Below are 57671 nucleotides of genomic sequence, written 5' to 3' on the forward strand. Positions count from 1 at the left end.
CGGACGGGCGCTGAATCAGTGGTGGCCTTGGCCCGTGTCCTGCGTTTGCGGGCAGGAGCCTCTTCGTCGTCTTCGTCTGACTTCGCGGTTGACTTCGCGGTCCGCGATCTGCTCGCGGTGGGCCGGGTGCTGCCGGAGTTCGAGGCCCGGCGGCGCGGCGTGGGCCGCTTACGGGGGGCCGGTTCCTCGTCGGCCTCGTCTTCGTCCGGCTCCTCGGCCCCTGCCTCGTCCTCGGCCCCTGCCTCGTCCTTGGCCGCTGCCTCGTCTTCGCCGCGCTCCTCGTAGTCGTCGGCCTCGTCTTCCTCGTCGGCGAGTTCGTCCTCCGGCTGTTCGTCGGTACCGGGCTGCTCGTCGTCCCGCGAGCGAGTGCGCTTCTTGCGACCGAATCTGCTCACCTTGGTGACATCGGTGACGTTGTCCGTGGCATCACCGACGGTGCCCGTGATCTCCTGGCCGCCCGATTGCAGCCGGTTGCTCAGCGAGTCGATGCGCTGGCTGGCAGCGGTGACCGCTGCCGCCTTCGCCGCGCTGACTAGTTCACTCCGGACCGTGTCGCCGAGTTTGGCGACCTCCGGGGAATTCGAGAGCATCTTGGTGCCGAGGGTGAGCAGCTCCCGCGGCCCGCCGGGGAAGCGCCCGGCCGTCCGGCCCCGGCGAGCATCAGTGCCAGCTTCATCCGGCGGGTGCGCCCCAGCAGATAGCCCGCACCGATCGCGGCCGCCATCTGAGTCTTGTTGTTCATCGTGGAACCCCTTTTTTGCCGAGTGGTCACTTAGCACCTCTCGCCAACCTCGGAGATGTGCCGCAGGACCGTTTCGGAGATGTGCCGCAAGACCGTGCGCGGTAGGGGTGCGCGTTTTTTGACTACCCCAACCCGGGAATACTCAATCACCATGCCGGTCGGCGACGAAGACACCCTGTTTCCCTGTCATGCGCGTAGCGATCGGCCGAACCTGAGACTGACTCGCACGGCACTGCCTCTCGGATATGTTGCCGTGCAGGCATTGAGCACTGTGCGGTCGTCGTGTGCCGCCTGCTCACGAAATCGGTACTGCCCGCCCGTCGATCAGGTCAGCCTGCGGCGGCCCGTACCGCCGCGACGATCGCCATGACAAGCAGGGCCAGCAGCAGGACCACGAGCAGTACCGGCCCGAGGAGGAGTCCGAGGGCCAGGAGGAGGAGCAGGGCGATCTTGGCCTTGGTGCTCAATCCGGAGGCCAGTCCTTTGATCGCCGCCCACACCGGATTCTTACCCGTCAGGGCGGCCCGAACGCCCTCGAGTCCGGCTTGCATGCCCACCCCGCCGTGCGCGACCTCGTCGACGAGGGTTTTGATCCACTCCTGGATCTTTCGTTGGATTTTGTCCGTCAGCACGGCGCCGCGGTCTCGCGCCGCCTCCAGCAGCCGGTGAAAGTGGGTTTTGAGCCATTCGATGGCGGCCTCGACCGACCGCGACACCATGCCCGGGGTGGTGTCGGCGGACCCCCCGCGGTCGGTGTCCTTCGCTGACGAGTCCGGTCGGCTTGGGCGAGTCGGTGCGGTGGACCGCGGGTGCGCGGACGTGCGCGGCCCCTCACCTCGGGGATGCGTGCGGGCCGCCGGCTTCGCGGTGGTGGCCCGCGCCGGCGCACGCCCGGAGGACTCCTCGCCGTCGGCGCGCCGCCGACGGGGTGTGCCCGAGGCCGACGCGGCGGCGGTGTCCGTTCGCTTCGGTCGTGGCGTCGGCTCCGCCGTCCGTGGGCTGCTGCGCCGCGAGGTGGCTCTGGTCGAGGTCGCGGCGGCCGGACGCCTGCGCGGCAGCCGCCCCGCCTCGGTTGTGGCGGTCGCCGCGAACCTTTTCGCCGCCGTGGATGCTCGGGCCTTCGGCTTGGTTTCGGCGGCCGTAGCCAGGCTGCCGGCGCCCGTGTTCTTGCCCGTGCCGACCGCGCCGCGACGGCGCGATGTGACCGGCGTCCGGCCGTCCGTTCTCGCTCGTGCACCCATACATCGCAAGTACCCCCGGGTCGATCCGCGGAAACCGGATTCAGCGCCGAACACTGCACCGACGCGACACCACCGTCGCTATTCGACCACTGGATCTGGAACTGCTCTCGGCTGAGACGGGCTCCGAGTCCCGGACCGTTGGGATGACCGAGTGACCGGTGTGGAACGTCAACCGAAATCCTTTGCGGGAGCACCATCCCACAGCAATTCGGTGACGTCGTGGAAGCAGACGAGCGTGACGGGGTCGTCGTGACGCTCGAGCACCGACTCGCTGACGAATGCGCGAACGGTCGAGCCGTCTCGATGCGTCAACGCGACGAGTTTCCCGGCGCTCTCCCGTAACTCGGCCACGGCCGACGGGCCCGGGGACGCCGTCTGCATCAGATCACCGATCAAGTGGTTACCGACCTCGTTCGGTGGATAATCGAGCATCCGCTCGAACGCCCGGTTCGAGTACACGACGACACCGTCGTGTTGCACCGCGAGGACGGGCACCGGCAACCGCTCGAGCAACACGAGAGCGGGTAACCGCTCGAGGTAACCCAGCGCGGTGTCCGGGTCCGGGCGTCGTCTCTCGTCCATATGTCGATCATCAACCTTCGTCGTCTTCCTTACAACGACCGGCGGCACCACCGCACAATAACGTACCTGACATTCGAAGCCGAGCAGTGCGCAATCGTGGCCGGTTCTCAACTACGTTCGGTAATCCGCTGCGCGATAACACTCAACCGGGTATTAGTCTCCTGGGAGAGTCTGCTGAGCAGCTCGAACGCACGGATCGCGTCGATGTCGAATCGCTCCATCAGCATTCCCTTCGCCTGCCCGATGACGTCACGTGAGGCTACCGCTGATCGCAGCTGCTCTTCGGTCCGCGCGGCGGTCAGCGCCAACGCGGCATGGGCTGCGAGCACCTCGCCCGCTACTTCCTCGTCAGGACCGAACGCGCTCGGAGTGAACGCAAACAGGTTGAGAGCTCCCATCTTTCCTTCCGAGGTATACAGCTGAAAGGACATCGAACTGAGAATCCCCACATCGACGGCGGCCGCAGCGAACTGCGGCCACCGCGGTTCCGAGCGAAAGTCCTCGCTTCGCACCACGAGGTTGTTGAGCGCCGCCGCCACGCACGGTCCTTGCCCGAGTTGCTGCTGAGCGTGGTCGAGCTTTCGGAGCAGCTCGGATGTCGGCGCAACGGTCTCGAATTTCTTGCCACCGGAGATGAGCAGAATGCCCGCGCACGTTTCGTGCGGCATCAGCTCGACCACTGCGGCGGTGACAGCGCGCAGGCGTTCGTCAAGGGTGCGCGGTGCGGAGAGACTGCGAGCCAGATCGGCCATGGTGCGACTGAGGTCCCCGGCGCTGGAATCGCTCATAACCGCTCCTCGGTTCGATCGAAAAGGATGACTGCAGGTAGCCACCCACACCACCATAAGCACCCCGTCTCCTGGGCCGAACCGGAAATGCAGGTTCTTTCCATTGGCGGGGAGTGCGGCGCTGTTTCGCTGAAGGGAACGGCACGTCTTTTCGCGGTGATCGGGGTGAAGCAGCATCGGTGCGCGTAACGCCGTGGCACCCGTTCCGCTGTCGCCGTGTCAGCGGTGCGCGTGGTGGTATGCGGTGGTGGCACAGCCCGGGCACAAGGTGAGTTCAGTGAAAGCCCAGCCGTTGATCTGTGCCGCTCCGGCCGCCGCAGTCCGATCTCCGGTACCGGTGCGGAATCCGTGATCGCACCGATCGCAGCGCGCTTCCCACACCCCGTCATCCGCGCAAATCATCACCGATTGCCCCTCCCTCGTCGAGCGAGCTCGATGCGGGAAGACCCTCAGTCCGCGCTCGCTGCACATGGAAGCCGAATACCCTTCACCGAGAAGGATAATCACCGAATCGACGCCCCCCGTCGGTCCACCCAGGACGGCCGTCTGGTCACCCGGAGGACGGTCCGTTGCTCACAGCCTCCCGGCTCGTGGCGCGGTCGTGGCGGTGTTACGGGAGAGCACGAACCCGAGCGCAACCATGGCGACACCGAGTACGAAATGCAGCCAGTTGTCGGCGCTGTTGACGGGCACGAAGTTCACAGCACTGTTCTGGTCGATGAGCAGGCCATAGATCCACAGGACGAGGTAGATGACTCCGCCGCCGACGAGGAACAGCTTCGCCGTGTCCGCTCGACGGGACAGCGCGATACCGGCAACACCGAACAACAGGTGCACGATGTTGTGCAGGATCGACACCTCGAACACGCCGAGCAGCTTGGCTTCGGAGTGGTGGCCGGCGAAGGTGAGCATGTCGTAGTCGGTGGTGACACCCGGAATGAAGCCGAGGACTCCTACCAGGAGAAAGACCGCACCGACGATCAGGGCGGCAAGTTGGAGTGGTGAACGCGTCGTTGATGACGCGGCCGGTCGAGTCATGGGAGTGCCTTTCTCGGAGGGTAGGGACTCGAATATCTGTTCCCGAGTGGTACCCCTGCACCCCACCGTGAAACAGTGACGGGAACAGCGGGCCGTGTTAGCGAACGGCGCGGTTGGGTACAGCGTAAGTACGACGTCACCGTGCCCGCGATCAGTTGCGATGGACGACGTGCACGTCCCGGCCAACTGTGAGGTACTCATGTCCACTGATGCGATCGTGCTCCTGAAGAACGACCACAAGGAGATCCGGAAACTGTTCCGTGACTTCCGCGGTGCCGGGCCGAACGCCCGCGTGGAGAAAGGTCGCATCGTCGACGACATCATCGAAGCCCTCACGGTGCACACCTACATCGAGAACGAGGGCATGTACCCGGAGGTGCGCGATCTCGCCCCCGACCTCGAGGACGACATCCTCGAATCCTACGAAGAGCATCACGTCGCGGACGTGCTGGTCGTCGAGCTGGCCGCCATGAAGCCCGACGACGAGCGGTTCGACGCGAAGACTACCGTCCTGATCGAGAACGTCGAACACCACATCGAAGAAGAAGGGCAGAAATGGTTCCCCAAGGTGCGAGAAGCGCTGGGACGTAAACAACTTCGGGAGATGGGTGCGCGGATGCTGGAGCTCAGAGACAAGGCACCGAGGTCTCCCGCCCGGCCGTCGGCCCTGAAGAAGACGGTCGACGCGGTGATCAAATAGCGGCGAGCGTGTCAGGGGCGGCACGGTGAATCCGACCGGACGCGCTGTGGGTGCAGCGAGGACCGTGTTCGTCCGGGGGCCGTTTCAGGTGGCCGCCGCGTTGCGGGGCGGCGTCCGGGTCTTCCATCCGCGTGGCCTGGTAGGTACCGGGCACGTCGAACTCGACTCCCCCTGGTGGACGCTGAAGACCGGAACACCGATCGACGTGGTGGCGAGACTGTCCGGGGGAGTGGGAACTCCGACAGGAGTACCGGACGTGCTCGGGCTCGCGTTGAAGATCCCGCTCGACCCGCCTGATACCGAGTGGGATCTTCTGCTGGCCAGCTCGGGCACCTCGGTGGTGACTCGGATTCTCCCGCTCCCTGCACGGGCGTGGAGCAGTGCCCGGTACAGCAGTCTGATGCCCTATTCGTCGAACGGAACGGACACCCGATGGGTCCTGGCCGTCCCGGTGGGACCGCATCCGGCGACGACCTCACTGGACGCGTTGAGGCAGGCCCTCACCGACGCGCCGCTGAGGTTCCGTCTGGACCTCGTCTCGGCGACCGGGCCGGCCGTTGCCGGCGGGCATGTCGAACTGACACGGGTGCAGGAACTGCCGGACGACGACCAACCCACCTTCGACCCGGTACTCCACTGTCCACCGGGGTTGGCGCTGCGCCCCGCCTGGCTCGCCGGGGTGCGGGTCGGCGCGTATCGGGGAAGTCGCCACGGACGCGGCGACCCGTCCCCGTAGAACCCGCCGGTCTGCGATCTCTCCACCTCGTGCGTTGTGCCGTGACTCGTTGTCTCCCACACTCGTTGGCAGCCCCGTCGGCTGTGGACTCAACCGGGGAGCCTAGCCGTCGTCGCGTCCGGACACGACGATGACCTGACTATCGAAGTACCCTAGGGCGAGCGAGAGTAACCCGCATCACCGCAATTGCTTTCGTCTCGAACGAGAGTCGGGCGACGAGGGCCTCGACACCATCGGCGGCGTCGAGACCCTCGTCCAGACAATTCACTTCACACGGTCACGTCATACCTGGCGCTCCCAGACGCGGTGGGACTTCATCAGCGCAGTGAGGCCGTCGAACAGTGCGGACGCGTCGTCGGCGATCACGATGCCCGGGGCCTCGGCCGAAATTCCGGCCGCTTCGAGGAGGCCGCGACCGGCGGCCCATCCCCCGATCGCCTTGCAGTGCCGGAACGCTTCGGTCAGCAACACCTGCACCCGCGGGTCCGACGCCGGCGCCGCAACGAGGATGGCGTCGAACTCCACCGATCGCATCGTGAGGAACGTCCGGGACACCGGGACGGCGCCCTTGCCCGACCCCAATTTGCCACCGTGCGGTCCGATGACGAGCGGCACCATACCGTTCTTGCCGATCATCTCGACCGCGTCGGCCACCTCGGACAGATCCGACTCGTCGTCGGCGACGATGCCGATGATCCGGCCGTCCAGCGGCCACTCGGCACCGACCTGTGACAGCGCGGGACTGGGCGTCGGAGCCGCGTCGTAGGCGACGGTCGGCGCGGGCGCCGGGAGTCCGAGACCCGCGGCCACCTGCTCACACAGTTCGGGATCGATGTTCGCGACGACCTCGAGGGCGCGCTCCTTGATCACCTGCTCATAGCACTTGCCCAGCTCGAACGTATAGGCCTCCGCGACGTGCGCCTGCTCGACCGGGCTGAGGCTGGCGTAGAACAGTCTTGCCTGCGAGAAGTGGTCGTCGAAACTCGCGGGGGCGGCGCGCAGTTTCGTCGACTCCGGCATCGGCACCGGCACCTCGACGAACGCCGTGTCCGCTCCGGCCAGGAACGGGCAACCTGCGTCGAGCGAATTCGGCCGATACGGCGCGACACCCGGATGGACTCCCGTCTGGTGCATACCGTCGCGCAGCATGTCGTTGACGTCGGCCTGGGGCCGATTGATCGGTATCTGCCCGAAGTTGGGCCCGCCGAGCCGGCTGATCTGGGTGTCGAGGTAGGAGAACAACCGCGCCTGCAGTAGCGGGTCGTCGGTGACGTCGATCCCTGGTACGAGGTGCCCGGGGTGGAACGCCACCTGCTCGGTCTCGGCGAAGAAGTTCGTCGGATTCGCGTCGAGCGTCATCAGCCCGATCGGCTGCACGGGGGCCAGTTCCTCGGGCACCATCTTGGTCGGGTCGAGCAGGTCGATGCCCTCGAACGTCTGGTCCGGGGTGTCCGGGAACGCCTGGATGCCCAGCTCCCATTCCGGGTACGCGCCGGACTCGATCGCGTCGGCGAGATCGCGGCGGTGGTAGTCGGGGTCCATGCCGTTGACGATCTGAGCTTCTTCCCACACCAGCGAGTGCACACCGAGTTTCGGCTTCCAGTGGAACTTCACGAGCGAACTCTCGCCCGCCGCGTTCACCATCCGAAAGGTGTTGACGCCGAAGCCTTCCATCATCCGATACGACCGCGGGATACCGCGATCGGACATGTTCCACAACGTGTGCGCGGTAGCTTCCGTGTGCAGGGACACGAAGTCCCAGAAGGTGTCGTGCGCGCTCTGCGCCTGCGGAATCTCGCGATCCGGATGCGGCTTGGCAGCATGGACGACGTCGGGAAACTTGATGCCGTCCTGAATGAAGAAGACCGGAATGTTGTTTCCCACCATGTCGAAAGTGCCTTCGCCGGTGTAGAACTTGGTCGCGAACCCTCGGGTGTCGCGGACGGCGTCGGCCGATCCTCGGGAGCCGAGGACGGTGGAGAACCGGACGAAGACCGGCGTCTCGACGTCCTTGCCGAGGAACGCCGCCTTGCTGATCGGGTCGGCGGAACCGTATCCGCGGAAGACGCCGTGGGCAGCCGCGCCGCGCGCGTGTACCACCCGCTCCGGGATCCGCTCGTGATCGAAGTGCGTGATCTTCTCACGAAGATGGTGGTCCTGGAGCAGGGTCGGTCCCCGGGTTCCCGCCTTGAGCGAGTGGTCGGTGTCGTACAGCCGCGCGCCCTGCGACGTGGTGAGGTGCTCACCTTGCTGGCCACGGGCAGTGTCCGGGCCTTCGACGGGTTGCCCGGTCGCGCTGCCCAGCGCGGGAGCCCGCTGATCCGGCTTCGGGGGCAACGGCTCAGTGGGTTCCGTGGGCTCGGCGAGCGTCGGGGTACCGGAACCGGGAGTTCCGGGGATGGGCGGGTTCTTTTTGGGCACGGCGTAGCTCCTCGCTGAAAATCCGTGGGATCGGCGCCGCATCGTGGCTGTACGGGCCGTTCTTCTCGGAGTGCCCAAACGTTCGCAAAACGAATCAGCGTTGGCGCAGCGCCACAACTTGTCCCCAATCGGAAGATGCGGTTTCGCGTTCGCATCCCAGGGCATAGCTACAACAGATGTCAACCACGAAGAAAGTGAGAATCCGGCGTTCCGCTGCGCCGGCAAGGAGTGAACATGAGTACCGAATCAGGCAAGCAGTTGCATGAGGAACCGCAGTCGGAGCGTGGCCCCAAGGGCTCGCGAGACGCGGGCCCGGACCAGGCCGGCGCGGGCCAGACGGACCGTAAGGCGGGTTCTCTGGACCAGGAGGAGGTCACCTCCTCCGGGGAGCCGGGCACGAACCCTGCGCCCGCCGGCGGCTCGCTGCCTCCCGGCGATGCGGAGCCGGCCACACCGCCGTACGACGGCCGGACGACCAGCACTAAGGAAGGGCGCCCGGAGCACGACGACCATGTGGACTCCAGCGGAATGCAGTCACCGAAACCCGGGGAGACCCCACGCGGCGCCGTGGCCTCACCAGCCGAGGAGACACCCGCCGCACAGGCCGCCGAGACCGAGGGCAGCGACTCCGGAGTCGGACCCGCGCATCAGGGAGGCGTCGGCAAAGCCGAAGACAAGAAGTGAGCTACTGCGGGTGCCGACGGCATTTCTGTCGTTTCGACGGCGGTGCGGCCGCACCGGCTCTCGATTCTGAACCGGTGCGGCCTGAGCCCTCTGATGATCCGGAACATCACAGCACCTGATGGCCGAATACCCAACGTCACAAGGCTGAACCCGACATCGGAGGCGCCCCCGTCACCCTGACAATCGAAGACGATGGTGCGCCAGGCTGCAGGCCCGACCCCGTCAGTTCGGGCCCTGGGCGTGCTTGCCGTCCGTCGGCGAAGTAACGGTCGCCGGCGGCGTCGGGGTGCGGCCCGCAGCTTCCTCCAGTGACACTCCGTTGGTAGGGGCGCTCGTTGCGCTCGTGTCGGTGCCGCGGTGGGTAGCCTTCTTCGCCAGTTCGCCGACCTTGTGCTGCACCTGTGGCGCCTTGTCCTTCACAGTCTCGGTCGCCTCGCTCACCTTCTCCTGCACGGTGGGGTTGTGCCAAAGTTCGAGGGACTGATGCCTCATCTTCTCGTAGGTCTGTCGGCCGGACCGAGTGCCCAGGACGAAACCCGCGGCCGCCCCCGCTGCGAAGATCAACACTTTCTGCATGACATCTCCTGATCGTTGTGTGGCACGAGCGGTCAGCCGAATCATCGTCCGAACGCCCACCTGGACAGCTTGCCCTCAACTGCCGAGCCCAAACCGCGCCGGCGAGGAGGTCCGAACTAACTCACATCTCATCTGCACGTAACCTACGCTTCCGTAACTTGCCGTAGCGTGACGTTATGGCGATTTCGGATGTCAAGATGTACACCCACCTGACCGAGGCCGATGTAGAAGCGCTCGGGATCGAGTTCGACGCGATCCGGCGAGACATCGAAGCTTCACGCGGGGAGAGTGATGCCCGGTACATCAAGAACGCGATCCGTTTGCAGCGGTCGCTCGAAATCGGTGGACGCGCAATATTGTTCGCGAGTCTGTTTCCGCCGGCGTGGCTTGCGGGGACCGCGATGCTCGGCACCGCCAAGATCATCGAGAACATGGAACTCGGTCACAACGTGCTACACGGGCAGTGGGATTGGATGAACGATCCGGAGATCCACTCGTCGTTCTGGGAGTGGGACATCGCCGGCCTGTCGGAGCATTGGAAGCAGACCCACAACTACGTTCACCACAAGTACACGAATGTGCTGGGGATGGATGACGACGTGGGCTACGGCATGCTGCGTGTCACTCGCGACCAGCAGTGGACGCCGTTGAGCGTCGGCAACCCGGTCTACAACCTGTTGCTGCAGTTGTTCTTCGAGTACGGCGTTGCCCTCCAGCACCTCGAACTCGGCAAGGTGGCAATGGGCGGTGTCGATCGTGAGGAGTTCGAGCGTAGGTGCCGCGAGGTGCTCGAGAAGGTCGGCCGCCAGGTGCGTAAGGACTACGTCGTCTACCCGGCGCTCACCGGTCCGGCCTTCCTGACGACATTCACAGCCAATCTGACGGCGAACGTGATCCGCAACGTATGGACGAACGCCGTGATCTTCTGCGGTCATTTCCCGGACGGCGCCGAGAAATTCACAACGAAGGACCTCGAGAACGAGACACGAGGCCAGTGGTACCTGCGGCAGATGCTGGGTAGCGCGAACTTCGAGGCCGGCCCGGTCATGGAGTTCATGAGCGGCAACCTGTGCTACCAGATCGAGCATCACCTGTTCCCGGACCTGCCGAGCAACCGCCTGCGGGAGATCTCCGTACGGGTGCAGGCGCTGGCCCAGAAATACGATCTGCCCTACACCACGGGTTCGCTGCCGGAGCAGTACTTCGAATCGTGGCGGACCATCGCCAAGCTGGCGCTGCCGAACAAATTCCTCACCGCCACCGCCGACGACGCCCCTGAGACGGCGTCGGAACGCAAGTTCACCGACCCGCGCCCGCAGGTCGATCCGGTTACGGGTAAGCGCCGCGGGTTGTTGACCGCGCTTCGCGCTCGTGCGGGAATCTGACATCGTTGGGGTGTAACTCGAACGCCGGCTGTGGTTCTCGCCGGCGCCCAGTGTGCGCCTAGGTGTTGTCCGCCGTCTTCGGAGTGGCGTTGCGCGTTTCCTCGAATGTTCTTGCCGTCACGGACCACGGCGGCGTCGACGTCGGTCGTCCCGCCGGGCCGGCGGGTGAGGGTGTAGGTGTAGGTGTGGCCGGAGTTTCCGCCCCACAGGTTGGAGTCGGTGGTCGTCATGACGACGCGGATACTCGGGATTTGTCGAACAGGTGGGTGGGTGTGCGGAACCTCCTCGAGGGCGGTCTACCCGTCGACTGCTGCGAGGGACAGCGTCCAGAGTCGTTGCGCCGATTCAGGGTTGAGGGCGTAGTCGGCGACTCCGACTCGCTCGGGTCCGCCCACGTAACGGACGGCTTGATTGCTGTCTTCGAAGTAGCGTCCCCCGATGCCGCGGAGGAGGGGTGACGTGGCGACGAACACGGATGTCGCCGCTCCCTGCTGTGGTGACTTGTACTCGGCGGTGGGGTCCGCGCGCAGGCTGTTGTACACGTTCTCGGGCAGATGTCGGGTCAAGTTGGTCCAGATCCCGCCGGGATGCAGCGCGTTTGCCGTGATTCCGTCGTGTGCCCGGCGGCGGGTCGCCTCGACTGCGAACAACACATTCGCGGTTTTGGATTGCCCGTATGCAAGCCACGGGTCGTACTCGCGGTTGTCGAAGTTGATGTCGTCGAAGACGATGTCGGAGCTCAGGTGTCCGCGGGAACTCAGGGACACGATTCGCGCACCGTTGGCGTGTGCGAGCGCGTCGTGAAGGGCGTTCGCCAGCGCGAAGTGACCGAGGTGGTTGGTCGCGAACTGCGATTCCCATCCGGACCTCGTTCGGCCGAGCGGGGTGGCCATGATTCCGGCGTTGTTGATCAGCACGTCGAGTGCAGTGCTGCCCCATTGTTCGGCGAAGCGGTGAACTGAGCTGAGATCGGCGAGATCGAGCGTCCGGACTGCGACACGTTCCTGACCGAGGGCGGTGTTGATGTCGTCGGCGACGCCGCGGCCGGCGTCCGGGTTTCGGACGGCGATGGTGACGTCCGCGCCGGCAGTCGCGAGCGCGCGAGCGGTCTCGAGGCCGATGCCGGACGAGGCGCCCGTGACGATGCTGCGCTTGCCGCGCAGGTCTATTCCTTCGAGGACCTCGGCGGCGGTCGAGGCCGCGCCGAAGGGACTGGTGATGCGGTGCTGTGTCATTGGTAGCTGTCCTTGTTCGGCGGCTGGCGTGACGGTTCGGGTTGCCTGGACGGCCCAGGCAAGTCGCCGCTCTACATCTGGTTGCTGCTGTTCCAGCCGACCAGGATCTGGTCGAGCACGATGGTTTCGGCGCGGCGGTCCTGCCGCTGGTCACGCTGACGGTCGTGCTGGCGTTGCTCCTGCATGTCGTTGTCGCGGTCGAGCGGGCTGTCGTGGGTGACTGCGGCGGCAACCGGCTGCGCGGCGTTCGGCGGTGCGATGGTGGCGTTGGCGGCACCGACCGGGACGAGGCCGAGTGCCGCGGTCGCGGCGGCGACGGCAGCCAGTCGCTTCCAGGAGGAGGTGCTGGTGGCGGAGTGGGTGATCGAGTGAAGCTGTGTGGTGCTCATGGCGGTAGGTGTTCCTCATCCGAGTGCCGCGGGCCCAGCGTCTGCGGCTATTCGAACGGTGTCGGGGAGGGCCGGGAGCGTTACACCGGCAGAACCCGGGATAGCTGTGATGTGCGTCACTCGGGTAGGCGGCCTTCGACACCGCGAGCAGGGGACACCGGGGCCGACCGAGCGCTCGACTCGACTTGATGGCCGGCGCGCGTCGAGTCCGGCGACGCTGGGTGCAGGTGCCGCCCAACCAGCAGCTCGGGCTACACCTGCACCCCACCCCTCGCGTGAACCGACTCGTGTGCCCGAGGCGTCCGCGTTGCCATGTGACCACCATGACGGCCGAGACGTTACCAGAAAACGGGCCGATTGGTTTGTTTTATTTGCGGAGGGCAGACATGTCGTCAGAAGTGGGTATCCGCCTGCTTTTGCTGCCAGAGTCCACACGCCGCGAGCGGGAAACCGAACCCGGGAGTCGTGAGTATCCGAGTGGTCTCGTCGTCAGCGGCCGATAGATCGAAGTAGCCCAATGGACAGCGCGCGTCAGCTGGGTTTCGTCGATCCCGAAGACGGCATCGACGTCCAGAGACAGGGGGCCGCAGGGACAGTGACCATTGGCTGGTCCCGCATATGTCGAGAGCACGTCGCGACCCTTGACGACGAACACCTCCGGATAGATCTCACACGCCATCGTTTCCTCACATTCGCGAGGTGGGTGCCTTGACCTCGTACATTCGCGTTCCTTCCGGCGAGCGCCGCGGGGTGCCCGATTGCCGTGTCTTCCGGACCTTAATGGGTATGCGCCGACAGTTCCGTGCCTTCCCCGCGTGTCGGGGCGGGCACACCGCGGGCCGCATGGCAGTTATCTGCGGTCCGATCGCGCCGGAGTTGGCTGTTGCAGCCGCCACCGATCCAGTACTCGCGTATGGCTGGAGGACCCCGCCACGACGGCATGCCGGCTCGGCAACAGGAATCGGCCTGTTGCAGAGTCGGCAGTGTGCGCTTTGCGGGGCGGTCAGGATGCTCGGGGCCGTGCCTGGTTGTGTGCCGGTATCGGCTTCCGTTCCCAGTCGACCTGCCGCGGTGGGATGAACGTGGGGTGCCGATCGGTTCCCATCTCTACTTCCCACTCACTGTGGTGGAGGAGTCGGTGGTGGAATCCGCAGAGCAGGACCAGGTTTCCCATGTCGGAGGGTCCCCCGACGGACCAGTGAACGATGTGGTGACCCTCGCACCATGATGGCGGCGCACCACACCCGGGGAACGCGCATCCTCGATCCCTCGCCACCAACGCTTTTCGCTGCCTCTTGGTCACTGTTCGAGTGGAAATACCGAGGTCGAGTGGCGCCCCGTTCTCGTCGAGCACGATCGGCGTGTAGATCGAATCGCAGCTGAGGAGCCGGGCTGCCCTGAGGCTCAGTGGCCCCATCCACTCGGTCCAGGCGACTCCGTCGACGGCGAAAAGCGACTCGTCAGTGGCGGAGGCATCGCGCTGTTGTCGCGCGCTGCAGTCAGTGTGGTCGGCGAGATCCTTGACGTTCACGTGAAGTGAGACGTGTGGCCGTTCGCCGCCTTCTTCGCCGGCGATCCCGGAGTCGAGGTAGCGGCGAAGGAGTTCGGTGAACCCGTCGGCTCGTCGCTGTCCGGGCGTGCGGCTGTCTTTGGTGCCGTCCTGCGCCGGTCGCGGCTTGGACAGTCCGGAGAGAGCCGAGAGCAGCATTTCGCCGGTCACGGCATCCAGGTCGCCTTTGACGGCGACGCGGCCGTTGAGTGTCTTGGACGCGTGGAATTCGTTGAGTTCGGTGTCTTCACTGGGCGGCGGGTCGTCGGATTCGAAGGTGCGTTCCAGTCTGGCGATAACGGCGCGCACTGCGTCCGTGTTGGCTGTAGGGCCGGTTGCGGCGAACAGCAACGCATTTCGGCAGTCATCCAACGCCTCGAGCGGCATCCCCTTGGGTGGCCGTTCGCAGAACTTCATGATCAGCGCTGCGTGCTCTGCCGAAATGTTGGTGTCGAAGTACTCGTCCGCGATTTCCGGTTGGAGACGCAAGCCTCGGCCCAACAGCACGATTCGCCCTGCCGCACCTACCTCGAGCAATGTCTTGGAGGCCAGCCACATCTTGGCGTTCGGAAACCCCAGCACATCAACCTTGCAGCGGTGGTCGACGGCACCGACGAGCTTGACGCGCAGGGCTTCGAGTCTTTGAATCTCCTCCGAGATACGAATGACCGATTCGAGCAGTTCCGCTTCGGCCAGACGCCACGCATCACCGACCGCGGTCGCCAAAATCTCTTCCGACAACGCCCCCTGGACATCTCCCCCGAGCCCCATCCGTGAATTCTAGTTCGAACACCCTTTCGAGTCAATGGTTTCAAGCCATCGGAATCGGGGCTGCGAGGAGGACGAGGATGCCCGCGACATCACAGCCGACGGCTGAGTGTGCTTGCCTCAGCGGCTCACCCGGGTCTCGCCCATCACCACGCGTAGGTCCACCGCGAACCCGGCCTACCGCGCCAGGAACTCATGGTCTCAGGCCGGTGTCTAATTCGTAAGCGAAAACGGCTGTAGCGCATGCCAAAGAGATTCGTCCAGTCCCCATTATCAGATTGCCGCCACGAACCGTCCTGTCCGACGCTTGCCCCGGCATCGAGGTCGCGGCAGCAGCCGATTGGATCGGTGTAGGTTCCGGACTCACTTGTCCGCTCGACCTGGGAATTTCGAGATCTTCCACGACACTTGTCTCGGAGTTTCCGCGGGAAGATGTCCCATTTCTGCGACTCCGCTCACTGCCGCCTCCACCCGGTTACGAACGATGAGCTTTCAGCGGCGAGGCCCACCGAATACGCGACGACGCCCGGGAGAGCAGCCACTGCTCGTCCCGGGCGTCGTGAACCTACGGTGGCGCCGGTCAGCCCACGGACATCGCATCAGCGGCGTCGACCGCGGGGTAGATGGGGTACTCCACACCGGACAGGTACTGGACAGTGCGCACCACCTGGCACGAGTATCCGAACTCGTTGTCATACCAGACGTAGAGGATGGCGGTGTCGCCGTCGACGATCGTCGCGTTCGCGTCGACGATGCACGCGGCGCGCGAACCGATGAAGTCACTGGACACGGCATCGGTTGCAGCGGTGTAGTCGAGGTTCCGGCTCAGCGCTCCGGTGAGCGACTCCTGGCTGAGATGCTCGAGCACCTCCTCCCTGGTGGTCTCACGACCCAGCTGAAGGTGGAGGATGGCGACGGATACGTCCGGAGTGGGAACGCGGATCGAGTTGCCAGTGATCTTGGCCTTCAGCTCGGGGAGCGCCTTGGCGACCGCCGACGCGGCGCCGGTCTCGGTGAGCACGAGGTTGAACGGCGCCGAACGACCACGACGGTCGGCCTTGTGATAGTTGTCCAAGAGGTTCTGGTCGTTGGTGAACGAGTGCACGGTCTCGACGTGGCCTCGGGACACACCGAATTCGTCGTCCATGGTCTTCAGCGGCGGGACGATGGCATTGGTGGTGCAGGACGCGCACGACACGATCTGCTCGTTCGGGTCGAGGTCGCGGTGATTGACGCCGTGCACGATGTTCGGGACGTCTCCCTTGCCGGGCGCGGTGAGCACCACCTTCGCGACTCCGGGGCGGAGGTGCTTCGACAGTCCGTCGCGGTCGCGCCAGATTCCGGTGTTGTCGATCAGGATGGCGTTGTCGATGCCATGCTCGGTGTAGTCGAGGCTCTCCGGGTCGTTGCTGTAGATGAACTTGATGACGTTGCCGTTGGCGATCAGCGTGTTGTTGTCGGTATCGACCTTGATCGTGCCGTTGAACTGCCCGTGGACGGAGTCACGGCGCAGCAACGATGCGCGCTTGGTCAGATCGTCGCTGCCACCTTTGCGGACCACCACGGCACGCAGGTTCAGCCCATTGCCCGAGCCGGCCTTCTCGATAAGCAGTCGAGCGACGAGGCGACCGATTCGCCCGAATCCGTACAGGATCACGTCCTGCGGCTGCGCGGGACTCGTCTGGGCGCCGCCGACCAGGTCGGCGAGGCTCCGTGCAACGAACTCTGGGACCGATGCTCCGTCACCGTTGGCGCGATAGGCCATCACCAGCAGTCCGAGGTCGATCTTCGAGGGCCGAAGATTGAGGTGAGTCAGCGCTTCGAGGAAGGGGAACGTCTCCTCGACCGACAGTTCATCGCCGCTGATCTGCCGGGCGAAACGATGGGTCCGCAGGATACTGATGACCGACTTGTTCACCAGGGAGCGACTGTGAAGCAGAATGGTCACCGAGCGTCTGCGGTGCAGGCCGCCGATGATCGGGATCATCGCCTCCGCGAGAGCTTCCTCGGAGTTCCACTGGGCCAGTTCCACTGTGCTCACTGCGCTTGTCTGCCTTCCCGGCTCATGTGGCGTGTCCTTAGGTGGGTTGCCGGCGAGCGCACACCGTTCCACCAGCGGTGACCTGGATCACCGGACCCGGTTTCGCGACTCGCGGACACCGGCGCGCCCGACGCACTCATCATATGGAAGCGTTTCGTCGGGCCGACAAGCCGGTCGCCGAAACGTCCGGCGGGACGAGAATCCGGCCATCTCGCAGGTCTGACGACCGACGAGTTGCCCGAGCGGTAACCGTCAGACAACAGGCCGAGGGTAGGAGGTGGGAGGGGCGGCGGCAGCAAGCAGGCAAGCTGCTGCTGCTGTTGCCGTCGGCGGCGGCGGTACTAGCCCCGCGCCATGTCGACGAACTTGGACAGGTGAAGCTGGTGCGCCACCGTGATTGTCGCGGTCGGGCCGTTACGGTGCTTGCCGAGGATGAGGTCGGCCTCACCGCCGCGGGGGTCGTCGCGTTCGGTGGCGTCGGGGCGGTAGAGCAGGATCACCATGTCGGCGTCCTGCTCGAGCGATCCCGACTCACGAAGGTCGGCGACCTGGGGGCGCTTGTCCTGTCGCTGCTCGGGACCACGGTTCAGCTGGCAGATCGCGACCACGGGAACCTCGAGTTCCTTCGCCAAAAGCTTGAGGCTACGGGAGAACTCGGAGACTTCCTGCTGACGTGACTCGACCTTCTTACCTGAGCTCATCAGCTGCAGGTAGTCGATCACGATCAGCTTGATGTCGTGTTTCTGCTTGAGCCGCCGGGCTTTTGCGCGGATCTCCATCATCGTGAGGTTGGGGGAGTCGTCGATGAACAGCGGCGCTTCACTGATCTCACTCATACGTCGAGCGAGCTTCGTCCAGTCGTCGTCGGTCATCTTGCCGGAGCGCATGTCGCCGAGCTTGATCTTCGCCTCCGCCGACAGCAGACGCATGACGATCTCGGTCTTGCTCATCTCGAGCGAGAACATGACGCTGGCCATGCCGTGCTTCACGGAGCAGGAGCGCAAAAAATCCATTCCGAGTGTGGACTTACCCACACCGGGTCGGGCCGCGACGATGATCATCTGGCCGGGGTGGAGGCCGTTGGTGATCTCGTCGAGTTCGACGAAGCCGGTGGGCACACCGAGGGAGATGCCGCCGCGGCTGGCGATGGAGTCGATCTCGTCCATCGTGGGCTGCAGGAGCTCCTCGAGGGGGACGAAGTCCTCGGTGGTGCGGCGTTCGGTGACCTCGAAGATCTCGGCCTGCGCGCGGTCGACGACCTCGGCGACGTCCTGACCGTCGGCGCCGGTGTAGCCGTACTGGACGATGCGGGTGCCGGCGTCGACGAGGCGGCGCAGGATGGCCTTCTCCGCCACGATCTCGGCGTAGTAGCCGGCGTTGGCGGCGGTGGGCACGGTCTGGGTGAGCGTCACCAGATAAGGCGCTCCACCGATGCGACGGAGCTCGCCACGACGATCCAGCTCCGCGGACACCGTGACCGGGTCGGCGGGCTCACCGCGGCTGTAGAGGTCCAGGATCACGTCGTACACCGACTGGTGCGCGGGACGGTAGAAGTCGCCGGGACGGAGCACCTCGAGCACGTCCGCGATGGCGTCCTTGCTGAGGAGCATGCCGCCGAGCACGGACTGCTCCGCCGCCATGTCCTGAGGTGGCTGCCGGCCGAACTCTTCGCCGGGCTCCGCGTCAGGCGGACCCGGGTATTCGGAACGGCCCCGATCGTCTACTACAGCCACTCGACCGACCTTCCCCATCACTGTTGCGCCACCCCGGAAAATGCTTCCCGGCGTTGGTGCCCCGAACTCTTTGTACTCGCCCCTACCGACAACCTTCGCAGGCTCTTCGCGGCAGCCGGCGTCGTGATCGCGAGACACGCCGGGACGACGTTAGGGATTAGCTACCCGGTGTTCAAACCAGCCTGTGTACACAGTTGGGGATAAATTGTGTAAACCGCTGGGCATCTTTGTTAACCCCATGGGGATAACCTGAGGATAAGTGCATATCACAATCCCAAAAACCCAGATCAGAGCCGTTTTTTGGTTTCTCACCACTGTGGATGAAAACCCGTTCGGCGTGTCTTTCACGTTGACGACTCGGGCGTGTTGAGTTGGTCGCCCCCTGCGTGGCAATATGATTCACCTCACAGATCGCCGGCGGGGCGGCTAACTTCCAGACACAGCTGGAAGCCGCTCTCCTGCGTGCTTCACACCGGTGAAACCGGCCTCGAGAGGGCGGCTGTGAGCCGGAATCGACAAGCACAGGCCCCCCACACGCCGAGGCGTCCGGGGGGCCTGTGAGTAAACGAGTCGACTAGGCGCCGACGACGTTCAGGTGGAACTTCGCAACCACGTCGGGGTGCAGGTTCACGACGATGGCGTGCTTGCCGGTCGCCTTGATGTGAGCCTTCGGCAGCTCCAGGTTGCGCTTGTCGACGACGGGTCCACCGGCGGCCTTGATGGCACCGGCGACATCGGCGGCGGTAACCGAACCGAAGAGCTTGCCCGAGTCACCGGCGGTCTTGACCGACAGCGAGATGTTCTCGAGGCCCTCGATGGCGTCCTTGAGCTCCTTGGCGTGGTCGAGTCCGCGCACGGCGCGGGCTTCCTGCGCACGACGGATGCCCTCGACCTGCTTCTCGGCGCCACGGGTGGCGACGATGGCCAGGCCGCGGGGCAGCAGGTAGTTGCGGCCGTAACCGTCCTTGACCTCGACGGTGTCGCCAGGCGCACCGAGGTTGTCCACGTCAGCGGTGAGGATGAGCTTCATGTCTTTCCTCCCTTTCCTTAGCGAGCCACGGTGGCGTAAGGCAGCAACGCCACCTCACGTGAGTTCTTGACGGCAATGGCAACGTCGCGCTGGTGCTGGACGCAGTTGCCGGTGACACGGCGCGCGCGGATCTTGCCGCGGTCGCTGACGTACTTACGCAGAAGCGTCGTGTCCTTGTAGTTGATCTGCGTGTTCTTCTCTTTGCAGAAGATGCAGATCTTCTTCTTCATTACCTTGTCGCGCAAGGGCGGCTTCGGCATTAGTTTGCTCTTTTCTGGATGTTCCGATCAGGTACGGATCAGAACGGGGGTTCGTCGCTCCCGCCACCAGAGCCTCCGAAGGAGCCGGACGCCTGCGGCGCGCTGCCCCACGGATCATCTCCGCCGGTGTTGGATTGCGGACGTCCGCCGCCCGATCCGCCGGAGGAACCGAAGCCACCGCCGCTGCCGCCACCACGGTTGGCCTTGTTGACCTTGGCCGTGGCGTACCTCAGCGAGGGGCCGATCTCGTCGACCTCGAGCTCGACGACAGTGCGCTTTTCACCTTCACGAGTTTCGTACGAACGCTGCTTGAGCCGGCCACTCACGATCACTCGCGAGCCACGGGTCAAGCTCTCCGCGACGTTCTCGGCTGCCTCGCGCCAGATGTTGCAACGCAGAAACAGTGCTTCGCCGTCTTTCCATTCATTGGTCTGACGGTCGAAGGTGCGGGGCGTGGACGCGACAGTGAAGTTCGCGACCGCGGCTCCCGCGGGGGTGAATCGAAGCTCCGGATCAGCCGTCAAGTTTCCGATGACGGTGATGACGGTGTCGCCTGCCATATGGTTCCTCCTGCAGAATGTGGAGTTCGGTTGGGCACGAGCCTAGGGCTGGTGACCGACAGAAATCACTTGTTGTGGCGCAGAACCTTCGTACGCAGCACCGACTCGTTCAGACCGAGCTGACGGTCGAGCTCTGCGACGGTGGCGGGAGTAGCGCTGATGTCGATCACCGCGTAGATGCCTTCGCTGTGCTTCAGGATCTCGTAGGCGAGACGACGCTTACCCCAGACATCGACCTTGTCGATCTTGCCGCCGTCCTGGCGAACAACATTGAGGAACGTATCCAGCGAAGGAGCAACAGTGCGCTCGTCCAGGCTGGGGTCAAGGATGACCATCAATTCGTAATGACGCATAAGACCTCATCACCTCCTATGGACTAGTGAAAACGGCCACGGACTGTCCGTGGCAGGAGGGTCGTTGCGTCAGCAACCTTTGCAGGTTACACGACGAGCCCCTGACCAGCGAAATCAGGCAAGCCGGTGTGACACCGGGAACCGCGGGGTACGCCGACGCGATGGCAGAAGAGAAGAAATTCCGACAGGGCGACGAGGTGGAGTGGAAGACCCACGGCACCACCACGTCGGGGACGGTCGAGGAGGAGATCACCGAGGACACCGAGGCGGCGGGCCGCACGGTGCGGGCGTCCGAGGACGACCCGCAGTACCGCGTCGTCAGCGACAAGAGCGGGCGGGACGCCGTCCACAAACCCGACGCCCTGCGCCGGGCGAGCGACTGACCTCCGCACCCGCGGCGTTCCGCTTCGCACGCGGAGGCCCACGCACCCTAATGTGGATTCATGCACATCGGAGCTCGGCAGCGGTCGCCGATCACGGCGCTCGTCGTCGGGTTGGCGGGCCTCTCCATGCTCGCCGGCTACCTGCAGAAGGCGCGGTGCGCCGGGGCTCCGTTCGACGGCGTCGGGCGATCCCTGATCTTCGACCGCATCAAGGACACGCAGGTCTGCTACTCCGACATCCAGTTCCTGTGGCTCGGACGCGACGTCAACCTGCACGTCTTCCCGTACGTCACCGGGGGGATCAACGCCGACGGCATCCTCACCGGCGGCACCGTGGAGTACCCGGTGCTGAGCGGTGTGCTGATGTGGCTCGGCGGCATCGGTTCACACACCGACGCCGACTTCCTGCTGCACTCGGCGCTGATCCTCGCCCCGTTCGGCCTGCTCACGGCGTGGATGCTCGGACGTCTGGCCGGCTGGTGGGCACTGTTGTGGTCGGCCACGCCGCCGCTGGTGCTGTACGCCTTCCACAACTGGGAACTGCCGGTGGTCGCGACGTCGGTGGCCGCGATCTTCGTCATGACACTCGAACGGATCCCCCTCCGTGCCCGAGCCGTCCTCGCGGCGGTGCTCCTCGCCGTCGGCTTCTGCCTGAAGGTGTATCCGGGTGCGTTCGTGCTGCCGCTGATCGCCTACGTCCTCACCCGGAACGGCACCGCCGGGCGGCGCTACGACGTGCGCGGCGCGGTGATGGTCGCGGTGGCTGCGATCTCCACCGTCGTGGCGGTGAACCTGCCGTTCGCCCTCATCTCCTACAGCGGATGGCGGGCGTCGTTCACGTTCCAGGAGAACCGTCAGGCCGACCTCACCACCAACTCCATCTGGTACTGGGGCCTGCGACCGCTGTTCGGGCCGGTCGCCGACGACGTCCCGCTCCCCGCGTACGACCAGACGGTGAGCCTGCTGTCGCCGCTCCTCGTGTGCGCGGCGTTCGCGATCGCCCTGCGTCTCGGCTGGCTGCGGTTCCAACGCGACGGCGCCTACCCGTGGATCGCCGTCAGCGCCGCCATGCTCTGCGGATTCCTGCTGCTGCACAAGGTGCATTCGCCGCAGTACACGTTGTGGCTGATCCCGTTCTTCGTCTTGCTGCGCGTCCCGTGGGGGCTCGTCGCGGCGTATCTGGTGGCCGACCTGTCGATGGGGATCGGCGTCTTCAAGTACTTCGGCGCCCTCGCCGCTCAGACCGACGCGTCGACGTTCGAGGTTCTCGTGAAGTTCGGGGTCTGGGGCCGCGCGGGACTGCTGGTGGTGCTGTTCTTCGTGTTCCTGCGTGCCGCCCAACGGCATCCGCCCGTCCGCGGGCGCACCGGTCCCGAGTCCGGCCGACGGCCGGTGCTGAAATCTCCCGAGCCGGTGCGATGAGCGAATCCTGGTTCGCGCACCCCACACTGACCGGACGGCACGTACGACTCGAACCGCTGGGCGACAACCATGTCGACGGCCTGGTGGACGCCGTCGACGACCCCCGCATCTTCCACTGGACGTCCGCCGCGATCGCCGACCGCGGCGACGCGGTGGCGTTCGTCCGCACCGCCGACGAGGATCCGACCCGCCTCGCGTACGCGCAGATCGACGTCACCACCGAGAGGATCGTCGGCTCGACGTCGCTGTATCTGATCGACCCGAAGAATCGCAGCCTCGCGATCGGGCACACCTGGTTGTCCCGTTCCGCGCAGGGCACGCTCATCAATCCGGAGGCGAAACTGCTGTTGCTGAGGCGGGCGTTCGAAGACCTCGGCGCGGTCCGCGTCGAATGGCACACCGACGAACGCAACGCCCACTCCCGCGGCGCCATCGCGAAGCTGGGGGCCGAGTTCGAGGGAATCCTCCGCAAGCACCGACGTCGCCGCGACGGGACGTGGCGCAACACCGCACTGTTCTCGATGATCGACGAGGAGTGGCCGCGCATCTGCCCCCGACTCGAGGCTCGAGTCGAGGGCTGACACGGTCGGGTCACGTCACACGACGGGAGCGGTGGCCGTCACCCTCTTCACGAACTCGACGACCGCCGAGCGCATTTCGGCGCTGCGCGGCACCACCCCGGACATCCAGAACGATCCGTGAATCAGCCCGTCGAAGCGGATCGCCTCGGTATCGACGCCGGCCTGCCGCAACGACTCGGCGTACGCCTCCGCCTCGTCGCGGGCCACCTCGTTCTCGGTGGTGAGCACGAGGGCCGGCGGCAACCCCTCGAAACCGGCGGCGCGACTCGGTACGGCGTACGGGTGTTTCGCATCCTCCGGCGAGGACAGGTAGTTGCTCCAGAACCAGTCGAGGTCCCCGGCGCCGATCACGTACCCCTCGGCGAACTCCTGCCGGGACGGGAGGTCCGCGTTCGGATCGATCACCGGGTAGATCAGCACCTGCCCCCGCAGGCGCGGTCCGCCCTCGTCCCGGGCCCGCAGCGCGGTGACGGCGGCCAGGTTGCCGCCGGCGCTGTCACCCATGACGACGACGTTGCCGGGGTCACCGCCGTAACTTGCGACGTTGTCGGCCACCCACTGCAGGGCGGCGGCAGCGTCGTCGGCGGCGGCCGGGAACCGGTGTTCCGGGGCGCGGCGGTACGTCGCGGCAACGACGATTGCGCCCGCGCCGTTCGCGACCGCCCGCGCCGGTTCGTCGACGACGTCGATGTCGCCGGCGACGAACCCGCCGCCGTGGAAGTACAGGACCACCGGGTGCGGTGCCCGGCCCTCCGGCACGTAGACCCGCAGCGCGATCTGCGCTCCGCCGCTCTCGTAGTGCGCGTCCTCCACCCGGGCGACGGGTTCGGGCGGCGCCTGCAGTCCGGCGAACGTCGCCACCACCGCCCGCGCCTCCTCCACGGTGCTGTGCTCGAAAGCTTTCAGCCCCTGCGCCTGTAGTCCGGCGATCAATTCTGCTGCGTGTGCGTCGAGTGCCATTTCGGTCTCCTTTGGTGGGGGGTAGGGGTCAGGACACGGTGGAGGCCGCGCGGGCCTCCGCCCGGGTGAGCGCGAAACCGGAGTAGCCGCCTGCCACTACCTCGTCGCACGTCGCCCGGTAGGTGGGGGCGCCGCCGAGGTAGACCATGCAGGCACGAGGCTTGCCGGGAATGTTCGCGCCCATGTACCACGAGTTCGTCTCCGGCAGCAGGGTCTGGTCGGCGATCTCGTTGGTCAAGGCACCCCAATCGCTTTCGGCCTGCGCGGTGGGCTCGATGACGTCGAGGTCGCGTCGGTCCAGGTAGTCGATCGCGTCGGTCGCGAAGTCGACGTGGTCCTCGATGGCGAGTGGCATGTTGTAGAGCACCGACGGCGACTGCGGTCCCGTGATGAGGAACAGGTTGGGGAACTCGTTGACCATGATGCCGAGGTAGGTCCTGGGTCCGTGCTCCCACTTCTCGGCCAACGGCAAACCGCCCCGACCGCGGATGTCCATGGCCATCAACGGACCGGTCATCGCGTCGAATCCGGTTGCGAGGACGATGGTGTCGACCTCGTAGACGCGGTCACCGACCCGGACTCCGGTCGGCGTGATCTCGTCGATCGGCGTGGACTTCACGTCGACGACACTCACCGAGTCGCGGTTGAACGCCTCGTAGTAGTTGGTCTCGAGCGGGGGACGCTTGGTGCCGTACGCGTAGCCCGTCGGCGCCAGCGTCGCGGCCTTCGCCGGGTCCTGCACCCGCTCGTGGATCCGGTCGCGGATGTAGTCGGCGATCGTGTCGTTGGCCTTCTTGTCGAACAGGATGTCCTGGTAGGAGTCGATGAACAACCGGAACCCGCCGGCGTTCCAGCGCTCGTCGAACGTGCGGCGGCGCTCCTCGGCGTCGACGGCGAGCGCGGACGGCTGCACCTGATTGAACGGGACGCCGAGGAAGTGGTTGCGGGCCGCGGTCCGCACGTCCGCATAGTTGCTCTTGATGTCCGCCAATTCGTTCGGGTCCATCGGACCGTTGCCGAGAGGGGTCGCGAAGTTGGGGGTGCGCTGGAAGACCACCAGTTCGGCGGCGTCCTCGGCGATGAACGGGATGGCCTGGATGCCGCTGGCCCCGGTCCCGATCACGGCCACCCTCTTGCCGGTGAAGTCGGCGCCCTCACGTGGCCAGTTGCCGGTGAGCAGCACCTCGCCGCGGAAGTTGTCGATACCGCCGAACTCCGGCGTCTTCGGCACCGACAGGTTGCCTGCCCCCGAGATGAAGTACCGGCTGCGCACGACGGCGCCGTCGTCGGTGCGGACCGTCCACACCGAGTTCTCGTCGTCCCAGTGCACGCCGACCACGCGGGTGTCGAACGTGATGTCTTTGCGCAGGTCGAAGCGGTCGGCGACGTGTTCGAGGTAGCGGAGGATCTCCGGCTGTCCGGCGAACCGCTCACTCCACTGCCATTCCTGCTGCAGATCCTCGTCGAACGAGTACGAATAGTGGACGCTCTCGATGTCGCAGCGGGCACCCGGATAGCGATTCCAGAACCAGGTGCCGCCGACCTCCGAGCCGGCTTCGAACACCCGTGTCGACAGCTTCATCGTGTCGCGCAGCTTGCGCAGGGCGTAGAGGCCGGCGAATCCGGCACCCACGACGACGACGTCGACGTCGGCAGAAATGGTCTTTGACATGCGTTGGGCTCCTCGGGACGATGGGTTCCGGCTGGAGTCGAGCGGGCAACCGGGGTATGCCAACGACAATGGCCCACGTCACATCACCCCCACACCGGGTAAAACACCCCCTCGGTTACCTGTGTTGTCCGTCACATTCGGTGGGGGTAGGTTTCGTTCCACACCTGGCTAACCGGACACGGGAGAAATCCACTGACTCGCTCGAGAGAACTCACGAGGTCGATGACCAGCTTCGTCGGCCGACGCCGCGAGATCGAGGAAGCCCGCGCACGACTGCAGCAATCCCGGCTCGTGTCGCTGCTCGGTGCCGGCGGCGTGGGCAAGACGCGGCTGGCCGAGGAACTCGCGGTCCGCTCCGCCCGCGCCTTCCGCGATTCCGTCCGGTGGATCGACCTCGCGCCCGTCCGCGATCCCGACGCACTGCCCTCCGCGGCCGCGGCCGCGCTCGGCGTCACCGACCAGTCGAGCCGTGCGGTGATGGACAAGGTGATCGACCAACTGCAGTCCCGGCATATGCTGATCGTCCTCGACAACTGCGAGCACCTACTGTCCGCGGCAAGCGAATTCGTCAGCACCGTCCTCGCCTCCGCGCCGGAGGTCCGGATCCTCACCACGAGTCGCGAACCGCTCGGGATCGCCGGCGAATTCACGTACCTCCTTCCACCGCTGAGCACTCCGGGTGACATCGAGGACTGCCGCGCCGCGGACATCGCCACGTTCGAATCGGTGTCGTTGCTCGTGGAGCGCGCGCAGGGCGTCGTCGCCGACTTCCGCCTCACCGACGCGAACGCCCCCGCCGTCGCACAGTTGTGCAATCAGCTCGACGGGATCCCGCTCGCCATCGAACTCGCCGCCGCCCGGCTGCGGTCGCTGTCCGCGTCGCAGCTCGTCGAACGCCTCGACCAGCGTTTCGCACTCCTCACCGGCGGTGACCGGGCGGCGATGCCTCGCCAGCAGACGCTGCGCGCCCTCATCGACTGGAGTTACGAACTGTGCTCGGACACCGAGCGGCTGCTGTGGTCGCGGCTCGCCGTGTTCCCCGGAAGCTTCGATCTCGAAGCCGCGGAAGCCGTCAGCGGGTTCGGTGCGCTGTCGGACTCGCCGGTCATCGACGTCCTCGACCGCCTGGTCGGAAAATGCCTTGTCACCGTGGACCGTTCGACCGAACGTCTCCGCTACTCGCAGCTGATGACGGTGCGGGAGTACGGGCACGAGCTCCTCGAACTGAGCGGGGAGCGCGACGAGCTGTACCGGCGACATCTCGAGCATTATTCGGAGCGCGCCCGCCGGTCGTCGCTCGACTGGTGCGGGCCAGGACAATCGGAGATCCTCGCGGGACTGCGGATCGACCACCCCAACCTCGTGGCCGCCCTGGACTGGGCCCTGCACGACGACTCGCAGCGGGCGGCGGCCGCGGAACTGGCCGTCTCGCTGCGGTACCACTGGATCGCGGGCGGCAACCTGTCCGACGGGAGGACCCGGCTCGAGCGGATACTGCTACGGCTCACCGACCCCACCCGGGAACGGGGCGACGTGCTGTGGGTGACCGCGTGGACCGCGCTGATCCAGGGTGACCGCGACGCCGCGCGCGAACACCTCGACGAGTGCACGGCGATCGCGACCGCGCTCGGTGACGAACGACTTCGCGCGCACGCCGACCACTGGGCGGGGATCCACGCCGTGTTCTCCGGCCGCCCCGACGAAGCCATCGGGCTGTTCCGTGATGCCATCGCCGTCCACCGCGCCGTCGGCGACACGGCCTCGGTGCTGACCGCGTCGTTCGAGATGGGCATGGCGCAGACCTACGACGGCCGGCTCGACGACGCCCTCGAGACGTGCCGGGACGTGATCGCGGTGGCGGACGTGCACGGCGAGAAGTGGAACAAGGCCTACGCCCTGTGGGTTTCGAGCGTCGCGTACTTCCACCTGGGCCGGGGCGACGATGCCGTCGACGCTGCCCAGCAGGCGCTGCGGATCCAGCGCGACTTCAAGGACAAGATCTGCACGGCTCTGTCGATCGAGGTGCTGTCGTGGGTGGCCACGTCGAGCGGTGACGCGAACGCGGCGGCCAGGCTGTGCGGCGCCGCGAAGGGTGTGTGGCATCGGCTGGGCACGTCCGTCGCCGCCTTCGGCCCCCATATCACCGACGACTCGCTGTCGTCGGAGCGCGACGCCGCCCGCATGGTCGGGCCCGACGAGTTCGCCCAGCTCGCAACGCCTGCGGTCCGGCTCACCATCGAGGAAGCCGTCGACCTCGCACTGGGCACCCCCACCGAGCGCAGGGCGCCGCGCGCCGAGGCGTCGCCGCTCACCAAACGGGAACAGGAGATCGCCGACCTGCTCGCCCAGGGCCTCAGCAATCGGCAGATAGCCGAGGCGTTGGTGATCTCGCGGCGCACCGTCGACGGACACGTCGAGCACATCTTCGACAAGCTGGCCGTCAGCTCCCGCACGCAGGTGGCGGCGTGGGTCGCAGCCCGGGCGCATCCCCCCGTCGTGGAGACCGGCCGATAGCCGGACCGTAACCGCCGGCCGCGCGAAAGGCACTGCACAGTCGGGAATCTCGACGGTCTATACTCCACCTCGTCGCCCACGGTCGTGGGCTCCACCACGGGGAGGCAACGCATGACGTCGCAGCAGCAGGACACCTCGGCGGACCACAGCGGGCCGCTGGCACCGCCGCCCGCCAGCAGTCTGCCGCTCGCCATTGTTGCGATCATCGCGTTCGTGCCGTTCGGCATCGTCGCACTGCTGCGCTCGCTCACCGTCCACCGACTGTGGGAGCGCGGCGAATACGACCTTTCGGTGCGCGCCGCCGCCGACGCCCGACAGTGGTCGATCCGCGCGATCGCCCTCGGCCTGTCGATCGCGGTGTTCGCGGTCGGGGCGGCGCTGGTGCTGTCGAAGCCCTAAACGCTGTGAGCGGGAGCCGTTTCTACCGGCGGCCGTGGCCGTAGCCAGGCGGGTAGCCACTGCGGCTGCGCATCGGGCGCCTGGTCGAGCACGCCGCCCGCAGGATCGTCGATGAAGCCGTACCGCACGAGGTCCTCGCCGGGCCGGTAGATCTGGCGGATGATCAGCGCGCAGATGACCACGACCGCAATGTCGCGGACCACCACCGCGGCGGTGAACCACTGCTCGGGGAGTCCCTTGTCGGCCACGCCGAGGTAGTAGAACATCCGCGGCACCCACACCAGCGCGTCGATCGTCATCCAGGCCAGCAGGATCCGCCGGTGCGGGAAGGCGAGCACGGCCAGCGGGACGAGCCACAGCGAATACTGCGGGCTCCACACCTTGTTGGTGAGCAGGAAACCCGCGACCAGCAGGAAACACAGTTGGGTCAGTCGCGGCCGTCGCGGCGCCGTCAGCGCGATGTACCCGATCCCGACGCACACGAGGGCGAACAGCATGAACGACACCGCGTTGAGGACGGTGGGCGCCTGACCGGCCGACAGGATCCCGTCGAACCCGGTCCAGCCCGTGAACGACGAGATGACGTTGTAGACGGAGTCCGGGTCGGCGCCGCGTTCGGAGTTGAGCCGGAAGAATTCGGCCCAGCCGCGTGGGAACAGCAGGGCGATCGGCAGATTGACCGTCAGCCAAGCGCCGATACCGGTCAGCGCCGTCACCGACCACTCACGGACCTTGCCCGTGCGCAGGCACAGCACCAGCAGAGGCCCGAGGAGGAGCAGCGGATACAGCTTGGCGGCACCACCGAGGCCGAGCAGGATCCCGGCGAGCACCGGCCGTTTCCGCGACCACGCCAGCAGCCCACCCGCCGCGAAAGCCGTTGCGAGGGGATCGAAATTCGTGAACGCGTGCACGATCACCAGCGGGGACACGGCGATCAGCGCGGCGTCCCAGATGCGGCGTCCGGCCAGAAGCGCACTCGCCCAGACGGTGACCAGCCACGCCAGCGCCAGACCGAGCGCGACGACGTTGAAATAGATCGCGACCTGCAGCGCACCGGGCAGCCAGTGCACCGCGTCCCACGACTTCGCGATCGTCATCGCGCCGTACTGGTAGAGCCCGGAGATCACCGGGTACTCCATGTAGCGGCGCTGGGTCTGGCCGTTGCCGGCGTCTTCCTCCCACCACTTCTTGTAGGGGAAGGCGCCCTCGTTCAACCGTTCCGCGCCATACAGCGGGACCGTGTCCGAGTAGCACATGGCGACGTACTGCCGGCTGCCACTCCAGTCGAGCCCGAGCGCGCCGTTCTCGCCGACCGGCGCCTGCTGGATGCACGGCGCCTTCGCGAACCAGCCGAGCGCGAGAAACACGATCGCCAGCAACAGAATGGCGCGCATCGGCGTGAAGAACCGGCTGCGCCCGACGACCGCATGCCGTCCGACCGGACCACCGATCACCCCGGAGAGGTCGGCGGTCAGCGGATCGGTGCGCCCGGGAAGGTCCCGCCAATCCGCGGAACGCCGATCCTTCGCCAGCGGCGCGGGCGAGACGAATCCCGTCTCACCCGCGTCGCTGAAGGCGTGCGCGTCAGGGTTGTCGGCCACTCCGCGAGGCTACCGGTCGCCGTTAACGGGCCGGAACCTGCTGCTGGGCGTTGCCATTACCGGCGTTCGGCGGCGTCGTCGTCTCCGGTTCCGCCGGAACCGCCGGGGCCGCGGTGGTGAGCCTCGGTGCCAGACCCGGAATCGGGATGGTGATCCCGGGCAGGATCTCGACCGGCGACGGCGTCACGACCACCGGCGGCACGAGCTCCGTCGGCAGCTGGAACGTGCTCGTCGGCGGCGCTGATGTCTTGGTCGGTGCCGGTGCCGAATAGGCCGGGATACCCGACTGGCCACCGATCGCACCCGGCTTCGGGAACTTCTCGACGTCGGTGCCCTCGAGGGCGCCGTCCATCGTGTCCTTCCAGATGTCGGACGGCAGACCGGAACCGTAGATCATGGCGCCGCTGCTGTTCTCCAGCGCCTGACCGTCCGTGGTGCCCACCCACACCGCCGTGGACAGCGACGGGGTGTATCCGACCATCCAGGCGTCCTTGTTCTTGCCGGTGTCACCGAGCTGCGCGGTACCCGTCTTGGCCGCCGACGGGCGTCCGCCCGCCAGGTTGTGGCCGCGCGAGTACCCGGCGATGGGTTCCATCGCCGACGTCACGTTGTCGGCGACGTCCTTGTCGATGCGGTCCTCACCGGTGTCACCGCCACGGTCGAGCAGGACCGTTCCGTCGGCGCTGACGACCTTCTGCACGAAGTGCGGCGGGTGGTACGTACCCGAGGCGGCCAACGTGGCGTACGACGACGCCATGTCGAGGACCCTCGACTGGTACTGGCCGAGCACGATGCCGTTGTTCGGACCGCTGCCGTCGGGCTCGGTCAGCGAAGGCCCGACACCGGGGATCTCCTTCGGGATACCCGCCTTGTGGGCCATGTCGGCGATCGCCTGCGGTCCACCGTCGAGTTCGAGCTCCTGACGGTAAAAGCTGGTGTTCAGCGAACGCTTCAACGCCTCGGCGATGGTGCAGGTGCCGCAGCCCTCGCCTTCGACGTTGCTGATGGTGATGCCGTTGACCGTGAGCTCCGAGCTGTCGTACATCTGTGACAGCGGGATGCCCTGATCCAGGGCCGCGGCGAGACCGAACACCTTGAACGACGAACCGGTCTGCAGTCCGGCGTTCGCGAAGTCGTACCCCCCGCCGTCCTCGCCGCCGTAGTACGCGCGCACCGCGCCGGTCTTCGGGTCGACCGACACGACACCGGTACGCAGGTTCTCCGGCTCACCCTCCATGTTGGAGCGCGCCGAATCCACCGCCGCCGCCTGGGCGACCGGGTCGATCGTCGTGGTGATCTCGAGGCCCTCGGTGTTGAGCAGCTGCTCGCTGATCCCCGCCTCACCCAGCTCACGCAGAACCTGATTCTTGATCAGGCCCTCCGGTCCGGAGTCCTGGTTGCCGTTATCGACCTGCGCGATCGGCACGTACGGCGGATACTGCATCACCGACCGGGCCGACTGCTCCAGCGTTCCCGCCGACACCATGCCGTCGAGCACGTAGTTCCAGCGCGCCTGAGCACCCTCCGGGTTGGTCTCCGGATCGAGCAGCGACGGCAGCTGGATCGACGACGCCAGCACCGCGCTCTCCTCGACCGTCAACTGGTCGACGGGCTTGTTGAAGTACGCCTTCGACGCGGCCGCGATGCCGTACGCACCACGCCCGAAGTAGATGGTGTTCAGGTACGCGGCGAGGATGTCGTCCTTGGACCACTCGCGGGCCATCTTCGACGAGATGACGAGTTCCTTCATCTTTCGCGTCAGCGAACGCTCGGAACCGACCATCGTCTTCTTCACGTACTGCTGCGTGATGGTCGAGCCACCGCCGGCGCTGTCCTTGCCCAGGACGTTGTCGCGGGCGGCACGCGCGAACCCACCGATCGAGAAGCCGGGGTTCGAGTAGAAGTCCCGGTCCTCGGCAGCGAGCACCGCGTCACGGGTGTGCTTCGGGATCTGGTCGAGCGTCACCTCGGTGCGGTTGCCCTCCGGCGGCACGACCTTGCTCAGCACCGACGTTCCGTCGGACGCGTAGATCGTGGCCACCTGGTTGGTCTTGAGGTCGCCGGGCCGCGGGACGTCCTGAACGACGTATGCCGCCATGAACAGCAGGATCGGGATGATCAGCCCCATCGCGACGCACGCGTACGCCGTCCGGCGCACGATCTTCCACCGCGACTTCTTCACAGCCGTCTTCTTTCCACCCTTCGGCGGTTCGCCACCGCGGCCGCCGCCGGTCTTGCGACCGTTCGACGGCGGAGGTCCCGGCGGGCGCCCACCGGGACCCGACTGGTTACGCGCCACCGGGGGCGCACCTGCAGGACGGCCGGGCGGCGGGCCCGGACGACGCGGCGGGGGACCCGGCGGACGCCCACCACCCTGCGGCGGCGGACCGGGACGACGAGGCGGCGGGCCGGGGGGACGGCCACCACCCTGCGGGGGCGGAGGCGGCATCCGACGCGGCGGCGAGCCGCCCGATCGGCCCGGTGGGGGCCCACCCGCAGGCTGTCCGCCGCGGGGTGGTGGACCTCCGGGGCGTCCCTGTGGCGGGGGGCCACTCGGTCGTCTCGGTCCGTTCGGTCGATCACCCGGGGCGTTGCTGCGGGGGGAACTCACGTACAAATCTCCAGTGGTTGTGGACCGGCTTCAGTCCTGCGTTACGTCTGTGGGCACTCTTCTGCCCGCGTCCGTGTTCGGGCGTGTCTACTCGCTCGCGGTACGACGGCTCGGAGGCCGCGGCCGTGGCGACGAACGCCTGGGCCGTTTCGGTTCGGGCACGGTACCGAGAACATAGGACTGGACCAAATGGTTCCAGCTGCAAGTCCGGCACACCTCGACCACGTGAACCGAGAACTCCTCCTGAGTGGACGCGAGACGCACCAACTCCTCGGCCGTACGAGCCGAACCCGACACCGGGCCCAACTTGTCACCGAAGACCCAGGAGACCAGAGTCAACTGCTCCTTACGGCAGATCGGGCACACCACATCACTGCCCTTGCCGTGGAACTTTGCGGCACGAAGCAGGTAGGGGCTGGCGTCACACACCTCTGTGACACCCGTCCTGCCCGAGTAGACCTCGGCCAGGAGTGACCGGCGCTGAAGCGCATAGTCCACCACCTGCCGCTGTATCCGCACGGAGACCAGAGTACGTGCGTCGCGTCCGGAGAGAAGGGGTCGGTCGAGTGACACTGGTCAAACACGGTTGCCGCACTACGATGCCGGTGTGGCCTCAGGACCGTCCTCGCAGACTCGCGCACGTGACCTCGATCGGGTCAACGCATGCAGCCAGCTCGACGCCGCGTACGCCGACGGGCAGCTCGGCGCCGACGAGTACCACGACCGCACCGCCCAGGCCATGTCGGCGAAGACACTCGCCGAGCTGAACCTGCTGATCAGTGACCTGCAACTGCCGTCGTCGATCACCGCACAGGCACCTGTCCGGACAGCGGGTTCACCCCGCCGGGCGCTGCGGATCGCGGTCGCGTGCGGTGCGGTGATCGCGGTCGGCGCGGTCGGTCTCGCGCTCACCGAGCAGGACGGCCCGGACCCCGTCGCCCCACCGGTCCCGGTGCAGGTCGACAAGCCACTGACCCAGCCGGAAGTCGAGGTGCCCGCGGTCGAACCGATCATCGTGGGCCAGGCGCAGCCCCTCACCCAGGACGGGATCTACGCCCTCTTCGAGCAGTACCGGCAGAAGTTCGGCGACCTCACCGTCCACGAACTGGGCTTGTACGACGAGTACGCGATCCTGTCGCGGACCGCCCCGGACGCGCCCGACAAGGTCGATCGGTACGACTTCCGCGGCGGGTTCAAGACGTCGGGGATCCGCACACAGCGCCTCCCCGGAACCGGTGAAGTCGACCTCGCGCAGGTAAACGTGCCGGCACTCGTCGCGCTCATCGCCGACGCACCCCGGCTGGTCGGAGCCCCGGACGGCACCATCGGGCACGTCCTCCTCGCCGACGGCGGCAAGGGACCGACGATCAACGTGTACGTCTACGACAAGGCCCAGACCGGCGGCGGCTACCTGCGGGCGACGCTCGGCGGAGACGTGTGGCAGGTGAATCCCGCGAACTAGCTCTAAGATCCACCCGTGGCCAGCCGATACCCACCGAACACGCGGGCACGCGACGTCGATCGAGCCAACACGTCCGCATTGCTCGACGCCGCGTTCGGCGACGGCCAGATCAACGAGGCAGAACACCGCGCGATGTCCGAACTCGCCGCGGAGGCGCGCACCCTCGCCGACCTCGAGGTCCTGGTCAGTGACCTGCAGCGACCCGCCGACGCACCACCGGACGCACGGCCCCCACGCGACACCGCCAAGCACTGGTTCCCGGCGGCCGTCGCCGTCGCCGCAGTGGTGGCGGCCGTCGGCGCCTGCACGCTCGTCGACAGCGACGACGCGCAGGCCACCGTGACCCCCGTCGCGCAGCAGGTCGATTTCGACTCCGTCCAACCGCTGGTCGTCCCGACGCCGAATCCCGTCACCCCCGAGGGCATGAAGGTGTTCCTCGACCGGTACCTCGCCAGGTTCGGCGACCTGATCGTCGACGACCTCACCCTCTACGAGGGCGGCCACGCCGGCCTCGAACGCGCGCTGCCCCTCGAACCGAACCGGATGGTGAGCTACGACTACCGCGGCGGCTTCACGCCGTCGGGAACCCCGACCACCCGGAAGGTCGACACACCCGTGTTCGACCTGTCGACGCTGAACCTCGACAAGATCGGCGGAACGGTCGTGGGTGCCCCGGTGAGCCTCAACGTCCCCGACGGAGAAGTCAGCCACATCTCGTTCGAGGCCGACGGCGACGGCCCCACCGTGTCGATCTACGTGACCAACGAATTCAGCGAGAGCGGACACATGGAACTCGCCCCGTCCGGTGAACCACTGAGCGTCTACCCCTTCGGCCGATAGGACGCAGATGCCCAGGACCACACTCGCCGGTATCCGCGCACGCGACTCCGACCGCGCCGACGCCTGCGGGATGCTCGACGCGGCGCTCGCCGACGGGCAACTGTCCGCGGAGGAGCACGCGTCCCGCACCTCCACGGCAATGCGGGCGAAGACGTTCGACGAACTCGACCGCCTCGTCGGCGACCTGCAGATCCCCAGCCGCCTCGCGGCCAGCCCCGTCGTGTCCCCGCGACGCCGCAGATCGTCGCGGCGGTGGGTGTACGCCGCGGTCCTCGTCGTCGCCGCGGCCGCCGTCGGCGGCATCGCCGGGGCCGTCGCGAACAGCGACCTCGGCCCGTCGGAGTCGGTGCCGAACCTGACCACCGGCGCCGGCCTGCACTTCTTCCTCGACGAATACCGCGCCGAATACGGCGACACCGTCGCCGACGAACTCGGCCTCTACCCGGCCCACGCCGTCTTCGACCGGCCGACCGTCGGCAACGCGCGGCAATCCGACTCCTACCTCTACGACGGCGAATTCGACGACTGGGGCAGCTCGTCCACCCGATCCGACGACGAGAAGTCCTTCGACCTCGGCACCGTCGACCAGGTCGCGATCGCACGACTGCTCGCCGGGGCACCTGAAACCCTGCACGTCCCCGACGGCGCGGTGGAGATCGTGTCCTTCCGGTACGAACCCGGGTCCGACGACGGACCGCCGACCATCTCCATCCACGTGAAGAACGCCGCCGGCCACACCGGACACATGGTCGTCGGATTCGACGGCGAACCGTTCGACATCTACCCCTACGAGGGCTGAGCGTTCGGGGTCGTTGACCGGCGGGTGCCACCGGCCGCCGGCCACCAGGCGTCCCCGGCGCCCGATGTGACATCCGTTCAGTCAGACGGCACCGGTGTGACATTCGGCGACGCGGCCGGCCACCCGGACCTGTGTTGAAAACCTGTGACGGCTTGTCTCATGTATCGAGCGCGCGTATCCTCCTATATATCGGTGCGATATAGTTTTGAATCGCATCACACGGTTAGGTCGGGCGACTCAGGGGGTGGACGTGCTCGAATTGGCAATTCTCGGGCTGCTCCACGAGTCACCCATGCACGGATACGAGCTGCGCAAACGGTTGACGGGACTGCTGGGTGCATTTCGCGCCTTTTCGTACGGGTCCCTCTACCCGACGCTCCGACGCATGCAGGCAGACGGTTTGATCGCCGAGGACGCAGGCCCTCCGGGGACCGTCAAGCGTCGCGCCCGCCGCGTCTACCAGCTCACGCCGATCGGTAAGGAGCGGTTCAAGGAACTGGTCGCCGACACGGGTCCGCAGAACTACACCGATGACGGATTCGGCGTTCATCTCGCCTTCTTCAGCCGCACTCCCGCAGAGGCGCGGATGCGGATTCTCGAAGGCAGACGACGCCAGGTCGAGGAGCGTCGTGAGGCGCTTCGAGACGCGATCGGAAAAGCGAGCGGCACGCTGGATCGCTACACCAAGCAGCTCCACCAGCTCGGTCTCGAATCCAGTGAGCGTGAAGTGCGCTGGCTCAACGAGCTGATCGCCGCCGAGCAATCGACAGCAACACCTAAGAAAAAAGGAGAACCCGACCATGGGTGAGAACAGCACCGCGGTGCGCGTGGCCATTGTGGGCGTGGGGAACTGTGCCTCGTCCTTGGTTCAGGGCGTGCAGTACTACAAGGACGCCGACGAGACGGCGACCGTTCCCGGCCTCATGCACGTCAAGTTCGGCAAGTACCACGTGCGCGACGTCCAGTTCGTCGCCGCGTTCGACGTCGACGCCAAGAAGGTCGGATTCGACCTGTCCGAGGCCATCTTCGCCAGCGAGAACAACACCATCAAGATCGCCGACGTCCCGCCGGCCGACGTTCCGGTGTTGCGCGGCCCCACCCTCGACGGCATCGGCAAGTACTACGCCGAGACCATCGAGATCTCCGAGGCCGAGCCCGTCGACGTCGTCAAGGCTCTGAAGGACGCCAAGGTCGACGTGCTGGTCTCGTACCTGCCCGTGGGTTCCGAGGACGCCGACAAGTTCTACGCCCAGTGCGCCATCGACGCGAATGTCGCGTTCGTCAACGCTCTGCCCGTGTTCATCGCTTCCGACCCCGAGTGGGCTGCGAAGTTCAAGGACGCCGGCGTCCCGATCGTCGGTGACGACATCAAGTCGCAGGTCGGCGCCACCATCACCCACCGCGTGATGGCGAAGCTCTTCGAAGACCGCGGCGTGCAGCTCGACCGCACGATGCAGCTGAACGTCGGCGGCAACATGGACTTCAAGAACATGCTCGAGCGTGACCGCCTGGAGTCGAAGAAGATCTCCAAGACGCAGGCCGTGACGTCGAACCTGACCCGCGACCTCGGTCCGGGCAACGTACACATCGGCCCGTCGGATCACGTCGGCTGGCTCGACGACCGCAAGTGGGCGTATGTCCGCCTCGAGGGGCGCGCCTTCGGTGACGTTCCACTGAACCTGGAGTACAAGCTCGAGGTCTGGGACTCCCCGAACTCGGCCGGCATCATCATCGACGCCGTCCGCGCAGCCAAGATCGCCAAGGACCGCGGCATCGGTGGACCCGTCTACCCGGCGTCCGCGTACCTGATGAAGTCCCCGCCGGTCCAGATGGCGGACGACAAGGCTCGCACCGAGCTCGAGGCGTTCATCATCGACGCGGAGTAATCCGCGCAGCAGCTCCCGGGCGAATGCACCTTTCGTCGTCTTCACGGCGATGAAAGGTGCATTCGCCTTTGTGTTCGATTTCTTGTCAGACCCTCCCTCTACGGTGACACCCAGGATTCATCGAGGGAGGCGTGATGTCCGACAACACTTTCGATCGAGAGATCGACGACGCCTGGACCGAGCTCCAGGACCGTCTGACCGGGTACGTGCACGCTATGGAGGACGACGACGAACTGGTGCTGCAGTCGCAGTACGACAGCGTCGACGACGGCCTCGTCGAGACCGCCGCGTGCGTGCGGTTCTTCGCATGGGCCGGCGACAAGGTGCGGTGCGAGGTGCCGTCCAACCGCTTCCTGCACCCGGCGCGGGCACTCACCGCCGAGGAGCACGATCGGCTGATCGAGCTCGGCTGGAACCGCCCCGACCTGTGCGAGCACGTCGACGAGGGCAACGGTTCCGCGTCGTACTACCTCGACGCCGACCGGGAGGACGCCCACCTGCTGGCGTCGATGACGGTCACCGTGTTCCGGGAGATCTGGGACCTTCTGCATCCCTCGTTCCTGAAGGCGATCACCGGTGGCCGAGGCGAGACCCCGGAGTTCGGCTCTGCTGACGTCCCGGCCCAGCTACGCGACGGCGCCGGTTTGCGCGACCGTGTCGACGCCGCGGTCGAATCGATGCTCGAGCAGGCACCGGGCAAGGACGCGGACGGCGACATCCTCGTGTGGGTCGGCGACCTCCCGACGTATGTGCGGGTGATCGAGGAGGACGCCCGCGTCGAAGTGTTCGCCCGCGTGGTCCACACGATCAGCGATCGCACACGCAGCGCGGAGGCGCTCGCCGACCTCAATCGCGAGTGGCCCGACATCAAGTTCCTGCTCGTCGTCGACAACGTGGTCGCCGTCATGCGCGTCGACGGGTCACCGTTCGTCGCGGATCATCTGGTGTCGGTGTTCCGGATGTTCGAGCGTTTCGTGGACACCGTCGACGACGCGTTCGCCGAAAAGCTCGGTGGCAAACTCAATTCCACACCCGGCGCCACGTCCTCGTACGCCGAGCACGAGTGCGAGGACGATTTCCCCGCCGCGCTCGTGACCCTGATCCACCTCGACTCCGAGAGCGGGCTCGACCCGGACGACGTGGCCGAGATCTGCGGACGCGACCGCGACACCATCCTCGAGTTCCTCCGGCTCTGCACCGAGCAGGAGATCGAGTGGCGCCACAACGCGGAACTCGCCCGCGACGAGGAGCCCGAAGAGGCCGACATGTGCGAGGACGAGGCGAGGGCCTGGGCCAAGACGAAGGAAAGCCTCCGCGCCGCGCTGCGGGTTGTGGTGCTGCCGAACAGGACTCCGCCACGCGGCGGGATTCAGAACCTCGGCTAACCGGGCAGCGGGATGATGACGCCCGGGAGGATTTCGATCTGGGTCGGCGCCGGGACGGGCGCGGGCACCGGCGGGACGGGCGGGACCGGGACGGCCGCCGGGGGCGGAACCTCGACGGGTGCGGGGGTGGGGGCACCGGGCGGCGGGACTACCCCGCTGGTGCCGGTTCCCGTTCCGTCGCCGCTGGTTTGGCCGGACCACGTAGGCACCCCGGCTTGGCCGCCGATCGGGTCGGGCCACGGGAAGTCTTCCCAATCGGTGTCTTCGAGGGCGCCGTCCATCGTGTCTTTCCAGATGTCGGACGGCAGACCCGAACCGTAGACCAGTCCGCCCCAGCTGTTGTTGATGGCGGTGGCGTCGGCCTTGCCGATCCACACCGCCGTCGCCAGCGACGGCGTGTAACCGACCATCCAGGCGTCCTTGTTCTCGCCGGTGTCCCCGAGCTGAGCCGTGCCGGTCTTCGCCGCGGACGGGCGTCCCCCCGCCAGGGCGTGGCCCCGCGAGTAGGAGGCGATCGGCATCAGTGCCTGGCTGATGTTGTCGGCCACCGCGGCATCGAGCCGACGCTCACCCGGGCTCGGCGCACGGTCCAGGAGCACGACGCCGTCGGCGGTCACGACCCGCTGCACGAAGTACGGCTGGTGGTAGATGCCCGACGCCGCGAGCGTCGCGTACGCGGACGCCATGTCGATCGGCCGCGACAGGTACTGGCCGAGAACGATGCCACCCTCGGGTTCGCCGCCGTTCTCGCTGAGCGTCTTGCCCTGCACCCCGGGGATGAACTCCGGGATCCCCGCCTTGTGGGCGGCGTCGGCGATGGCCTGCGGACCGTTGTCCAGCGACATCATCAACCGGTAGAAGCTCGTGTTCAGCGACCGCTTCGTCGCCTCGGCGATGGTGCACGTGCCGCAGGACTCGCCCTCGACGTTGCCGATCTGCACGCTGCCGACCGTCAGCGGAGCACTGCTGAAGCGGGCGGAGAGGGGGATGCCCTGCTCCAGCGCGGCGGCCAGGCCGAACACCTTGAACGACGACCCCGTCTGCAACGGCGCCTGGGCGTAGTCGAAGCCGGCGCCGTCCTCGCCGCCGTAGTACGCGCGCACACCGCCGGTGCGGGGATCGATCGACACGACCGCGGTCCGCAACCCCGGATCCTCCCCTTCGAGGTTGTCGTGGACGGCCTCGATCGCGGACTGCTGCGCCCGCGGGTCGATCGTGGTGGTGATCTGCAGACCCTCGGTGTTGAGGGTCTGCTCGGAGATCCCCGCATCCGACAGCTCGCGCAGCACCTGGTTGCGGATCAGGCCGTCGGGGCCCGGCGCGGAGTTGGCGTCGGTGGGGCGGTTGGACGGCGCGGTGATCGGGAATTCCGCTGCACTGCGGTCCTGCTGACCGAGCACGCCCATCGCGACCATGCCGTCGAGGACGTAGTTCCACCGGGCCTGCAGCTGGTCGAGGTTGGCCTCGGGGTCGAGGTAGGACGGGCTCTGGATCACGGAGGCGAGCACCGCGCCCTCGGCCACCGACAGGTCGCCGACCGGCTTGTCGAAGTAGGCGCGCGACGCCGCCTCGATGCCGTACGCGCCGCGGCCGAAGTAGATGGTGTTCAGATAGGCGGCGAGGATCTCGTCCTTGGACCACTCGCGGGCCATCTTGGTGGAGATCACGAGTTCCCGCATCTTGCGGTACACGTTCCGGTCCGCGCCGACCAGCACGTTCTTGACGTACTGCTGTGTGATCGTCGACCCGCCGCCCGCGCTGTCCTTGCCGAGGACGTTGTCGCGGGCGGCACGCATGAAGCCGGTGACGGAGAAGCCGGGGTTGGAGTAGAAGTTGCGGTCCTCCGCCGACAGGACGGCGTCGCGGACGTGCTGGGGAATGGCGTCGAGCGCGATCTCGGTGCGGTTGCCCTCGGGCGGGATCACCTTGGTCAGCTCGGTGGTGCCGTCGGCGGCGAAGACGGTGGCCACCTGGTTGGTCTTCATGTCCGACGGGCGCGGGACCTCGGCGCGGACGTAACTGACCAGGAAGACGACGAGCGGGATGACCAGCAGCAATGCGATCACGACCAGGCTCACCCGGCGGACCGTGCGCCACCGGTTGCGCTTCTTCGTCCCGTCCGGTGATGGAGTGGTCGTGTCAGCCGAACCGTCGTCTACGGGCGGTGTACCCCCCGGTTCGGAGGCATGGTTGCCCGTCGCGTCGTTGCCAGAACTCACTTCCACCCTCCCGGTCAGTTATCCGGTCACGGAGGATCATCGCACCCACCGGTACGTATGTTATGTGAAGGGCCTCGAGTGTGACGCGCGCCGCGCTAACGCTCAGCAAATATCCATACCGACCGTACTGTTTCAGCGCACCCGATTCCGGGCTACGATCGCCAGCCCCGACAGCACCAGGCAGCCGAGCAACACCAGCGCGGGGGTGACGCCGGGGTCGCCGCGGACGACCTCGACGACCGCGGCGATGAACGCCATCACCGTGAAGAACCCGAGGATGCCGATCAGAACCTCGAGCCGCTGCCTCTTCGCCACCGGATGCATGACCGACACCTTTCCCCTCGCTCCGCTCGACCGTTAACTCTTCACGCCGCCGGCCGTCAGGCCCGACACGATGCGACGCTGGAACAGCAGCACCATGATCACCAGCGGAATGGTGACGATCGTGCCCGCCGCCATGATCGCCGCGTATGGCACGACGTGCGGGTCGTTGCCGGAGAACCGGGCGATCGCGACCGTGACCGGTTCGGTGGCGTCGCTGGAGAGCTGGCTGGCGAGCAGGTACTCGTTGACGGTCGCGATGAACGCGAGGATGGCGGTGGTGAACAGGGCGGGCGCCGCGAGCGGCAACATCACCAGCCGGAACGCCTGACCGCGGCTGGCGCCGTCGATCCGGGCCGCCTCCTCGAGCTCCCAGGGGAGTTCCTTGAAGAACGACGTCAGCGTGTAGATGGTGAGCGGCAGGACGAACGAGATGTTCGGGATGATCATCGCCTGGTAGGTGCCGATCCAGCCGATGTTCGTGAACAGCTGGAACAGCGGGGTGACGAGGGCGACGACGGGGAACATCGACGCGCCGAGCACGATGCCGACCACCACGTACTTGAACCGGAACTCGATGCGGGCCAGCGCGTAGGCGGTGAAGATGCCGACGGCGAGGGCGACAACGGTGGTGATTCCGCCGATGATCATGCTGTTGACGACGGCCCGGGTGAAGTTGTTGCCGCTGCTCGTCGACAGGGCGTTCTGGAAGTTCTCGAGCGTGACGTGCGTGGGCCAGGGTGTGGTGTCGAACGTGTAGTCGGGGTCGCGGAACGCCGTCACCATCATCCAGTAGAACGGGGCGAGCCCCCAGACGAGGATGATCGCGACACCGATGTAGATGCGGGAGTTCTTGAAAGCGAACCGCTTCGAACGGTTGCGGCGGACGGGCCTGCTCGGGAGTTCGAGCTCCGGGGCGCGATGGGTCACGACTTCGGCCCCTTTCGCTGGGCTTCCTGAGTCTCGACGGCGTTGGCGCCGAGGAACTTCACGAGGACGAACGCCACCGCGAAGATCAGGAGGAACGTGATGGTGGAGAGTGCGGACGCGCTGTTGAACCCTTGCCGCACCTGGTCGACCACGAGGATCGACACCGTCGTGGTGGCCGGGTTGCCGCCGGTCAGGATGGCAGGGAGGTCGTACATGCGCAGGGCGTCCATCGTGCGGAACAGGATCGCGACCATCAGCGCCGGCTTCACCAGCGGGAGCGTGATCTGCCGGAACCGCTGCCACGCGGAGGCGCCGTCGACCCGCGCCGCCTCGTACACGTCCTGCGGGATCATCTGCAGGCCGGCGAGGATCAGCAGGGCCATGAAGGGTGTGGTCTTCCAGACATCCGAGATGATCACCGCGAATCGCGCGGGCCACGCGTCCGACGTCCACAGGATCTCGGTGCCGAGGAGGCGGTTGGCGATGCCGTCGTAAGCGAAGATGAAGTACCAGAGCTTGGCGGTGACCGCGGTCGGGATGGCCCACGGGATCAGGACCGCCGCACGCAGCAGGGCGCGGCCCTTGAACGTCTTGCCCATGATGATCGCCATCCACAGGCCGATCGCGACCTCGAGGCCCACCGTGACGACGGTGAAGAACGCGGTGTTCCCGACGGCCGACCAGAACTGCGAGCCGAGCGTGCCGGGCGGGCACGCCACGGCCACCCCGCTCGGGGAGGTGCACTGCTGCAGAATCCAGTGTGTGTAGTTGGTGAACCCGGCCCAGCCGCCCTCGACGAACATGCCGGTCGACGGATCGAGTCCCGCGTCCTTCTGGAACGACATCACCACTGCCCGGATCACCGGGTAGCCGATGACGACGGCCAGCACGGCCAGCGTCGGGACGACGAACAGCCACGCGCGGCGACTGCTCAGCCCAAAGCGTCGCCTGTTCTCGTTCTTCTCACGCGAACCGCGGCCGGGGTCGTTATCCCCGGCCGCGGGACGGGCCGGCGCTCCACTGGTGGTCCCAGTCGGAACGGCCATGTTCACTCCTGTGCTCTACGAGCCTGCGGACTGGATGCCGGACTGCATGTCCGTGATCGCCTGATCCACCGACTTCTCACCCTTGATGGCAGCGTAGGCGTTGTCCTGCACTGCCTTCGACACAGCGGGGTAGTACGGGGTGACCGGACGGGGGACGGCGTTCTCGATCGACACCTTCAGCGTCGGCATGAACGGGTAGGCCGCGATGATCTCCGGGTCGTCGTACAGTGCGGCGCGGACCGGGGGCAACGAGCCCAGCGCGATGATCCGCTGCGCCTGCTCACCCTGCAGGAAGGTGAGGAAGTCGCGGGCCGTCGCCTTGTTCTCGGAGTACGCGCTGATGGCCGCGTTGTAGCCACCGAGGGTCGAGGCACCGATGCCGTCCTTGCCGGGCAGCGGGGCGACCGCGAACTTGCCCTTGACCGCGGACGAATCCTTGTCGGCGGTGCCGTACACGTACGGCCAGTTGCGCAGGAACAGCGCCTTGCCGTCCTCGAACGCCTTCTGGCTCTCGGGCTCCTTGAACGTGGTGTCCTGGGCCGGGATGTCACCGTTCTTGAAGTTGTCGACCAGCACCTGCAGGCCGGCGCGGGCCTCGGGGCTGTCGACGGTCGGGGTCTTGCCGTCCTCGCCGACGAACGAGCCGCCGTACGCGTTGATGACCTCGGCGGTGTTCACCGTCAGGCCCTCGTACGGTGCGAACTGACCGGCGTAGCAGTCGATGTTGTTGGTCTTCGCGACCTCACACGCGGCGGCCAGCTCGGCCCACGTCTTCGGTGCCGCGGGCAGCAGGTCGCTGCGGTAGTACAGCAGGCCGCCGTTGGTGTTCTTCGGCGCCGCGTACTGGGTGCCGTTGTAGGTGGCGCTGTCGACCGTGGCGGGGAGGATTCCGGTGTTGTCCACCGCGAACTCGCCGGTCAGCGGCTGCAGCCAGCCCTTGGCCGCGAACTCCGCGGTCCAGGGGACGTCGAGTGCGACGACGTCGTAGTCGGACTGCTTGGCCTGCAGGTGCTGGACCAGGTCGTCGTGCGCCTGATCGGCGTCGTTCGACTGCTCCTTGAACGTCACCTGCTCGTCCGGGTGCTCGGCGTTCCACGCGTCGATGATCTGGCGGACGACACCGGTCTCGGTGGTGTCCTTGCCCTCGACGTACGTGATGGGTCCGCGACCGTCGAGGTTCTCCGACGTGGAGTCGCTGCCGCTGTCGCTCGAGCAAGCGGTGAGCGTGACCAGCGAGGCAGCGGTGGCAAACACCGCGGCGCGCCGGACCGCTCTCGAAATCTGAACCATGGAGTCTCCCCGTAGGTAGATGTGGATGAACCCGTTACCGGCACGACTGAACTCGCGGCACCGGCGCGGTGTCGGAACATACTGTGGCATGGAACACCGCAGAAGTCCGGCATTACCCCCGACCTGAATCGGTCAGGAACCGCTCTGGCCACCGCCGGATCAGCTCAGCCGGTAGCCCTCGGACGCCGAGAACAGGTGCACCTGGGACGGGTCGACGTGCAGTTTCACCAGGTCACCCTTGCGGGGCGGGTTCCGCCAATCGGCACGGGCCACCAACTGCTGCGTCTCCCCGTTGACGGTGCTGCGGCCGTAGATGTAGGCGTCGGATCCGAGTTCCTCCACCACCGCGACCTCCATCGGAATGCCGGTGGTCGACAGTTCCAGGTGTTCGGGGCGGATCCCGACGACCACCTGACGTTCGTCGCTGTCCGAGCGCAGCTGCCGGGGCAGCGGGATGGTCGCGTCGCCGAGCACGACCCCGTCGGGGGTGATCGGCAGTGTGAAGAGGTTCATCGACGGCGACCCCATGAAGCCGGCGACGAACACGTTGGCGGGCCGGTTGTAGAGGTCGCGGGGCGACGCACACTGCTGCAGCACCCCGTCCTTCAGCACCGCCACCCGGTCGCCCATCGTCATGGCCTCGACCTGGTCGTGCGTCACGTACACCATGGTCGTCTCGAGCCGACGCTGCAGCTGCGCGATCTGCGTGCGTGTCTGCACGCGGAGCTTGGCGTCGAGGTTGGACAACGGCTCGTCCATCAGGAACACCTGCGGCTGCCGGACGATGGCGCGTCCCATCGCGACGCGCTGCCGCTGACCGCCGGACAGTGCCTTCGGCTTGCGGTCCAGGTACGGCTCGAGGTCGAGGAGTTTCGCCGTCTCCTCGACCCGCGTGCGGATGTCGTCCTTCGCGGCGCCGGCGAGCTTGAGCGCGAAACCCATGTTCTCGGCCACCGACATGTGCGGGTACAGCGCATAGTTCTGGAACACCATCGCGATGTCGCGTTCCTTGGGTTCCTGGGTGGTGACGTCGCGGTCACCGATGAGGATCCGGCCGCTGTGGACGTCCTCGAGCCCGGCCAGCATCCGCAGCGACGTCGACTTGCCGCAGCCGGACGGGCCGACGAGGACCAGGAACTCACCGTCCTCGATCTTCAGGTCGAGCGTATCGACGGCCGGTTTGTCCGAGCCGGGGAACAGGCAGGTGGCACCGTCATAGGTCACTGTGGCCATGAACGTCGAAGTCCCTTCTACCCGGCGCCGCGCACAGGTGCGTGAGAATGTACCTGTTGACGCACTTTCTCACTCACCGCTGGGTCGGTGGATGATCGGTTCGCACAACCGCCGTCAGGCCTCGTCGCGAAGCCCCGATGACGATTCGGCCGAATTACGCTCGGTCCGAAACATGTTGGTGGCATTCATGTACAGGTTTCTCCACAGCTGGGGATGAATGTGCCGATGAATCGGCGCAGTGAATTCCGCGTGAACACCACGAGTCGCCGGCGCAACCGCAACGAGACCTCCTGCCGCAAGAGGCGCTTCGCGCCCGTGCGCGGTTGAGGAGTCTCTGGACTCGTCAAGCGCGCACGGGTGGCGGAGCCGCCTCGAACCGGTCCGGGCTGTCCACGACACCCGCGCTACAGGCGGTCAGGCGGGGTTCGTCGCGGGTCGTGCGCACCCGGACCCGGTCGGTGCCGTCCGGGTGCCGGACCAGGACGTCGGTGTCGCCGTCCGCGCGTGGGACCGCCGACAGCGGGATCACGTCGTCGAGTCCGAGCAGCGACCGCTCGGCCCGCACGGTGTGCTCGGCGAATTGCAGCACCAGGTCGTCGGTGCACCGGCCGCGGTAATGCTCGAGCACCACCCGTCCGCGATCGTGTTCGGCGACAATGTGTTCCGCGGACTCCGCGGTGACCCGGCCGTAGTAGATGCCCGACGGCAGGCACACCACGGTCGCGGCGAACCGGTCGCCGCCGACGTGCGTCGACTCCCAGACCCGTCCGTCGCGGTGGCCGAGACCGGTGACGACGGGGCGTCCGAACGACGCGCAGCAGGCGTCCTTCTTGCCGTGGGTGCAGACGAGGAACAGCGATTCGGTGGGGTCGAGACGTTCCCCGACTCCGGGTGGCAGGTCGATGGCGAGGTCGAGGTCCAGCAGCTCCCGGTCCTCGCGCACCAGCAGTCGCTCCGCCCAGCCGTCGGCTCGTCCGGGACGCACGAGGTAGACGTGACGTCCCGCGGCGACGTCGCGGCGCTCTCGGGTGCGGATCAGCACCGGACGCACCCCCGCTTCGGCGCACAGGGTGGCGAGCGCGTCGCCGAGGACCGGGTCGAGGCGGCTCTGCCGGAGCCGGTCGCGGCCCCACGGTCCGGGTTGCTCGATCAGCAGCCAGCCGTGCACCCGGGGCGCAGTGCCGCACAACGGCTCCTGGAGTGACCGGGAGAGCGCCGCGCAGGCCGGTGGCGTCCACCCCTCGGGCGACGTCGTCGTCTGCACGCTCACGCAACAGACTGTATAAGGTTAGGTTCGCCTATCCTCTACCCTCTTCGAGGTCGAGGTCCAGGATGCGTTCAGCCACGTGCTCCCCGAATGTCACCGACGCCCAATGGCAGGAGATCGTCGACGCCCTCACGCGACGCGAATTCGGGGCCGGACTGGGAGCAGCCGCACTGGCCGCACTCACCGCGGCATGCGCGCGACCCGACGCCGCAACCGGCAGCGACAGCGGCGCCCAGCGCACCGTCACCCACGCCATGGGCACGACGACGGTGAGCAACAGGCCCAGTCGCATCGTCGCCCTCGACAACCTGCCCATCGACACCGTCGTCACGCTCGGGACGACACCGGTCGGCGCTGCTCAGGCCGGTTCCGCCGACGCGCTGCCCGCCTACCTGGGCGGCGGACTGGACAGCACCACCGTCGTCGGGTCGATCGCCGAACCGAACCTCGAGGCGATCGCCGCGCTGCAGCCCGACCTCATCCTCAGCAGCAAGCAGCGGCACGGCGACCTGTACGACGCGCTGTCGGCGATCGCGCCCACCGTCTTCTCGGTGTCGCCCGCGGTCGACTGGCAGGGGACGCTGCGGCTGTTCGCCGAGGCCATGGGTGAGACGGAAGCAGCCGAGCAGAAGCTGTCGGCCTTCCACGCCCGCGCTGCCGCGTTGAGCGAAACCAACCGGGGCCGCACCGCGCACGTCATCCGCGTGATGGACGACGGTCTGCGCCTCCACGGACCCGGCACGTTCTCCGGTTCCGTGCTGACCGCGGCCGGCTACACCATCACCGGGCAACCGTGGGACGCGAAGAACGACATGTCCGAGATCTCGCTCGAGAACGTCGCCCAGATCGACTCCGAAATCGCGTTTGTCGCGAACACGTCCGCACCCGGGGAACTGGGGATCGACCCCGTCCTCATCGGGCAGATGGGGCCGTCACGACGCGACGGCGTCCGCCAGACCGACTACCGGGTGTGGATCACCGGCATCGGCCTCACCGGCGCAAACCTGATCCTCGACGACCTCGAGCGACTGTAGGCGGCTTCGCCGCCCGTGCGCGGTTGAGGAGTGTCACGACTCGTTAACCGCGCACGGGGGCTAGCCTGCCTTGGTGAGTTCCGACAAGATGCTGACCCGCATCGGTGGGCTCCTCCGGCAGGCGGAATCCACCGACAACCCGCACGAGGGCGAGGCCTTCATGGCCGCCGCCCAGCGGCTCGCCACCGCCTCCTCGATCGACCTCGCGGTCGCGCGCGCACACGCGGCAGGCAGGGAGAAGCGGGCCACTCCCACGCAGCGCCTGATCACGATCGGCGAACCGGGCAAGAAGGGCCTGCGGACGTACGCGCAACTGTTCCTGGTGATCGCCGCCGCCAACGACGTCCAGTGCGACATCGCCCAGACGTCGGCCGTCATCTACGCGTACGGGTTCGCCGGCGACATCGACGTCTGCGAGGCCCTGTACGCGAGCCTGCTGATCCAGATGGTCCGGGCATCCGACGCCTACATCAAGTCGGGGGAGTACCGCGGCGAGACGACGGTGCGGACGCAGGTCGAGAGGCGCGGACGCCGCCGCGTCGCGACACGGGTGCGACGCCCCGTCGCCGGTGTCACCGCCCGGTTGAACTTCCAGCTCGCCTACGCCGCGCGGATCGGGCAGCGCCTCGCCGACGCCAAGAAGGAGACCGAGGAGCAGGCGGTGTCCGTGCCGGAGTCGTCGGCGGAGACGGCGCTGGTCCTGCGCGACAAGCAGCTCGAGCTGAAGGACTACTATTCGGAGAACTCGCAGGCCCGCGGCACGTGGCGCGGAGGCCGGGCGTCCGCCGGACATTCGTCGAGCGCCCGCCGGGCCGGCGACCGCGCCGCCCGGACTGCACGCCTGAGCAACTCACCCGAACTGTCGACCGCCCGCAAGCAGATCCCGTCGTGAAGCGACCCCGCGACACCCAGCGGACCGCCGTGTACGACGCGGAAGCCCTCGTGCGCACCATGTTCGACCGCGCCGACGAGCGCGGGCTGCGCGTCGTCGACGTGATGGGGTCGCAGGTGACGCTGCCGGTGGAACGCAAGTTTGCGTCGATCGACTCGGTGCAGGACTACGTCGACCGGGTGCTCGCCCTGAACTGGGTGCGGTCCACGTGGACGCGGGCGGCCACGCCGGTTCACGTCCGCGCGCGGTCGGGCAACAAGGCCGCCCACTACGAAAGCGATTGCGCCACAATCGCTGTCCCCGAGCATCGGAACGGCAACGCCTGGGCGTTCCGCGAACTGGTGGTGCTCCACGAGGTGGCCCATCACCTGGATCCGTCCGACCCCGAGTACCCGACGGTCGCCCCGCACGGACCGGAGTACGTGGACCGCTACCTCACCCTGGTCGGGGAGATCATCGGCCCCGAGGCGGCATTCGTCCTGCGCACCATGCTCCTCGCGGGCGGGGTGCGGCTGAACTGAGGCACCTCAGGCGCAGGGGCGCAACCGGACGAAACGGATCTCACGGCCGGCCGCCCGGAAGTCGGCCGCGCTGCCGTCGACGTCGAAGCCCATGCCCCGGGCGATCCGCATTCCGAGTTTCGGATGCTCCGACCCGTAGTGCGCCATGAAGTCCGCACCGGTCTCGGGATCGAGGAATTCGGCTGTGACGGACAGTCGCCGGCGGCCCACCTGAATCCTCGCATTCGGCTGCGCCCGCAGGTTCCGGTACCAATCCGACTTGGGACCGAACCCGGCGGCCAGCACGTACCCGTCGCCGACGGCGTCGTGGTTGACCACCTCGAGCACGACCTGCCGCCGGGCGCCGGTCTTTCGCCCGACGTGTTCGAGGAGCAGGAATCTGCCGCCGAGGAGAAAGCCGAGGTGGACGCGGTAGAGGTAGATCGGCGCGCGGAAGAACGCCCGCCGGATGCCGGTGGGCGGGTCAGGCCTCTGCGTGACCTTCACACACCCAGTCTTCCAGTCCGCCGTGTGGTCGGGTGGTGATGCGTCCTCGTCCGTTTCGAAGACGATGGGCGGAAGGTGCGCCGACAACCGGGTGAATGTACCGCTTGGCGCATCTGGGGCGCCGGACGGTACATTCGCCCGCTCAGATCGTCCGCTCGGCGGGTTCGTTGTGCGCCCGACCGTCGCGCGAGCACTATGGATCGAGAAGGCCCAACGTCTACTCCGAGGAGCCACGAATGACTCGTCCAGTTCGCATCGGTGTCCAACTTCAGCCGCAGCACGCGCCCGACTACGGGCTGATCCGCGACGCGGTACTGCGCGCCGAGGACGCAGGCGTCGACATCGTCTTCAACTGGGACCACTTCTATCCGCTGTACGGCGACCCGGCCGGCGCCCACTTCGAGTGCTGGACGATGCTCGGGGCGTTCGCCGAGCAGACGGAGCGGGTGGAGATCGGCGCGCTCGTCACGTGTGCCGGCTATCGGAACCCGGATCTGCTCGCCGACATGGCCCGCACCGTCGACCACATCAGCGGCGGACGGCTGATCCTGGGCATCGGCTCGGGCTGGTTCGAGCGCGACTACGACGAGTACGGCTACGAATTCGGTACCGCGGGGTCGCGGCTGAACCTGCTCGCCGAGTACCTTCCACGGATCACCGCCCGGTTCGGCAAGCTGGAACCCGCACCCACCCGGCACATTCCGATCCTCATCGGCGGTGGCGGCGAGAAGAAGACGCTGCCGCTGGTCGGGCAATACGGCGACATCTGGCACAGCTTCAGCGACATGGACACGTACAAACGTAAGTCGGGGATCCTCGCCGGATACGCACGGGATGCCGGACGCAGCCCCGACAGCATCCAGCACTCCACGTCGTGGCCGGGGGTCGACGACGCGGCAGCCCACGTCGACGCCGGCGTCACCCTCTTCACCGTCGGTGTGGGCGGTCCCGACTACGACCTCGGCACGCTGAAGGAGGCCATCGCCTGGCGCGACGAGAACACCCCGCCGCCGCTGTCGGGCCTGGCCTAGGCGCTTCGCGCCCGTGAGCGGTTAACGAGTCTCTGCACTCGTCAACCACGCACGGGCGGCGGAGCCGCCTACAGCCGCTCGAGCACCATCGCCATGCCCTGTCCGCCTCCGACGCACATGGTTTCGAGGCCGAACTGCTTGTCGTGGGTGGTCAGGTTGTTGAGCAGCGTGGCGGTGATGCGGGCACCGGTCATGCCGAACGGGTGACCGAGGGCGATCGCACCGCCGGACACATTCAGCTTGTCCTCGTCGATCCCGAGCTCCCGCGCCGACCCGATCACCTGCACCGCGAACGCCTCGTTGATCTCGACGAGGTCGATGTCGGAGATACCCAGCCCCGCGATGGCGAGGGCACGCTTGGACGCCTCGATGGGGCCGAGACCCATGATCTCCGGCGAGAGACCGGACACCCCGGTGGACACGATCCGGGCCAGCGGGGTCAACCCCAGCTCCTTGGCCTTGGTGTCGGACATGATCACCAGGGCGGCGGCACCGTCGTTGAGCGGGCACGCGTTACCGGCGGTCACGGTGCCGTCCGGGCGGAACACGGGCTTGAGCTGGCTGACGGCCTCATAGGTGGTGCCGGCGCGGGGACCGTCGTCCTTCGTCACGACGGTGCCGTCGGGCAGGGTCACCGGGGTGATCTCCCGCTCGAAGAAACCGGCGCCGATGGCCTCCTCCGCCCGGTTCTGCGAGCGCACCGCCCACCGGTCCTGCTCCTCGCGGGTGATGCCGGTGATCTGCGCGACGTTCTCCGCGGTCTGGCCCATCGCGATGTAGGTGTCCGGGACCAGCCCCTCCTGCCGGGGGTCGACCCAGGTCTGCCCGCCCTGGGCCAGCTTCTCGGTGCGGGTCTGCGCGTCGGCGTACAGCGGGTTCTGGGTGTCGGGCAGCGAGTCGGAGTTGCCCGCGGTGAACCGGGACACCGTCTCGACGCCGGCGGAGATGAACACGTCGCCCTCACCGGCCTTGATCGCGTGCAGTGCCATGCGGGTGGTCTGCAGCGAAGACGAACAGTACCGGGTGATGGTGGTGCCGGGGATGAAGTCGTAGCCGAGCTGGACCGCGACGTTGCGGCCCATGTTGAACCCCTGCTCGCCGCCGGGCAGACCGCAGCCCAGGATGAGGTCGTTGATGTCGGTGGGGTCGAGGGCGGGCACCTTGTCGAGTGCCGCCTGGACCATCTGCGCGGCGAGGTCGTCCGGGCGCATGCCCTTGAGCGATCCCTTCATGGCGCGACCGATCGGGGAACGGGCGATGGAGACGATGACGGCCTCGGGCATGGGTAACTCCTACCGATTGACGTGGTGGACGGCAGTCGGTGCGGACCTGCAGCCCCTCAGTTCTAAGCATATGCTTATTTTCTAAGCGTTTGCATATATTGACCACGTCTGCGGTGCGGTGTCAACCCCCGGACACCAGCCGTTGTGCTCAACCGACAACGAACCGATCGAACTCGAGCCCCTGAGGACGTTTCTTGTACGAAACCCCGTCGATAGTGTTGTGGATCACACCACAACGAAAGGGCGGACGAAATCGTGTCGCACATCGGCTATTTCGCTTGGGACCTCGCCGCACAGCGCGGAGATGCGCCATGCCTGCGCGACGACCGACTCGAACTGACCTACGCACAGTTCGCGGAGCGGGTGGACGCCTTCGCCGCACAGTTGTCCGAGAACGGTGTCGGCCGTGGCGACGTCGTCGCGATCATGCTGCCGAACCGCACGGAACTGCTCATCGCCCTGATGGCCTCCTGGCGGATCGGTGCGGCCGCGACCCCGGTCAATCCCACGTTCACCGCCAGCGAGGCGGAGTACCAAATCGACGACGCCACAGCGGTTCTCGTCGTCAACGAGGGATCCGGCGCACCGACCGGTGGACGTCCCGTGATCGCCGTCGACGACATGGCGACCATCCCCGACCCCGCCTGGGCACCCGGCACCACCGCCTGCGGAGACGACCTCGCGTTGCTCATCTACACGTCCGGGTCGACCGGACGGCCCAAGGGCGTGATGCTCACCCACGACAACCTGCAGGTCATGAGTTCCTCGATGGTGCGGCATTTCTCACTGACCGCCGACGACCACTGCCTCCTGATCCTCCCGCTGTTCCACGTCAACGCGATCTGCGTCAGCTTCCTGACCCCGATGCTCGCCGGCGGTCAGCTGAGCGTCACCGGACGCTTCTCACCGGCCCGGTTCTTCGACGACGTCGCCCGCCTGCGGCCGACGTACTTCTCCGCCGTCCCGACCATCTATGCCCTTCTGGTCTCCCAGGACACCGTCGGCGACACCTCCTCGCTGCGCTTCGCGGTCTGCGGGGCCGCCCCGATCTCCAAGGAACTCCTCGAGCACGCCGAGCAGCGTTTCGGACTCGTCATCGTCGAGGGCTACGGGCTGACGGAGGGCACCTGCGCGTCCGCGTGCAACCCGCCGGACGGCCTTCGCAAGCTGGGCACCGTCGGCCCCGCACTGCCGGGGCAGACCATCGCGATCGTCGACGAGTCCGGGGCACCGGTGCCGGCGGGGGCAGTCGGTGAGGTGGTGATCCGGGGCGCGAACGTGATGCGCGGTTACCTCGGCCGCCCCGACGAAACGGAACGCACCGTCGTCGACGGCTGGTTGCACACCGGCGACGTCGGCCGACTCGACGAGGACGGCTACCTCACCCTCGTCGATCGCATCAAGGACATGATCATCCGCGGCGGGGAGAACATCTACCCCAAGGAGATCGAGAACGCTCTCGCCACTCACGACGACGTCCTCGAGGCGGCCGTGATCGGAGCCCCGCACGACGTGTACGGCGAGGTGCCGGTGGCATACGTCGTCACGTACCCGGAGACCGCCGTCACCGACGTCCTCCTGGCCGAACACCTCGGCAGCCGGCTCACGAAAGTCAAACTGCCGGTGGCTATTCACATCGTCGACGCACTGCCCCGCAACCCCGTCGGCAAGATCGACAAACCGGGACTGCGGAGTCGCCACCGGTCTGCCGCCGTCAGCTGATCCAGTAACACCCCACACCTCGGGACGCACCCGAGGCGATGCCCCCTACCCTCAGGAGCCTCCCATGGGATTCAAGACCGGGAACTTCCCCGAAGTCGACCCCGCCACCTTCCTCGACCTCCCGTTCCGCGACCGCCTGCGCGCCATGTCGACCCATTGGGTCGACTACGGTTTCGGAACCCCGAAGATGGTGCACACCATCTACATTCTCAAGCTGCTCGTCCTCTACCTCGGCGTCGGTTTGACGTTGGCGACGTTCACATCCGGCCTGAACGTCCTCGACGTGGGTGCCTGGTGGAACGAGCCGATCATCTACCAGAAGCTGATCCTGTGGACGGTGCTGCTCGAAGCGGTGGGTCTCGCCGGTTCGTGGGGTCCGCTCGCCGGCCACTTCAAGCCGATGACCGGCGGCATACTGTACTGGTTGCGCCCCGGGACCATCCGGCTCCCACCGTGGCCGGGGAAGGTGCCGCTCACGTCGGGCGACACCCGCACCGTCGGCGACGTCCTGATCTACGCGGCCGTGCTGGTCAACATCGTTGTTGCGCTGATACTTCCGGGGGTACATACGTCTTCGATCGACGCGGCCATCACCGACAACTCCGGACTCGTCCGCCCCGCGGTGCTGTTTCCGCTGATCGCGCTGCTGGTGCTGATCGGTCTGCGCGACAAGGTCATCTTCATCGCGGCCCGCAGCGAGCAGTACCTGCCCGCGATCGTGTTCTTCGGTGTCCTTCCGTTCGTAGACATGATCGTCGCGCTGAAGCTGCTGATCGTCTCGGTGTGGGTCGGGGCGGGCGTCTCCAAGCTCGGACACCACTTCTCGATGGTGGTGCCGCCGATGCTGAGCAACACCCCGTGGATGCCGTTCAAGAAGATCAAGCGCGCCCACTACCGCAACTTCCCCGAGGACCTGCGGCCGTCGATCGTCGCCGGTGGCGTGGCCCACGTGCTCGGGACGGTCGTGGAGGTGGTGACCCCGCTGGTGCTGCTGTTCTCCACCAACCGCACGCTGACGCTGCTCGCGGTCGTGCTGATGGTCGCGTTCCACCTGTTCATCCTGTCCACGTTCCCGCTGGCGGTACCGCTCGAGTGGAACCTGCTGTTCGCCTACGCGTCGATTTTCCTGTTCCTCGGATTCCCCGCCTGGGACGGATACGGCGTCGCCGACATGTCCTCGGTGTGGCTGACCGCGGTGATCGTAGCCGCCCTGGTGTTCTTCCCGATCCTCGGCAACCTGCGCCCCGACCTCGTCTCGTTCCTGCCGTCGATGCGTCAGTACGCAGGCAACTGGGCGTCCGCCACCTGGGCCTTCGCGCCGGGCGCCGAGGAGAAGCTCGACGAGCACATCGTCCGTCCCAGCAAGAACACGCGCACCCAGCTGCTGGCCACCTACCCGCCCGAGGTCGCGGACGTCGTGATGCACCAGCTGCTCGGCTGGCGGTCGATGCACAGCCAGGGGCGAGCGTTGTTCTCGCTGATGATGCGCCACCTCGGCGACGACATCGACACCTACTCGCTGCGCGAGGCCGAGTTCAGCTGCAACTCGCTGGTGGCGTTCAACTTCGGTGACGGTCACCTGCACAACGAGTTCCTGATCGCCGCACTCCAGCGGCGCTGCAACTTCGCGCCCGGCGAGTTCGTCGTCGCCTGGATCGAATCGCAGCCCATCCACAAGGGCACTCAGCAGTACAAGGTGATCGACGCCGCGCTCGGTGTCATCGAGCGGGGAACGTACAAGGTGTCCGACGCGATCAACGAACAGCCGTGGCTGCCGAACGGTCCCATTCCGTTCGACGTGCAGTGGACACTGGACGGAGACGGCTCGAACGTGCGGACGCGGGAGGCGAAGATGCAGAAGACAGATCTGGTGGTGCGGCCGTGACCACCGCAGTCGTGGTCGGCAGCGGGCCCAACGGGCTCGCTGCCGCGGTCCACCTCGCCCGGCACGGCGTCGACGTCCAGGTCCTCGAGGCCGCCGACACCATCGGCGGCGGCACCCGCTCCGGCGAACTCACCGTCCCCGGACTGCTGCACGACGAGTGCTCCGCGTTCCACCCGATGGGCGCCGGGTCGCCGTATCTGCAGACCCTCGACCTCGGCCGGTACGGCTTGACGTGGAAGTGGCCGGAGATCGACTGCGCCCACCCCCTCGACTCCGGTGAGGCGGGATTGCTGCACCGGTCGGTCGCGGCCACCGCCGCCGGACTCGGCGACGACGGCGCGCGCTGGCAGCGCATGTTCGGCGGACTCGCCGACGGCTTCGACGACCTCGCCGCCGACCTCATGCGTCCGATCGCGAACGTGCCCCGGCACCCGCTGCGGCTCGCGAGCTTCGGGCCCCGGGCCCTGCTCCCGGCCGCGGTGACGGCCCGCTGGTGGCGCACCGACAAGGCGCGAGCACTGTTCGGCGGCGCCGCCGCCCACGCCTACTACCGCCTCGACCGGCCCGCGACGTCCGCGGTCGGGATGATGATCATCGCCGCCGGGCACCGCTACGGGTGGCCGGTCGCCGAGGGCGGATCGCAGTCGATCACCGGTGCACTCGCTGCCCTGCTGACCGACCGGGGCGGCAAGATCACCACCGGTGTCCACGTCCGCGAGTGGAACGAACTCCCGCCCGCCGACGTCGTCCTGCTGGACGTCGCGCCGTCCGCCGCGCTCGGCATCCTGGGCGCCCGCCTGCCCGACCGGGTGGCCCGTGCGTACCGGCGATTCAAGCACGCGCCCGCCGCGTTCAAGGTCGACTTCGCCATCCAGGGCGGGGTGCCGTGGGCCGATCCCGAATGCGGACGCGCCGGAACCGTCCACCTGGGTGGCAGTTTCGCCGAGATCGCGGCCGCTGAGCGTGACGTCGCGGCGGGGCGGATGCCGGAGCGGCCGTTCGTGCTCCTCGGTCAGCAGTACCTCGCCGATCCCGGTCGGTCGAACGGCGATCTGCACCCGCTGTACGCGTACGCCCATGTCCCACACGGCTACACGGGCGACGCGACGGAGGCGATCACCGCACAGATCGAGCGATTCGCGCCCGGCTTCCGGCAGCGCATCGTCGCCACGGTCAGCAGCGGAC

The 57671-nt window shown here is 66.9% G+C and carries 51 protein-coding genes and 1 pseudogene (2 of these 52 running past the window's edge); 22 read left to right on the forward strand and 30 right to left on the reverse strand.

The annotated features are described in order from the left end of the window. From RHA1_RS16555 to RHA1_RS16575, 5 genes and pseudogenes are all read right to left on the reverse strand, one after another. A pseudogene (locus tag RHA1_RS16555) lies at positions 1–742 on the reverse strand (hypothetical protein); it reaches 16 nt to the left of the window's first position. Positions 743–1071: 329 nt separating this feature from the next. Continuing rightward, complete coding sequence (locus tag RHA1_RS51905; protein ID WP_011596050.1) at positions 1072–1983, reverse strand: hypothetical protein; 912 nt, start codon at positions 1981–1983, stop codon at positions 1072–1074. Positions 1984–2151: 168 nt separating this feature from the next. Next, on the reverse strand, positions 2152–2565 hold the full coding sequence (locus RHA1_RS16565; protein ID WP_011596051.1) for a PAS domain-containing protein: 414 nt from the start codon (positions 2563–2565) through the stop codon (positions 2152–2154). Positions 2566–2672: 107 nt separating this feature from the next. Continuing rightward, the gene (locus RHA1_RS16570) at positions 2673–3353 is read right to left on the reverse strand and encodes a GAF and ANTAR domain-containing protein (protein WP_029539776.1); all 681 of its coding nucleotides are present in this window, start codon (positions 3351–3353) and stop codon (positions 2673–2675) included. Positions 3354–3926: 573 nt separating this feature from the next. Beyond that, a complete protein-coding gene (locus RHA1_RS16575) occupies positions 3927–4391 on the reverse strand; it encodes a DUF4383 domain-containing protein (RefSeq protein ID WP_011596053.1) in 465 nt (154 codons plus the stop codon). Between the two features lie 199 nt (positions 4392–4590). On the opposite strand from RHA1_RS16575, the gene RHA1_RS16580 reads away from it, so the two are divergent. Both RHA1_RS16580 and RHA1_RS16585 read left to right on the forward strand, forming a co-directional pair. Next, entirely contained in the window at positions 4591–5091 is a 501-nt protein-coding gene (locus RHA1_RS16580) for a hemerythrin domain-containing protein (protein ID WP_011596054.1), read from the forward strand. Between the two features lie 64 nt (positions 5092–5155). Next, positions 5156–5827 carry a hypothetical protein gene (locus RHA1_RS16585; protein ID WP_050787496.1) on the forward strand — a complete coding sequence of 224 codons (672 nt, stop codon included), beginning with the start codon at positions 5156–5158 and terminating at the stop codon, positions 5825–5827. 282 nt (positions 5828–6109) lie between these two features. Here the strand turns inward: RHA1_RS16585 and RHA1_RS16590 are convergent, their stop codons facing one another. Continuing rightward, positions 6110–8290 carry a catalase gene (locus tag RHA1_RS16590; protein ID WP_011596056.1) on the reverse strand — a complete coding sequence of 727 codons (2181 nt, stop codon included), beginning with the start codon at positions 8288–8290 and terminating at the stop codon, positions 6110–6112. 192 nt (positions 8291–8482) lie between these two features. On the opposite strand from RHA1_RS16590, the gene RHA1_RS16595 reads away from it, so the two are divergent. Further along, positions 8483–8932: a hypothetical protein gene (locus RHA1_RS16595; protein ID WP_011596057.1), complete on the forward strand. Its 450-nt coding sequence runs from the start codon at positions 8483–8485 to the stop codon at positions 8930–8932. Positions 8933–9154: 222 nt separating this feature from the next. On the opposite strand, the gene RHA1_RS16600 is transcribed toward RHA1_RS16595, so the two are convergent. Further along, positions 9155–9508 carry a YtxH domain-containing protein gene (locus RHA1_RS16600; protein ID WP_009476423.1) on the reverse strand — a complete coding sequence of 118 codons (354 nt, stop codon included), beginning with the start codon at positions 9506–9508 and terminating at the stop codon, positions 9155–9157. A 176-nt stretch (positions 9509–9684) separates the two neighbouring features. On the opposite strand from RHA1_RS16600, the gene RHA1_RS16605 reads away from it, so the two are divergent. Next, positions 9685–10893, forward strand: coding sequence for a fatty acid desaturase family protein (locus RHA1_RS16605; RefSeq protein WP_011596059.1), 1209 nt, complete (start codon positions 9685–9687; stop codon positions 10891–10893). 296 nt (positions 10894–11189) lie between these two features. Here the strand turns inward: RHA1_RS16605 and RHA1_RS16610 are convergent, their stop codons facing one another. The 9 genes from RHA1_RS16610 to rpsF form a co-directional block, all read right to left on the reverse strand. Continuing rightward, complete coding sequence (locus RHA1_RS16610) at positions 11190–12128, reverse strand: SDR family NAD(P)-dependent oxidoreductase (RefSeq protein WP_011596060.1); 939 nt, start codon at positions 12126–12128, stop codon at positions 11190–11192. 71 nt (positions 12129–12199) lie between these two features. Beyond that, entirely contained in the window at positions 12200–12517 is a 318-nt protein-coding gene (locus RHA1_RS16615; protein ID WP_011596061.1) for a hypothetical protein, read from the reverse strand. Positions 12518–13520: 1003 nt separating this feature from the next. Beyond that, entirely contained in the window at positions 13521–14837 is a 1317-nt protein-coding gene (locus tag RHA1_RS16625) for an HNH endonuclease signature motif containing protein (RefSeq protein ID WP_011596063.1), read from the reverse strand. A gap of 577 nt (positions 14838–15414) precedes the next feature. Further along, positions 15415–16875: a glyceraldehyde-3-phosphate dehydrogenase gene (locus RHA1_RS16630; protein WP_041811567.1), complete on the reverse strand. Its 1461-nt coding sequence runs from the start codon at positions 16873–16875 to the stop codon at positions 15415–15417. 341 nt (positions 16876–17216) lie between these two features. After that, on the reverse strand, positions 17217–18608 hold the full coding sequence (gene dnaB, locus RHA1_RS16635) for a replicative DNA helicase (RefSeq protein ID WP_029539771.1): 1392 nt from the start codon (positions 18606–18608) through the stop codon (positions 17217–17219). 574 nt (positions 18609–19182) lie between these two features. Next, on the reverse strand, positions 19183–19638 hold the full coding sequence (gene rplI / locus RHA1_RS16640) for a 50S ribosomal protein L9 (protein WP_009476433.1): 456 nt from the start codon (positions 19636–19638) through the stop codon (positions 19183–19185). Between the two features lie 17 nt (positions 19639–19655). Further along, positions 19656–19898, reverse strand: coding sequence for a 30S ribosomal protein S18 (gene rpsR, locus RHA1_RS16645; protein WP_005249686.1), 243 nt, complete (start codon positions 19896–19898; stop codon positions 19656–19658). Between the two features lie 38 nt (positions 19899–19936). Continuing rightward, positions 19937–20458, reverse strand: coding sequence for a single-stranded DNA-binding protein (locus RHA1_RS16650; RefSeq protein WP_005249678.1), 522 nt, complete (start codon positions 20456–20458; stop codon positions 19937–19939). Positions 20459–20523: 65 nt separating this feature from the next. Further along, the gene (rpsF, locus tag RHA1_RS16655) at positions 20524–20811 is read right to left on the reverse strand and encodes a 30S ribosomal protein S6 (protein WP_005249677.1); all 288 of its coding nucleotides are present in this window, start codon (positions 20809–20811) and stop codon (positions 20524–20526) included. 161 nt (positions 20812–20972) lie between these two features. Here rpsF and RHA1_RS16660 point away from each other — a divergent pair, with 161 nt between their 5' ends. Genes RHA1_RS16660 through RHA1_RS16670 form a run of 3 tightly spaced genes read left to right on the forward strand, consistent with a single transcriptional unit; the run spans position 20973 to position 23197 of the window. Further along, entirely contained in the window at positions 20973–21194 is a 222-nt protein-coding gene (locus RHA1_RS16660) for a hypervirulence associated TUDOR domain-containing protein (RefSeq protein ID WP_029539770.1), read from the forward strand. 60 nt (positions 21195–21254) lie between these two features. Further along, on the forward strand, positions 21255–22616 hold the full coding sequence (locus RHA1_RS16665) for a glycosyltransferase family protein (protein WP_011596067.1): 1362 nt from the start codon (positions 21255–21257) through the stop codon (positions 22614–22616). Continuing rightward, a complete protein-coding gene (locus RHA1_RS16670) occupies positions 22613–23197 on the forward strand; it encodes a GNAT family N-acetyltransferase (protein ID WP_009476437.1) in 585 nt (194 codons plus the stop codon). Before RHA1_RS16665 ends, RHA1_RS16670 begins: the two co-directional genes overlap by 4 nt. A 15-nt stretch (positions 23198–23212) precedes the next feature. Here RHA1_RS16670 and RHA1_RS16675 read toward each other — a convergent pair whose 3' ends face one another. Both RHA1_RS16675 and RHA1_RS16680 read right to left on the reverse strand, forming a co-directional pair. Further along, positions 23213–24157: an alpha/beta hydrolase gene (locus RHA1_RS16675; protein WP_011596068.1), complete on the reverse strand. Its 945-nt coding sequence runs from the start codon at positions 24155–24157 to the stop codon at positions 23213–23215. A gap of 28 nt (positions 24158–24185) precedes the next feature. After that, positions 24186–25829 carry a flavin-containing monooxygenase gene (locus RHA1_RS16680; RefSeq protein ID WP_011596069.1) on the reverse strand — a complete coding sequence of 548 codons (1644 nt, stop codon included), beginning with the start codon at positions 25827–25829 and terminating at the stop codon, positions 24186–24188. Between the two features lie 222 nt (positions 25830–26051). Between RHA1_RS16680 and RHA1_RS16685 the strand changes: the two genes are divergently transcribed. Continuing rightward, positions 26052–28343 (forward strand): ATP-binding protein, encoded by a 2292-nt coding sequence (locus tag RHA1_RS16685; protein WP_011596070.1) that lies wholly within the window; start codon positions 26052–26054, stop codon positions 28341–28343. A 111-nt stretch (positions 28344–28454) separates the two neighbouring features. Next, positions 28455–28742 (forward strand): CD225/dispanin family protein, encoded by a 288-nt coding sequence (locus RHA1_RS16690; protein ID WP_009476441.1) that lies wholly within the window; start codon positions 28455–28457, stop codon positions 28740–28742. Here RHA1_RS16690 and RHA1_RS16695 read toward each other — a convergent pair. The 3 genes from RHA1_RS16695 to RHA1_RS16705 all read right to left on the reverse strand — a co-directional run bounded on the left by RHA1_RS16695 (position 28739) and on the right by RHA1_RS16705 (position 33473). Continuing rightward, positions 28739–30343, reverse strand: a complete 1605-nt coding sequence (locus RHA1_RS16695; RefSeq protein ID WP_011596071.1) for a glycosyltransferase family 87 protein — start codon at positions 30341–30343, stop codon at positions 28739–28741. The genes RHA1_RS16690 and RHA1_RS16695 overlap by 4 nt on opposite strands. 22 nt (positions 30344–30365) lie before the next feature. Then, on the reverse strand, positions 30366–32642 hold the full coding sequence (locus RHA1_RS16700; RefSeq protein WP_011596072.1) for a transglycosylase domain-containing protein: 2277 nt from the start codon (positions 32640–32642) through the stop codon (positions 30366–30368). A 399-nt stretch (positions 32643–33041) separates the two neighbouring features. Next, positions 33042–33473, reverse strand: coding sequence for a DUF5318 domain-containing protein (locus RHA1_RS16705; RefSeq protein ID WP_029539769.1), 432 nt, complete (start codon positions 33471–33473; stop codon positions 33042–33044). 88 nt (positions 33474–33561) lie between these two features. Between RHA1_RS16705 and RHA1_RS16710 the strand changes: the two genes are divergently transcribed. The 6 genes from RHA1_RS16710 to RHA1_RS16735 all read left to right on the forward strand — a co-directional run bounded on the left by RHA1_RS16710 (position 33562) and on the right by RHA1_RS16735 (position 39326). Further along, positions 33562–34416 carry a DUF1707 SHOCT-like domain-containing protein gene (locus RHA1_RS16710; RefSeq protein ID WP_011596074.1) on the forward strand — a complete coding sequence of 285 codons (855 nt, stop codon included), beginning with the start codon at positions 33562–33564 and terminating at the stop codon, positions 34414–34416. A 15-nt stretch (positions 34417–34431) separates the two neighbouring features. Further along, positions 34432–35256: a DUF1707 SHOCT-like domain-containing protein gene (locus RHA1_RS16715; protein WP_011596075.1), complete on the forward strand. Its 825-nt coding sequence runs from the start codon at positions 34432–34434 to the stop codon at positions 35254–35256. Between the two features lie 7 nt (positions 35257–35263). Beyond that, a complete protein-coding gene (locus RHA1_RS16720) occupies positions 35264–36055 on the forward strand; it encodes a DUF1707 SHOCT-like domain-containing protein (RefSeq protein WP_011596076.1) in 792 nt (263 codons plus the stop codon). A 250-nt stretch (positions 36056–36305) separates the two neighbouring features. Further along, the gene (locus tag RHA1_RS16725; RefSeq protein ID WP_005264441.1) at positions 36306–36863 is read left to right on the forward strand and encodes a PadR family transcriptional regulator; all 558 of its coding nucleotides are present in this window, start codon (positions 36306–36308) and stop codon (positions 36861–36863) included. Continuing rightward, complete coding sequence (locus RHA1_RS16730; protein WP_011596078.1) at positions 36856–37941, forward strand: inositol-3-phosphate synthase; 1086 nt, start codon at positions 36856–36858, stop codon at positions 37939–37941. Before RHA1_RS16725 ends, RHA1_RS16730 begins: the two co-directional genes overlap by 8 nt. A gap of 134 nt (positions 37942–38075) precedes the next feature. Next, complete coding sequence (locus RHA1_RS16735) at positions 38076–39326, forward strand: T3SS (YopN, CesT) and YbjN peptide-binding chaperone 1 (protein ID WP_011596079.1); 1251 nt, start codon at positions 38076–38078, stop codon at positions 39324–39326. Here the strand turns inward: RHA1_RS16735 and RHA1_RS16740 are convergent. The 7 genes from RHA1_RS16740 to RHA1_RS16770 all read right to left on the reverse strand — a co-directional run bounded on the left by RHA1_RS16740 (position 39323) and on the right by RHA1_RS16770 (position 47635). Then, positions 39323–41545 (reverse strand): transglycosylase domain-containing protein, encoded by a 2223-nt coding sequence (locus RHA1_RS16740; protein WP_011596080.1) that lies wholly within the window; start codon positions 41543–41545, stop codon positions 39323–39325. The two genes, RHA1_RS16735 and RHA1_RS16740, sit on opposite strands and share 4 nt — an antisense overlap. A gap of 132 nt (positions 41546–41677) precedes the next feature. Next, positions 41678–41869: a hypothetical protein gene (locus RHA1_RS16745; RefSeq protein WP_005249641.1), complete on the reverse strand. Its 192-nt coding sequence runs from the start codon at positions 41867–41869 to the stop codon at positions 41678–41680. Between the two features lie 33 nt (positions 41870–41902). Beyond that, positions 41903–42796 carry a carbohydrate ABC transporter permease gene (locus RHA1_RS16750; protein WP_011596081.1) on the reverse strand — a complete coding sequence of 298 codons (894 nt, stop codon included), beginning with the start codon at positions 42794–42796 and terminating at the stop codon, positions 41903–41905. Then, complete coding sequence (locus tag RHA1_RS16755) at positions 42793–43842, reverse strand: carbohydrate ABC transporter permease (protein ID WP_011596082.1); 1050 nt, start codon at positions 43840–43842, stop codon at positions 42793–42795. Before RHA1_RS16755 ends, RHA1_RS16750 begins: the two co-directional genes overlap by 4 nt. Before the next feature lie 15 nt (positions 43843–43857). Continuing rightward, positions 43858–45132: an ABC transporter substrate-binding protein gene (locus tag RHA1_RS16760; protein WP_009476451.1), complete on the reverse strand. Its 1275-nt coding sequence runs from the start codon at positions 45130–45132 to the stop codon at positions 43858–43860. Positions 45133–45291: 159 nt separating this feature from the next. Then, positions 45292–46365: an ABC transporter ATP-binding protein gene (locus RHA1_RS16765; protein ID WP_009476452.1), complete on the reverse strand. Its 1074-nt coding sequence runs from the start codon at positions 46363–46365 to the stop codon at positions 45292–45294. Between the two features lie 343 nt (positions 46366–46708). Continuing rightward, entirely contained in the window at positions 46709–47635 is a 927-nt protein-coding gene (locus RHA1_RS16770; protein WP_011596084.1) for a ferredoxin family protein, read from the reverse strand. Positions 47636–47697: 62 nt separating this feature from the next. Here RHA1_RS16770 and RHA1_RS16775 point away from each other — a divergent pair, with 62 nt between their 5' ends. From RHA1_RS16775 to RHA1_RS16785, 3 genes are all read left to right on the forward strand, one after another. Further along, entirely contained in the window at positions 47698–48666 is a 969-nt protein-coding gene (locus RHA1_RS16775; protein ID WP_011596085.1) for an ABC transporter substrate-binding protein, read from the forward strand. A gap of 73 nt (positions 48667–48739) precedes the next feature. Continuing rightward, a complete protein-coding gene (locus RHA1_RS16780) occupies positions 48740–49558 on the forward strand; it encodes a DUF2786 domain-containing protein (protein WP_041811573.1) in 819 nt (272 codons plus the stop codon). Next, on the forward strand, positions 49555–50079 hold the full coding sequence (locus tag RHA1_RS16785; protein ID WP_041811575.1) for a TIGR04338 family metallohydrolase: 525 nt from the start codon (positions 49555–49557) through the stop codon (positions 50077–50079). Before RHA1_RS16780 ends, RHA1_RS16785 begins: the two co-directional genes overlap by 4 nt. A 6-nt stretch (positions 50080–50085) precedes the next feature. On the opposite strand, the gene RHA1_RS16790 is transcribed toward RHA1_RS16785, so the two are convergent. Further along, the gene (locus tag RHA1_RS16790) at positions 50086–50565 is read right to left on the reverse strand and encodes a nitroreductase family deazaflavin-dependent oxidoreductase (RefSeq protein WP_041811577.1); all 480 of its coding nucleotides are present in this window, start codon (positions 50563–50565) and stop codon (positions 50086–50088) included. Between the two features lie 236 nt (positions 50566–50801). Here RHA1_RS16790 and RHA1_RS16795 point away from each other — a divergent pair, with 236 nt between their 5' ends. Beyond that, the gene (locus tag RHA1_RS16795) at positions 50802–51596 is read left to right on the forward strand and encodes an LLM class F420-dependent oxidoreductase (RefSeq protein WP_005264455.1); all 795 of its coding nucleotides are present in this window, start codon (positions 50802–50804) and stop codon (positions 51594–51596) included. Between the two features lie 68 nt (positions 51597–51664). On the opposite strand, the gene RHA1_RS16800 is transcribed toward RHA1_RS16795, so the two are convergent. Further along, on the reverse strand, positions 51665–52879 hold the full coding sequence (locus tag RHA1_RS16800) for an acetyl-CoA C-acetyltransferase (RefSeq protein ID WP_011596088.1): 1215 nt from the start codon (positions 52877–52879) through the stop codon (positions 51665–51667). Positions 52880–53134: 255 nt separating this feature from the next. On the opposite strand from RHA1_RS16800, the gene RHA1_RS16805 reads away from it, so the two are divergent. The 3 genes from RHA1_RS16805 to RHA1_RS16815 form a co-directional block, all read left to right on the forward strand. Next, the gene (locus tag RHA1_RS16805) at positions 53135–54601 is read left to right on the forward strand and encodes a class I adenylate-forming enzyme family protein (protein WP_011596089.1); all 1467 of its coding nucleotides are present in this window, start codon (positions 53135–53137) and stop codon (positions 54599–54601) included. Between the two features lie 64 nt (positions 54602–54665). Further along, positions 54666–56486, forward strand: coding sequence for a DUF3556 domain-containing protein (locus RHA1_RS16810; protein ID WP_011596090.1), 1821 nt, complete (start codon positions 54666–54668; stop codon positions 56484–56486). Next, positions 56483–57671 carry the 5' portion of a phytoene desaturase family protein gene (locus RHA1_RS16815; protein WP_011596091.1) on the forward strand. It continues 245 nt past the right edge of the window, so the window shows 1189 of its 1434 coding nt (coding positions 1–1189); its start codon is at positions 56483–56485; its stop codon lies off the right edge, out of view. The genes RHA1_RS16810 and RHA1_RS16815 overlap by 4 nt, the downstream gene beginning before the upstream one ends.

It is taken from the genome of Rhodococcus jostii RHA1 (genome assembly GCF_000014565.1).
Classification (GTDB): domain Bacteria; phylum Actinomycetota; class Actinomycetes; order Mycobacteriales; family Mycobacteriaceae; genus Rhodococcus_F; species Rhodococcus_F jostii_A.

What these genes read in the sequence shown, in the direction of transcription:
- RHA1_RS51905 (WP_011596050.1), bottom strand. Translation starts at nt 1,983, where the DNA reads ATGGGTGCACGAGCGAGAACGGACGGCCGGACGCCGGTCACATCGCGC.
- RHA1_RS16565 (WP_011596051.1), bottom strand. Translation starts at nt 2,565, where the DNA reads ATGGACGAGAGACGACGCCCGGACCCGGACACCGCGCTGGGTTACCTC.
- RHA1_RS16570 (WP_029539776.1), bottom strand. Translation starts at nt 3,353, where the DNA reads ATGAGCGATTCCAGCGCCGGGGACCTCAGTCGCACCATGGCCGATCTG.
- RHA1_RS16575 (WP_011596053.1), bottom strand. Translation starts at nt 4,391, where the DNA reads ATGACTCGACCGGCCGCGTCATCAACGACGCGTTCACCACTCCAACTT.
- RHA1_RS16580 (WP_011596054.1), top strand. Translation starts at nt 4,591, where the DNA reads ATGTCCACTGATGCGATCGTGCTCCTGAAGAACGACCACAAGGAGATC.
- RHA1_RS16590 (WP_011596056.1), bottom strand. Translation starts at nt 8,290, where the DNA reads ATGCGGCGCCGATCCCACGGATTTTCAGCGAGGAGCTACGCCGTGCCC.
- RHA1_RS16595 (WP_011596057.1), top strand. Translation starts at nt 8,483, where the DNA reads ATGAGTACCGAATCAGGCAAGCAGTTGCATGAGGAACCGCAGTCGGAG.
- RHA1_RS16600 (WP_009476423.1), bottom strand. Translation starts at nt 9,508, where the DNA reads ATGCAGAAAGTGTTGATCTTCGCAGCGGGGGCGGCCGCGGGTTTCGTC.
- RHA1_RS16605 (WP_011596059.1), top strand. Translation starts at nt 9,685, where the DNA reads ATGGCGATTTCGGATGTCAAGATGTACACCCACCTGACCGAGGCCGAT.
- RHA1_RS16610 (WP_011596060.1), bottom strand. Translation starts at nt 12,128, where the DNA reads ATGACACAGCACCGCATCACCAGTCCCTTCGGCGCGGCCTCGACCGCC.
- RHA1_RS16615 (WP_011596061.1), bottom strand. Translation starts at nt 12,517, where the DNA reads ATGAGCACCACACAGCTTCACTCGATCACCCACTCCGCCACCAGCACC.
- RHA1_RS16625 (WP_011596063.1), bottom strand. Translation starts at nt 14,837, where the DNA reads ATGGGGCTCGGGGGAGATGTCCAGGGGGCGTTGTCGGAAGAGATTTTG.
- rplI (WP_009476433.1), bottom strand. Translation starts at nt 19,638, where the DNA reads ATGAAGCTCATCCTCACCGCTGACGTGGACAACCTCGGTGCGCCTGGC.
- rpsR (WP_005249686.1), bottom strand. Translation starts at nt 19,898, where the DNA reads ATGCCGAAGCCGCCCTTGCGCGACAAGGTAATGAAGAAGAAGATCTGC.
- RHA1_RS16650 (WP_005249678.1), bottom strand. Translation starts at nt 20,458, where the DNA reads ATGGCAGGCGACACCGTCATCACCGTCATCGGAAACTTGACGGCTGAT.
- rpsF (WP_005249677.1), bottom strand. Translation starts at nt 20,811, where the DNA reads ATGCGTCATTACGAATTGATGGTCATCCTTGACCCCAGCCTGGACGAG.
- RHA1_RS16660 (WP_029539770.1), top strand. Translation starts at nt 20,973, where the DNA reads ATGGCAGAAGAGAAGAAATTCCGACAGGGCGACGAGGTGGAGTGGAAG.
- RHA1_RS16665 (WP_011596067.1), top strand. Translation starts at nt 21,255, where the DNA reads ATGCACATCGGAGCTCGGCAGCGGTCGCCGATCACGGCGCTCGTCGTC.
- RHA1_RS16670 (WP_009476437.1), top strand. Translation starts at nt 22,613, where the DNA reads ATGAGCGAATCCTGGTTCGCGCACCCCACACTGACCGGACGGCACGTA.
- RHA1_RS16675 (WP_011596068.1), bottom strand. Translation starts at nt 24,157, where the DNA reads ATGGCACTCGACGCACACGCAGCAGAATTGATCGCCGGACTACAGGCG.
- RHA1_RS16680 (WP_011596069.1), bottom strand. Translation starts at nt 25,829, where the DNA reads ATGTCAAAGACCATTTCTGCCGACGTCGACGTCGTCGTCGTGGGTGCC.
- RHA1_RS16685 (WP_011596070.1), top strand. Translation starts at nt 26,052, where the DNA reads ATGACCAGCTTCGTCGGCCGACGCCGCGAGATCGAGGAAGCCCGCGCA.
- RHA1_RS16690 (WP_009476441.1), top strand. Translation starts at nt 28,455, where the DNA reads ATGACGTCGCAGCAGCAGGACACCTCGGCGGACCACAGCGGGCCGCTG.
- RHA1_RS16720 (WP_011596076.1), top strand. Translation starts at nt 35,264, where the DNA reads ATGCCCAGGACCACACTCGCCGGTATCCGCGCACGCGACTCCGACCGC.
- RHA1_RS16730 (WP_011596078.1), top strand. Translation starts at nt 36,856, where the DNA reads ATGGGTGAGAACAGCACCGCGGTGCGCGTGGCCATTGTGGGCGTGGGG.
- RHA1_RS16735 (WP_011596079.1), top strand. Translation starts at nt 38,076, where the DNA reads ATGTCCGACAACACTTTCGATCGAGAGATCGACGACGCCTGGACCGAG.
- RHA1_RS16745 (WP_005249641.1), bottom strand. Translation starts at nt 41,869, where the DNA reads ATGCATCCGGTGGCGAAGAGGCAGCGGCTCGAGGTTCTGATCGGCATC.
- RHA1_RS16755 (WP_011596082.1), bottom strand. Translation starts at nt 43,842, where the DNA reads ATGGCCGTTCCGACTGGGACCACCAGTGGAGCGCCGGCCCGTCCCGCG.
- RHA1_RS16760 (WP_009476451.1), bottom strand. Translation starts at nt 45,132, where the DNA reads ATGGTTCAGATTTCGAGAGCGGTCCGGCGCGCCGCGGTGTTTGCCACC.
- RHA1_RS16765 (WP_009476452.1), bottom strand. Translation starts at nt 46,365, where the DNA reads ATGGCCACAGTGACCTATGACGGTGCCACCTGCCTGTTCCCCGGCTCG.
- RHA1_RS16775 (WP_011596085.1), top strand. Translation starts at nt 47,698, where the DNA reads ATGCGTTCAGCCACGTGCTCCCCGAATGTCACCGACGCCCAATGGCAG.
- RHA1_RS16795 (WP_005264455.1), top strand. Translation starts at nt 50,802, where the DNA reads ATGACTCGTCCAGTTCGCATCGGTGTCCAACTTCAGCCGCAGCACGCG.
- RHA1_RS16800 (WP_011596088.1), bottom strand. Translation starts at nt 52,879, where the DNA reads ATGCCCGAGGCCGTCATCGTCTCCATCGCCCGTTCCCCGATCGGTCGC.
- RHA1_RS16810 (WP_011596090.1), top strand. Translation starts at nt 54,666, where the DNA reads ATGGGATTCAAGACCGGGAACTTCCCCGAAGTCGACCCCGCCACCTTC.